Origin of the sequence: Actinoplanes palleronii (assembly GCF_016862315.1) — a bacterium.
GTDB classification, from domain to species: Bacteria; Actinomycetota; Actinomycetes; order Mycobacteriales; family Micromonosporaceae; genus Actinoplanes; species Actinoplanes palleronii.
Window position 1 is genome coordinate 55,653 of the sequence record NZ_BOMS01000018.1, and the last position, 53,860, is coordinate 109,512.

65 protein-coding genes, 1 tRNA gene and 1 pseudogene (2 of these 67 only partly in view) are annotated in these 53,860 nt (G+C 71.1%); 59 read left to right on the plus strand and 8 right to left on the minus strand.

Features of this window, described 5'->3' with window-relative positions; translation table 11 throughout:
• The 9 genes from Apa02nite_RS07215 to Apa02nite_RS07255 form a co-directional block, all read left to right on the plus strand.
• On the plus strand, positions 1–752 hold the 3' portion of the coding sequence (locus Apa02nite_RS07215) for a GNAT family N-acetyltransferase (RefSeq protein ID WP_203824346.1). Its footprint begins 10 nt before the window's first position; only the last 752 of its 762 coding nucleotides appear in the window; the start codon falls outside the window, past its left edge; it ends in the stop codon at positions 750–752.
• Positions 749–1,528, plus strand: a complete 780-nt coding sequence (locus Apa02nite_RS07220) for a lysophospholipid acyltransferase family protein (protein WP_203824347.1) — start codon at positions 749–751, stop codon at positions 1,526–1,528. Before Apa02nite_RS07215 ends, Apa02nite_RS07220 begins: the two co-directional genes overlap by 4 nt.
• Positions 1,529–1,610: 82 nt before the next feature.
• The gene (locus Apa02nite_RS07225) at positions 1,611–2,324 is read left to right on the plus strand and encodes a response regulator transcription factor (protein ID WP_067697235.1); all 714 of its coding nucleotides are present in this window, start codon (positions 1,611–1,613) and stop codon (positions 2,322–2,324) included.
• A gap of 10 nt (positions 2,325–2,334) precedes the next feature.
• Complete coding sequence (locus tag Apa02nite_RS07230; protein ID WP_203824348.1) at positions 2,335–3,879, plus strand: sensor histidine kinase; 1,545 nt, start codon at positions 2,335–2,337, stop codon at positions 3,877–3,879.
• Between the two features lie 185 nt (positions 3,880–4,064).
• The gene (locus Apa02nite_RS07235; RefSeq protein WP_203824349.1) at positions 4,065–5,714 is read left to right on the plus strand and encodes a S1C family serine protease; all 1,650 of its coding nucleotides are present in this window, start codon (positions 4,065–4,067) and stop codon (positions 5,712–5,714) included.
• 221 nt (positions 5,715–5,935) lie between these two features.
• Positions 5,936–9,094 (plus strand): cyclic nucleotide-binding protein, encoded by a 3,159-nt coding sequence (locus Apa02nite_RS07240; protein ID WP_203824350.1) that lies wholly within the window; start codon positions 5,936–5,938, stop codon positions 9,092–9,094.
• Positions 9,095–9,181: 87 nt separating this feature from the next.
• The gene (locus Apa02nite_RS07245; RefSeq protein ID WP_232344362.1) at positions 9,182–9,337 is read left to right on the plus strand and encodes a hypothetical protein; all 156 of its coding nucleotides are present in this window, start codon (positions 9,182–9,184) and stop codon (positions 9,335–9,337) included.
• A 37-nt stretch (positions 9,338–9,374) separates the two neighbouring features.
• Positions 9,375–10,229: a patatin-like phospholipase family protein gene (locus tag Apa02nite_RS07250; RefSeq protein ID WP_067697226.1), complete on the plus strand. Its 855-nt coding sequence runs from the start codon at positions 9,375–9,377 to the stop codon at positions 10,227–10,229.
• Entirely contained in the window at positions 10,229–11,272 is a 1,044-nt protein-coding gene (locus Apa02nite_RS07255; RefSeq protein ID WP_203824351.1) for a 1-acyl-sn-glycerol-3-phosphate acyltransferase, read from the plus strand. The genes Apa02nite_RS07250 and Apa02nite_RS07255 overlap by 1 nt, the downstream gene beginning before the upstream one ends.
• 7 nt (positions 11,273–11,279) lie before the next feature.
• Here the strand turns inward: Apa02nite_RS07255 and Apa02nite_RS07260 are convergent, their stop codons facing one another.
• Positions 11,280–12,089 carry an LppX_LprAFG lipoprotein gene (locus tag Apa02nite_RS07260; protein ID WP_203824352.1) on the minus strand — a complete coding sequence of 270 codons (810 nt, stop codon included), beginning with the start codon at positions 12,087–12,089 and terminating at the stop codon, positions 11,280–11,282.
• Between the two features lie 188 nt (positions 12,090–12,277).
• Here Apa02nite_RS07260 and Apa02nite_RS07265 point away from each other — a divergent pair, with 188 nt between their 5' ends.
• Positions 12,278–13,426, plus strand: coding sequence for an FHA domain-containing protein (locus Apa02nite_RS07265; RefSeq protein ID WP_203824353.1), 1,149 nt, complete (start codon positions 12,278–12,280; stop codon positions 13,424–13,426).
• A gap of 72 nt (positions 13,427–13,498) precedes the next feature.
• Here Apa02nite_RS07265 and rocD read toward each other — a convergent pair whose 3' ends face one another.
• From rocD to Apa02nite_RS07285, 4 genes are all read right to left on the minus strand, one after another.
• On the minus strand, positions 13,499–14,713 hold the full coding sequence (gene rocD / locus Apa02nite_RS07270; RefSeq protein ID WP_203824354.1) for an ornithine--oxo-acid transaminase: 1,215 nt from the start codon (positions 14,711–14,713) through the stop codon (positions 13,499–13,501).
• A complete protein-coding gene (gene ddaH, locus Apa02nite_RS07275) occupies positions 14,710–15,507 on the minus strand; it encodes a dimethylargininase (protein ID WP_203824355.1) in 798 nt (265 codons plus the stop codon). Before ddaH ends, rocD begins: the two co-directional genes overlap by 4 nt.
• A gap of 280 nt (positions 15,508–15,787) precedes the next feature.
• Positions 15,788–16,393 carry a hypothetical protein gene (locus Apa02nite_RS07280; protein WP_203824356.1) on the minus strand — a complete coding sequence of 202 codons (606 nt, stop codon included), beginning with the start codon at positions 16,391–16,393 and terminating at the stop codon, positions 15,788–15,790.
• A gap of 116 nt (positions 16,394–16,509) precedes the next feature.
• Positions 16,510–17,115, minus strand: a complete 606-nt coding sequence (locus Apa02nite_RS07285; protein ID WP_067697212.1) for an ATP-dependent Clp protease proteolytic subunit — start codon at positions 17,113–17,115, stop codon at positions 16,510–16,512.
• A 172-nt stretch (positions 17,116–17,287) separates the two neighbouring features.
• Here Apa02nite_RS07285 and Apa02nite_RS07290 point away from each other — a divergent pair, with 172 nt between their 5' ends.
• Positions 17,288–18,103 carry an Fpg/Nei family DNA glycosylase gene (locus Apa02nite_RS07290; protein ID WP_203824357.1) on the plus strand — a complete coding sequence of 272 codons (816 nt, stop codon included), beginning with the start codon at positions 17,288–17,290 and terminating at the stop codon, positions 18,101–18,103.
• On the opposite strand, the gene Apa02nite_RS07295 is transcribed toward Apa02nite_RS07290, so the two are convergent.
• Together Apa02nite_RS07295 and Apa02nite_RS07300 are read right to left on the minus strand one after the other, a co-directional pair.
• Positions 18,093–19,274, minus strand: coding sequence for a polysaccharide deacetylase family protein (locus tag Apa02nite_RS07295; protein WP_203824358.1), 1,182 nt, complete (start codon positions 19,272–19,274; stop codon positions 18,093–18,095). The genes Apa02nite_RS07290 and Apa02nite_RS07295 overlap by 11 nt on opposite strands.
• Positions 19,275–19,740: 466 nt before the next feature.
• Complete coding sequence (locus Apa02nite_RS07300; protein ID WP_203824359.1) at positions 19,741–20,901, minus strand: carboxylate-amine ligase; 1,161 nt, start codon at positions 20,899–20,901, stop codon at positions 19,741–19,743.
• Between the two features lie 165 nt (positions 20,902–21,066).
• Here Apa02nite_RS07300 and Apa02nite_RS07305 point away from each other — a divergent pair, with 165 nt between their 5' ends.
• Complete coding sequence (locus Apa02nite_RS07305) at positions 21,067–22,434, plus strand: carbohydrate-binding protein (protein ID WP_203824360.1); 1,368 nt, start codon at positions 21,067–21,069, stop codon at positions 22,432–22,434.
• A gap of 85 nt (positions 22,435–22,519) precedes the next feature.
• On the opposite strand, the gene Apa02nite_RS07310 is transcribed toward Apa02nite_RS07305, so the two are convergent.
• The gene (locus Apa02nite_RS07310) at positions 22,520–22,840 is read right to left on the minus strand and encodes a helix-turn-helix domain-containing protein (protein ID WP_203824361.1); all 321 of its coding nucleotides are present in this window, start codon (positions 22,838–22,840) and stop codon (positions 22,520–22,522) included.
• Between the two features lie 127 nt (positions 22,841–22,967).
• On the opposite strand from Apa02nite_RS07310, the gene Apa02nite_RS07315 reads away from it, so the two are divergent.
• The 47 genes and pseudogenes from Apa02nite_RS07315 to Apa02nite_RS07545 all read left to right on the plus strand — a co-directional run.
• Positions 22,968–23,213: a helix-turn-helix domain-containing protein gene (locus Apa02nite_RS07315; protein ID WP_203824362.1), complete on the plus strand. Its 246-nt coding sequence runs from the start codon at positions 22,968–22,970 to the stop codon at positions 23,211–23,213.
• A gap of 211 nt (positions 23,214–23,424) precedes the next feature.
• Positions 23,425–24,489: a hypothetical protein gene (locus Apa02nite_RS07320; protein ID WP_203824363.1), complete on the plus strand. Its 1,065-nt coding sequence runs from the start codon at positions 23,425–23,427 to the stop codon at positions 24,487–24,489.
• A complete protein-coding gene (locus Apa02nite_RS07325) occupies positions 24,489–24,824 on the plus strand; it encodes a hypothetical protein (protein WP_203824364.1) in 336 nt (111 codons plus the stop codon). The genes Apa02nite_RS07320 and Apa02nite_RS07325 overlap by 1 nt, the downstream gene beginning before the upstream one ends.
• Complete coding sequence (locus Apa02nite_RS07330; RefSeq protein WP_203824365.1) at positions 24,824–25,084, plus strand: hypothetical protein; 261 nt, start codon at positions 24,824–24,826, stop codon at positions 25,082–25,084. Before Apa02nite_RS07325 ends, Apa02nite_RS07330 begins: the two co-directional genes overlap by 1 nt.
• A 162-nt stretch (positions 25,085–25,246) precedes the next feature.
• The gene (locus Apa02nite_RS07335) at positions 25,247–25,534 is read left to right on the plus strand and encodes a hypothetical protein (RefSeq protein ID WP_203824366.1); all 288 of its coding nucleotides are present in this window, start codon (positions 25,247–25,249) and stop codon (positions 25,532–25,534) included.
• Positions 25,531–25,716: pseudogene (locus tag Apa02nite_RS07340) on the plus strand (BldC family transcriptional regulator); the annotation flags it as partial. The gene Apa02nite_RS07335 and the pseudogene Apa02nite_RS07340, both read left to right, overlap by 4 nt.
• 5 nt (positions 25,717–25,721) lie before the next feature.
• The gene (locus Apa02nite_RS07345) at positions 25,722–26,237 is read left to right on the plus strand and encodes a hypothetical protein (RefSeq protein WP_203824368.1); all 516 of its coding nucleotides are present in this window, start codon (positions 25,722–25,724) and stop codon (positions 26,235–26,237) included.
• Positions 26,234–26,659 carry an RNA-dependent RNA polymerase family protein gene (locus Apa02nite_RS07350; RefSeq protein WP_203824369.1) on the plus strand — a complete coding sequence of 142 codons (426 nt, stop codon included), beginning with the start codon at positions 26,234–26,236 and terminating at the stop codon, positions 26,657–26,659. The genes Apa02nite_RS07345 and Apa02nite_RS07350 overlap by 4 nt, the downstream gene beginning before the upstream one ends.
• Positions 26,656–27,066: a hypothetical protein gene (locus Apa02nite_RS07355; protein ID WP_203824370.1), complete on the plus strand. Its 411-nt coding sequence runs from the start codon at positions 26,656–26,658 to the stop codon at positions 27,064–27,066. Before Apa02nite_RS07350 ends, Apa02nite_RS07355 begins: the two co-directional genes overlap by 4 nt.
• A complete protein-coding gene (locus Apa02nite_RS07360) occupies positions 27,063–28,067 on the plus strand; it encodes a YqaJ viral recombinase family nuclease (protein ID WP_203824371.1) in 1,005 nt (334 codons plus the stop codon). The genes Apa02nite_RS07355 and Apa02nite_RS07360 overlap by 4 nt, the downstream gene beginning before the upstream one ends.
• Positions 28,064–28,831 (plus strand): ERF family protein, encoded by a 768-nt coding sequence (locus Apa02nite_RS07365; RefSeq protein ID WP_203824372.1) that lies wholly within the window; start codon positions 28,064–28,066, stop codon positions 28,829–28,831. The genes Apa02nite_RS07360 and Apa02nite_RS07365 overlap by 4 nt, the downstream gene beginning before the upstream one ends.
• A complete protein-coding gene (locus Apa02nite_RS07370; RefSeq protein WP_203824373.1) occupies positions 28,828–29,100 on the plus strand; it encodes a helix-turn-helix domain-containing protein in 273 nt (90 codons plus the stop codon). Before Apa02nite_RS07365 ends, Apa02nite_RS07370 begins: the two co-directional genes overlap by 4 nt.
• The gene (locus Apa02nite_RS07375; protein WP_203824374.1) at positions 29,097–29,705 is read left to right on the plus strand and encodes a hypothetical protein; all 609 of its coding nucleotides are present in this window, start codon (positions 29,097–29,099) and stop codon (positions 29,703–29,705) included. The genes Apa02nite_RS07370 and Apa02nite_RS07375 overlap by 4 nt, the downstream gene beginning before the upstream one ends.
• A complete protein-coding gene (locus Apa02nite_RS07380) occupies positions 29,702–29,977 on the plus strand; it encodes a hypothetical protein (protein ID WP_203824375.1) in 276 nt (91 codons plus the stop codon). The genes Apa02nite_RS07375 and Apa02nite_RS07380 overlap by 4 nt, the downstream gene beginning before the upstream one ends.
• Positions 29,978–30,059: 82 nt before the next feature.
• Positions 30,060–30,842, plus strand: coding sequence for a hypothetical protein (locus Apa02nite_RS07385; RefSeq protein ID WP_203824376.1), 783 nt, complete (start codon positions 30,060–30,062; stop codon positions 30,840–30,842).
• Positions 30,839–31,354, plus strand: coding sequence for a hypothetical protein (locus Apa02nite_RS07390; protein WP_203824377.1), 516 nt, complete (start codon positions 30,839–30,841; stop codon positions 31,352–31,354). Before Apa02nite_RS07385 ends, Apa02nite_RS07390 begins: the two co-directional genes overlap by 4 nt.
• Complete coding sequence (locus tag Apa02nite_RS07395; RefSeq protein ID WP_203824378.1) at positions 31,351–31,713, plus strand: hypothetical protein; 363 nt, start codon at positions 31,351–31,353, stop codon at positions 31,711–31,713. Before Apa02nite_RS07390 ends, Apa02nite_RS07395 begins: the two co-directional genes overlap by 4 nt.
• Entirely contained in the window at positions 31,706–31,831 is a 126-nt protein-coding gene (locus Apa02nite_RS51865) for a hypothetical protein (protein WP_275412439.1), read from the plus strand. Before Apa02nite_RS07395 ends, Apa02nite_RS51865 begins: the two co-directional genes overlap by 8 nt.
• Positions 31,828–32,160 (plus strand): hypothetical protein, encoded by a 333-nt coding sequence (locus tag Apa02nite_RS07400; RefSeq protein WP_203824379.1) that lies wholly within the window; start codon positions 31,828–31,830, stop codon positions 32,158–32,160. Before Apa02nite_RS51865 ends, Apa02nite_RS07400 begins: the two co-directional genes overlap by 4 nt.
• A 202-nt stretch (positions 32,161–32,362) precedes the next feature.
• Positions 32,363–32,602: a hypothetical protein gene (locus Apa02nite_RS07405; RefSeq protein WP_203824380.1), complete on the plus strand. Its 240-nt coding sequence runs from the start codon at positions 32,363–32,365 to the stop codon at positions 32,600–32,602.
• Positions 32,599–32,886 (plus strand): hypothetical protein, encoded by a 288-nt coding sequence (locus Apa02nite_RS07410; RefSeq protein ID WP_203824381.1) that lies wholly within the window; start codon positions 32,599–32,601, stop codon positions 32,884–32,886. The genes Apa02nite_RS07405 and Apa02nite_RS07410 overlap by 4 nt, the downstream gene beginning before the upstream one ends.
• A 29-nt stretch (positions 32,887–32,915) precedes the next feature.
• Entirely contained in the window at positions 32,916–33,257 is a 342-nt protein-coding gene (locus tag Apa02nite_RS07415) for a hypothetical protein (protein ID WP_203824382.1), read from the plus strand.
• Complete coding sequence (locus Apa02nite_RS07420; RefSeq protein WP_203824383.1) at positions 33,254–33,520, plus strand: hypothetical protein; 267 nt, start codon at positions 33,254–33,256, stop codon at positions 33,518–33,520. Before Apa02nite_RS07415 ends, Apa02nite_RS07420 begins: the two co-directional genes overlap by 4 nt.
• Positions 33,521–33,536: 16 nt before the next feature.
• Complete coding sequence (locus Apa02nite_RS07425; protein WP_203824384.1) at positions 33,537–34,466, plus strand: hypothetical protein; 930 nt, start codon at positions 33,537–33,539, stop codon at positions 34,464–34,466.
• Positions 34,463–34,858, plus strand: coding sequence for a hypothetical protein (locus Apa02nite_RS07430; protein WP_203824385.1), 396 nt, complete (start codon positions 34,463–34,465; stop codon positions 34,856–34,858). The genes Apa02nite_RS07425 and Apa02nite_RS07430 overlap by 4 nt, the downstream gene beginning before the upstream one ends.
• On the plus strand, positions 34,855–35,850 hold the full coding sequence (locus tag Apa02nite_RS07435; protein WP_203824386.1) for a hypothetical protein: 996 nt from the start codon (positions 34,855–34,857) through the stop codon (positions 35,848–35,850). Before Apa02nite_RS07430 ends, Apa02nite_RS07435 begins: the two co-directional genes overlap by 4 nt.
• Before the next feature lie 77 nt (positions 35,851–35,927).
• Positions 35,928–36,035: transfer RNA gene (locus Apa02nite_RS07440), tRNA-OTHER, on the plus strand.
• 104 nt (positions 36,036–36,139) lie between these two features.
• A complete protein-coding gene (locus Apa02nite_RS07445) occupies positions 36,140–36,454 on the plus strand; it encodes a hypothetical protein (protein WP_203824387.1) in 315 nt (104 codons plus the stop codon).
• A 61-nt stretch (positions 36,455–36,515) separates the two neighbouring features.
• A complete protein-coding gene (locus Apa02nite_RS07450) occupies positions 36,516–36,782 on the plus strand; it encodes a hypothetical protein (protein ID WP_203824388.1) in 267 nt (88 codons plus the stop codon).
• Between the two features lie 467 nt (positions 36,783–37,249).
• Complete coding sequence (locus Apa02nite_RS07460) at positions 37,250–38,806, plus strand: terminase large subunit domain-containing protein (protein WP_239164174.1); 1,557 nt, start codon at positions 37,250–37,252, stop codon at positions 38,804–38,806.
• A gap of 10 nt (positions 38,807–38,816) precedes the next feature.
• Positions 38,817–40,019, plus strand: a complete 1,203-nt coding sequence (locus tag Apa02nite_RS07465; protein ID WP_203824390.1) for a phage portal protein — start codon at positions 38,817–38,819, stop codon at positions 40,017–40,019.
• The gene (locus tag Apa02nite_RS07470; RefSeq protein WP_203824391.1) at positions 40,016–40,651 is read left to right on the plus strand and encodes an HK97 family phage prohead protease; all 636 of its coding nucleotides are present in this window, start codon (positions 40,016–40,018) and stop codon (positions 40,649–40,651) included. Before Apa02nite_RS07465 ends, Apa02nite_RS07470 begins: the two co-directional genes overlap by 4 nt.
• Before the next feature lie 134 nt (positions 40,652–40,785).
• On the plus strand, positions 40,786–42,243 hold the full coding sequence (locus Apa02nite_RS07475; RefSeq protein ID WP_203824392.1) for a phage major capsid protein: 1,458 nt from the start codon (positions 40,786–40,788) through the stop codon (positions 42,241–42,243).
• Positions 42,244–42,317: 74 nt separating this feature from the next.
• A complete protein-coding gene (locus Apa02nite_RS07480) occupies positions 42,318–42,827 on the plus strand; it encodes a hypothetical protein (RefSeq protein ID WP_203824393.1) in 510 nt (169 codons plus the stop codon).
• Between the two features lie 64 nt (positions 42,828–42,891).
• Entirely contained in the window at positions 42,892–43,224 is a 333-nt protein-coding gene (locus Apa02nite_RS07485) for a hypothetical protein (protein ID WP_203824394.1), read from the plus strand.
• Positions 43,221–43,667 carry a phage tail fiber protein gene (locus Apa02nite_RS07490; protein WP_203824395.1) on the plus strand — a complete coding sequence of 149 codons (447 nt, stop codon included), beginning with the start codon at positions 43,221–43,223 and terminating at the stop codon, positions 43,665–43,667. The genes Apa02nite_RS07485 and Apa02nite_RS07490 overlap by 4 nt, the downstream gene beginning before the upstream one ends.
• A 13-nt stretch (positions 43,668–43,680) precedes the next feature.
• A complete protein-coding gene (locus Apa02nite_RS07495) occupies positions 43,681–44,754 on the plus strand; it encodes a DUF4082 domain-containing protein (protein WP_203824396.1) in 1,074 nt (357 codons plus the stop codon).
• 2 nt (positions 44,755–44,756) lie between these two features.
• On the plus strand, positions 44,757–45,611 hold the full coding sequence (locus Apa02nite_RS07500) for a head-tail connector protein (RefSeq protein WP_203824397.1): 855 nt from the start codon (positions 44,757–44,759) through the stop codon (positions 45,609–45,611).
• 8 nt (positions 45,612–45,619) lie between these two features.
• A complete protein-coding gene (locus Apa02nite_RS07505) occupies positions 45,620–46,078 on the plus strand; it encodes a hypothetical protein (RefSeq protein ID WP_203824398.1) in 459 nt (152 codons plus the stop codon).
• 3 nt (positions 46,079–46,081) lie between these two features.
• On the plus strand, positions 46,082–46,819 hold the full coding sequence (locus Apa02nite_RS07510; RefSeq protein WP_203824399.1) for a hypothetical protein: 738 nt from the start codon (positions 46,082–46,084) through the stop codon (positions 46,817–46,819).
• A 90-nt stretch (positions 46,820–46,909) separates the two neighbouring features.
• Positions 46,910–47,320, plus strand: coding sequence for a phage tail tube protein (locus Apa02nite_RS07515; RefSeq protein ID WP_203824400.1), 411 nt, complete (start codon positions 46,910–46,912; stop codon positions 47,318–47,320).
• Positions 47,317–47,808 carry a hypothetical protein gene (locus Apa02nite_RS07520; RefSeq protein WP_203824401.1) on the plus strand — a complete coding sequence of 164 codons (492 nt, stop codon included), beginning with the start codon at positions 47,317–47,319 and terminating at the stop codon, positions 47,806–47,808. The genes Apa02nite_RS07515 and Apa02nite_RS07520 overlap by 4 nt, the downstream gene beginning before the upstream one ends.
• 2 nt (positions 47,809–47,810) lie before the next feature.
• A complete protein-coding gene (locus Apa02nite_RS07525; protein ID WP_203824402.1) occupies positions 47,811–48,251 on the plus strand; it encodes a hypothetical protein in 441 nt (146 codons plus the stop codon).
• Positions 48,252–48,395: 144 nt separating this feature from the next.
• Positions 48,396–50,504 carry a phage tail family protein gene (locus Apa02nite_RS07530; RefSeq protein ID WP_203824403.1) on the plus strand — a complete coding sequence of 703 codons (2,109 nt, stop codon included), beginning with the start codon at positions 48,396–48,398 and terminating at the stop codon, positions 50,502–50,504.
• Position 50,505: 1 nt separating this feature from the next.
• Entirely contained in the window at positions 50,506–53,241 is a 2,736-nt protein-coding gene (locus tag Apa02nite_RS07535; protein ID WP_203824404.1) for a hypothetical protein, read from the plus strand.
• 33 nt (positions 53,242–53,274) lie between these two features.
• Complete coding sequence (locus tag Apa02nite_RS07540; RefSeq protein WP_203824405.1) at positions 53,275–53,712, plus strand: hypothetical protein; 438 nt, start codon at positions 53,275–53,277, stop codon at positions 53,710–53,712.
• 10 nt (positions 53,713–53,722) lie between these two features.
• Positions 53,723–53,860, plus strand: partial view of a hypothetical protein gene (locus Apa02nite_RS07545; protein ID WP_203824406.1) — the 5' end (the start) only. The gene runs 759 nt beyond the window's last position; 138 of the gene's 897 nt are visible here — the first part of the coding sequence; its start codon is at positions 53,723–53,725; the stop codon falls past the right edge of the window.

A 53,860-nucleotide genomic window follows, 5' to 3' on the forward strand; every position in this document is an offset into this window, starting at 1 on the left:
TGATGACCGCTGCTGCACCCACCGGGACCAGCGGCTACACGCTTCTCATCGCCGACGACCAGACTCAGGTCGAGGCCGCGCAGCGACTGCGTCACGACGTCTTCGCGGGCGAGCTCGGCGCGACCCTCGCGCCCGGCGCGCCGGGACTCGACGTCGACGAGTTCGACGCGTACTGCGATCACCTCATCGTTCGCGACGACGCGACCGGTGACGTGGTCGGCACCTACCGGATGCTCCCGCCGCGCGCCGCCGACCTGGCCGGCCGGCGGTACGCCGACTCCGAGTTCGACCTGAGCGCCCTGCGCCCGCTGCGCGAACAGCTGGTGGAGATCGGCCGCTCCTGTGTGCACCCGGACCACCGCTCCGGCGCCGTGGTCAACCTGATGTGGGCCGGCATCGCCCGGTACCTGCACCTGAACAACCTGCGCTGGCTCGGCGGCTGCGCCTCGGTGCCGCTCGGCGACGGCGGGGTCACCGCGGCCGGCGTCCGGGCCCGGATCAACGAGAAGCACCTGGCGCCGCCCGCGCTGCGGATCCGCCCGCGCACGCCGTGGACGCCGCCGGAAGGCCTGGTCGCGAACCCGAAGGTGGCGGTCCCCGCGCTGCTCAAGGGGTATCTGCGGCTGGGCAGCTGGGTGTGCGGCGAGCCGGCCTTCGACCCGGCCTTCGACTGCGCCGACTTCTACGTGCTGTTCTCGATGGACCGGCTGGACCCGCGGTACCGCCGGCACTTCCTGGGCGCGACCCGATGACCGCGCCCGGTACCGCCCTCTGGCAGCCCGCGTCGGGCTGTGGCGACCGCTGCCGGCCCGGCGACGCACCGGCCGCCGGGGCCTGGACCGCCGGGTGGCGGGTGGTGGGCGTGTTCGGCGTACTCCTGATCGGTCTTCTCCCGGCGGCGCTGCTGCGTGGCGCCGCGCTGCGGACCCTGGCCCGCAGCCTGCTCGCGGTCCTCGGGGTGACGCTCGTGGTGCGTGGCCCGGCGCCGCGCCCGGGCAGCCTGCTGGTCGCCAACCACATCTCCTGGCTGGACATCCTGGCGCTGGTCGCGGTGACGCCGGTGCGGCTGGTGGCCAAGCACGACGTGCGCTCCTGGCCGGCGCTGGGCGCGACCGCCAGCCGCAGCGGCGCGATCTTCATCGACCGGACCAGGCCGCGGACGCTGCCGATGACGGTGGGCGAGGTCGCGGCCGCGCTGCGGGCCGGGCGGTCGGTTGCGGCTTTTCCCGAGGGTACGACGTACTGCGGCGCCGAGCGGGGCGACTTCCGTCCGGCGCTGTTCCAGGCGGCGATCGACGCGGGCGCCCCGGTGGTGCCCACCTCGATCACCTACGACACCACCGAGGCGTCGTTCATCGGCGACGACACGCTGCTCGCCTCGATCCGGCGGATCGCCCGGGTGCGCCGGACCACGATCGCCGTGATCACCGCTCCGGCGCTGCGGCCGATGCCGGGCGCGGACCGGCGGGCGCTGGCCCGGGCGGCGCAGCGCAGCATGGCCGGCCACGGCTACCGGCTGGCCGCGTAGCATCTCCGGACGCGGTACGCCTCACAGATAATTTTCAGCAAGCCTGCAGCAAGGGCGCAGGGGGCGGGGAAAGAATGGCCCCATGGCCGTTCAGACCCAGCCCAAGCAGAGCGAGGCGAAGCTGCTCGTCGTCGAGGACGACGCGAACATCCTCGAGCTGCTCTCCGCCAGCCTGCGCTTCGCCGGGTTCGACGTCACCACGGCGACCAGCGGGAGCGCCGCGGTCAGCGCGGCACGCAGCGCGGCGCCCGACCTGGTCGTGCTCGACGTGATGCTCCCCGACCTCGACGGCTTCGAGGTGATCCGGCTGATGCGCGAGGGCGGGCAGCGCACCCCGGTGGTCTTCCTGACCGCGCGGGACGGCACCGACGACAAGATCCGTGGGCTCACCCTGGGCGGCGACGACTACGTCACCAAGCCGTTCAGCCTGGAGGAGCTCACCGCCCGGATCCGGGCCGTGCTGCGCCGAACCACGGCCGGCGAGGAGCAGCCGTCCCGGCTGGTCTTCGCGGACCTGGAGCTCGACGAGGAGACCCACGAGGTCTATCGGGCGGGCAGCCGGGTGCAGCTCTCGCCGACCGAGTTCAAGCTGCTGCGCTACCTGATGCTCAACGCCAACCGGGTGCTCTCCAAGGCGCAGATCCTCGACCACGTGTGGAAGTACGACTTCCGCGGTGACGACAACATCGTCGAGTCCTACATCTCGTACCTGCGGCGCAAGGTGGACAACGTGCAGCCGCGCCTGATCCACACCCTCCGCGGCGTGGGTTACGTGCTGCGCAAACCGGCCGTCTAAGCCGGGCTCGATGTCACTCACCGAACGGGTCCGCACCGCGCTCCCGCAGCAGACCAGCCTGCGCAAGGCCTCGCTCCGGACCAAGCTGGTCGCGTCGGTGCTGGTGCTGGTGTTCGCGGCGCTGACCCTGATCAGCTCGGCGAGCACGATCGCGCTGCACACGTACATGGTCGACCGGCTGGACAACCAGCTCAGGGCCACTTACAAGGACCTGGGGCTGCTGGCCGACACCAACTTCCGGGTCTACGCGCCGATGGAGTGGATGTTCGCGTACACCGCGATGAGTGGCATCGGACCGGTGCTGAGCGGCCGCAACGTTGCCGAGGAGGACCTGCCGCCCCTGCTGAAGGGTGTGGAGGAGGTCGAGTCGCACGCCGACACCCCGTACACGGTGCGCTCGGTGAACGGCAAGTGGATGTGGCGGCTGCTGGCCGAGGTCAACGACAACGGCACGGTGGTCTACGTCGGCCAGCGGATGACCGGTATCGACGCGGTGATAGCCCGATTGGTCTGGGTGGACGTGCTGGTCGGCGTCGGGGTGCTGCTCGCGCTCGCGATCGTCGGTGCGGCCCTGGTCCGGCAGAGTCTGATCCCGCTGCTGCAGATCGAGCGGACCGCCGGGCGGATCGCGGCCGGTGACTACAGCCAGCGGGTGCCCGACCCGGAGTCGGACGGCGGTGAGCCCACCACCGAGCTGGGCCGGCTCTCCACCGCGCTGAACACGATGCTGGCCCAGATCGAGGCGTCGTTCCACGCCCGCGCCGCCTCCGAGCGGCAGGCCATGGCGGCGGCCGAGTCCGCGAAGCTCTCCGAGAGCCGGGCGGTGCGCTCCGAGGAGAAGATGCGGCAGTTCGTCGCGGACGCCTCGCACGAGCTGCGCACGCCGCTGACCACCATCCGCGGGTTCGCCGAGCTGTACCGCCAGGGCGCGGTCTCCGACCGGGAGGCGGTGGCCCGGCTGGTCCGGCGGATCGAGGACGAGGCGTCCCGGATGGGCCTGCTCGTCGAGGACCTGCTGCTGCTCGCCCGGCTTGACCGGGAACGACCACTCAACCTGGCGCCGGTCGAGCTGCCGGTGCTGGCCATGGACGCGGTGCAGGCGGCCCGGGCGACCGCGCCGGACCGGGTCGTGGAGCTGGACGTGAGCGACGATCCCGAGCGGCTGGTGGCGTACGGCGACGACGCCCGGCTGCGCCAGGTGATCGGTAATCTGATGACGAACGCGCTGGTGCACACGCCGCCGGACGCGACGGTGACGCTGCGGGTGTACCCCTCCGGCGAGGACCACGCGGTGGTGGAGGTGGCCGACAGCGGGCCCGGCCTCACCCCGGAGCAGCAGGCGCACGTGTTCGAGCGCTTCTACCGGGCGGACGGCGCGCGGACCAGGAACACCGAGCGGGAAGCCACCGGGACCGGCCTCGGGCTGGCCATCGTGGCGGCCATCGTGGCCGCGCACGAGGGCACTGTGGAAGTGCTGAGTGAACCGGGCCGGGGCGCGGTGTTCCGGGTGCGGTTGCCGGCGCTCTCGAAACTGGAATCCGCCGACGGGGAATGAGAAGTCACACCCTTTTCTTCGGCGCGTATTTCCTGTTCAGGGGCGTTGTGAGGCCATTTCTGAAATGCACGGGGGTGATCGGTTTGAATAGTCAAAATCACTGATACCGGCGGCCGTCGAGGCTTCCAGTAAACGCTCAGGGGCAGCACAGGTAGATACGAGTACGACGGGGCAGAGTAGGCGACATGAACGAGAACGAGACCAACCCGCGGCCCGCGGACGCCGGCGCTGAGTTCAGCAGCACGGAGCGGGTGGAGTCTGAGCAGCCGACTGCAGCGCAGCCGCCGGTTGCCTCGCAGCCCGCCGCTCACCAGTCCGCGGCACCCACCTCCGGCGCGCACCCCACGCCGCAGTACGACGCGCAGCCCACTGCGCACCATTCCCCGCAACTGCTGCACGACGCGCAGCCCACCGCGCCGAGCGCCTGGGCCCAGCCCGCCGCTCACCAGCAGTCCGCCGACCCGCAGTCCTACCAGCCGGCCGCACCGCAGCCGCCGCACGCGCCCGCATCGCCGTGGCAGCAGCCGGCGCCGGTCTCCGCGATCCCGGTCACCAGCCAGCCGTATGCCGCGGGCTACTCCCCCTACGCCGCCCAGCAGCAGCCCGGCTACGCCCAGACCGGTTATGGCCAGCCGGCGGGCTACCAGCACACCGGCGCCTGGCAGCACGGCGCGACACCGACACCGCCCGAGGGCGTCGTCCCGGTCTGGGCGCAGGGTCCGGGCGCCCAGCCGCCGCGCACCGGCCGGGGCCGCAAGATCCTGATGGCCGGCGCGGCCGCCATCGTGATCGCGCTGCTCTCCGGCGGCGTCGGCGCCGCCACCGTGATGGCGATGGACGACAACGGCTCGAACCCGACGGTCCAGACCGGCAACTCCTCGGTCACCCGGGTGGTGGACCGTTCCTCGCTGGCCCAGATCGCGGCCGCGGTGCAGGACAGCGTCGTCTCGATCACCACCGGCTCCGGTGAGGGCTCCGGCGTGGTGATGAGCGCCGACGGCTACATCGTGACCAACAACCACGTGGTGGCCTCGGCCTCCGGCGACACCGTGAACATCATCTTCGCGGACGGCAAGAAGGCCACCGCGAAGATCGTCGGCACCGACCCGCGGACCGACCTGGCCGTGGTCAAGGCCGACGGCGTCTCCGGGCTCAAGGCCGCCACCTTCGGCGACAGCTCGAAGATGGAGGTCGGCGACACCGTGCTGGCGCTCGGCAGCCCGCTGGGCCTGGAGGGTTCGGTCACCGCCGGCATCATCAGCGCCAAGGACCGCACCATCGAGTCCAGCAGCGAAGAGGACCAGCAGGAGCAGCAGAACCCGCTCGGCCAGTCGCAGCAGCAACAGCAGTCGTCGACCAGCACCACGATGACCGGCCTGCTGCAGACCGACGCCCCGATCAACCCGGGCAACTCCGGCGGCGCGCTGGTCAACACGAACGGCGAGGTGATCGGGATCAACTCGGCGATCGCCACCTCCGGCTCCAGCTCCGGCAACATCGGCCTCGGCTTCTCCATCCCGAGCAACAAGGCGGTGGACGTCGCCAAGGCGCTGATGGCGGGCACGAAGGTGAGCCACCCGGCGCTCGGCGTCAGCGTGACCACCGCGGAGAACGGCGGCGCCCTGGTCAGCCAGGTGACGTCGGGCAGCGCGGCGGCCAAGGCCGGCCTGCAGCAGGGCGACGTGATCACCAAGGTGGACGGCAAGGAGATCAGCGAGTCGGACGACCTGGTGGCCGCGGTGCAGGCCGGCTCGGTCGGTCAGCAGATGACCATCACCTTCACCCGCAACGGCGCCGAGAAATCGGTGACCGTCACGCTCGCCGAATCCAAGTAGACCTCAATCCTTTCGCTGCGGCGGGTGACGTGACCAGGGGTGGGCACGTCACCCGCCGTATTCCTGTCTACTGCCGCTATTCAGGACTTTCGCGACCAACGGGCAGGTTTCTCCGCCGGGGACTCGCGTTCGGCCAGGGTTCCGCCTAATCTCCTTTCGCCATCGGCAGAGCCCTCGCCGTCGGCGCGGTTTCGCTTCGGCGGAGTGAGAGGCCCAGCGAGTTGACGTACGTCGAGACCCGGACCAGTGTCTGGGAAGCCCTGGCCGGTCGGGCCCCTGGCGCGGAGTCCGGCCCCGCCGACGCCGGCCTCTGGCACGCCGTCGCCGACCGGTTGAACCCGTCCCGAGCCCGTCCCGAGCTGCGCGGCGGCATCGAGGTGCGGCACCGCACCACGGTCCGCGGCGGCCGGTACGTGATGCTCCGCTCGCCCGACGACGGCGGCCGCAGCTGTTACCTCCGGCTCACCCCGGAGGAGTACCAGCTGGCCCTGATGATGGACGGGGTCAGCACGGTGGCCCGGCTGGTCGCCGAGTTCGCCCGGATCGCCGGCCGGCTCGCACCGGACCAGGTCCGCCGGGTGGTCGCCGACCTGGCCGGCAACCGGATGCTGGAGGACCTCCCCGGCGACGCGTTCCGCCCGCTCCGCGAGATGAGCCGGGAACCGCTGCCGAAACGGGTCGGCGGATCGCTGCTCGGCGCCCTGCGCGGCCGCCGGATGCTCTCGGTGCACGCCGACGGCGCGCTCACCGGCCTCTACAACAGTGTCGGCAAGCTGCTCTTCACCCGGCCGGCGGTCTGGCTCGGCACGCTGCTGGCGATGGCCGGTGCGGTGCTCTTCGTGATGACCTGGCAGCGCGGCGGGCACGCGCTGTTCCTGGCCGGCGACTCGTACCTGCTCGGCGCGCTGGCCCTGCTGCTGCTCAACGTGATCGCGCTCGGCCTGCACGAGCTGGGGCACGCGCTCGCCGCGAAACGGGTCGGCCGGGAGGTGCCGGTCGCCGGGCTGATGCTGCACTTCGGCCTGCCCACCGTCTTCGTCGACACCACCGACGTCTGGATGGCCGGTCGGCGGGCCCGGATCGCGGTCACCGCGGCCGGCCCGGCCACCGGGCTGGCCCTGGCCGGTCTGGTCCAGCTGGTCGGCCTGGCCGCGCCGGCCACCAGCGGCATCGCCTTCAAACTGGCGTTCCTGTTCTACCTGCACTCGTTCTTCAACCTCAGCCCGCTGCTGCCGCTCGACGGCCAGTACCTGCTGATGGACTGGCTGGAGATCCCGGACCTGCGGGCCCGTGGCCTGGCCTGGCTCGGCGGCCGGCTGCGCCGCCGCGGGCCGCGCTGGTCGGTGCTGGACCGCGAGGGCCGGCTGATCGCCCTGTACGGCCTGCTCGCCCTCTTCTGGCTGGCCGCCGCGGTGGCCCTGGGCTACCGCCTGTGGACCGATCGCGTGCACGGCCTGGTGACCGGCCTCTGGTACGAGGGTGCCGCGTCCCGGGTGCTGCTCGTCCTGATGCTGCTGGGCCTGACCGCCCCGCCGCTCTACTTCCTGCTCGGCCGGATCGGCCGGGGCTGGCGCCGGTGGCGGCAGCGCGCCGCGGAGCGCGACCAGGAGAACGACATGCCCCGCCGGATGGCCGCGCTCTACGCCTCCGACCTGGGTGGCCTGCCCGACCCGGCGTTGCAGTCGCTCGCCGCCCGGGCCCGCTGGTCGCACCCGTCGGTCGGCCGCCAGCTCGTCCTCGCCGGTGAACACCAGCCGGTGGTGTACGTGGTGGTCGAGGGCGCCCTGCACGGCCGCCGCCCCGGCGACCCGGGCGGCACCATCCGGCACCACGCCGGACCCGGCACCGTGGTCGGCCTGGCCGCCGCGCTCACCGGCCGCAGCGCCGCGCTGGACTGGCACGCCGCCGGCAGCGCCGCCCTGCTGGCCGTGCCCACCTCGACGGTCACCACCGTGGTCGGCCCGCTTCCCGGCCCGCCGCCGATGGAGCGCGCCGAGGCCGAGGCGCTGTTCGCCGACACCCCGGCGCTCGCCGGCCTGGAGGAGGACCAGCAGCTCGCGCTGATCGCCGCCGCGCACCCGGTCGACCTGGAACCGGGCGCGCCGGTGATCCTGCACGGCCCCACCCACGCGGTGGTGGTCGAGTCCGGCGTGATCGCCATGCCGGACGGCATCGAGCTGCGCCGTGGCACGCTCGTCGGCCCGGTCGGTGACGGCACGCCCGGCATGGTCGCGCAGACCCGTACCCCGGTCCGGCTCTGGATCATCCCGGACGCGTCGGACCTGCCGCCGCTCATCGGTTTCGAGGCCCGTCCGGGCGCGCCGATGCCGGGTGTCCGTCCGGGCGCCCCGCTCGCGGTGCGTCCGGGCGCCGTGCACCCGCCGCTGGCGGTGCCGCCCGGCCCGCCGCCGGAGAGCGACGAGGAGTTCGACGTCGACCGGCACTTCGAGAAGCGGATGTGGGTGTTCGTCAGCCTGCTGCTCGTCGTCGTGTTCGGCGGCCTGGTCCTGGACCTGGGCGCCGGACCGGCCTGGGCCGAGATGCCGACCGAGCGGGCGCTGCTCACCGTGGACCGCGGGCAGGCCACCACGCAGGACGGCGGCGACCGGCAGACGGTGCCGGCCGGGCAGCGGCGCTACCTGAGCGCCGGCGCCCAGGTCGAGGCGCCGGGCAAGAGCCGGGCCCGGCTGACCTTCCCGGGCGGCGGCGCGGTGCTGCTCTGCCCGGGCGCCCGGATCACCCTGAACGCGGCCGCGGTGACGAGCGGCCGGCAAGCGGCCCCGTCCGGGCGGCTGACCCTGGAGAGCGGGCGGCTGCTCGCCGACACGGCCGGCACGAGCGGGGCGTACCAGCCGCTGCGCCTGACCATCGCCCGCGCGCAGGGCGACGTGTCGAACACCGGCGCGTCCTGGTACTCGGTCGACCCGTCGGCGGTCGCGGTCGCGAACGGCACGATCACCGCGGGCGGGGTGGAGAGCCCGGCCACCGGCGGTGACCTGACCTGTGGCGACGGGGTGAAGATCCCGCAGCCGGCCACCACCGAGGGCGACGATCCGTCCGAGGCGCCGTTCCCGTCGGACGAGCCGGTCGCGCCGTCCGCCTCGGCGGTGCCGAGCCTGAGCGTGAGCCCGAGCGCCAGTGTCTCGGCCAGCGCGAGTGCGAGCGCCTCGGCCAGCACGTCGCCGACCCCGAGCCGGACGCCGAACGGCGGCGCGACGACGGTGCCGGAGACGCCGACCACCCGGCCGACCAGCCGGAGCGCCTCACCGAAGCCGACCGCGACGTCGAGCTCAGCGGCGCCGTCGCCATCACCGAGTTCAGCGGCGCCGTCGCCGTCGGTGTCGACCACGCCGGTCACGGAGGAGTCGGATCCGGGCTAGGCCTCAGCCCCACCGGGAGGGGACGACATGTTGTGCTGGTTCTGTGCCGAGGGGGCCCGGGCCACGTGCCGGTTCTGCGGACGGGGCGTGTGCGCCGAGCACGCCCGGTTCGGGCCGTACCTGTTGGAGGTCAGCAGGTCGGTGGTCCGGGACCGGGCCGAGGCGCTGGTGGTGGAGGACGCCGTGCAGTGCGGCGCCTGCCACCCCCGGCCTCAGCCGGTGGCGATGCCCGAGCTGGACTGACGCGCCGCGACGCCGGGCGCGTGGAACCATGGAGCCCATGGTCGACGGTCCGGTGGCGTTCGTTCTCGGCGGTGGTGGCGTGCTCGGCGCGGTCGAGGTGGGCATGCTGCGTGCCCTCTTCCGCGCCGGTTTCCGGCCGGACGTGGTGGTCGGCACGTCGATCGGTGCGGTCAACGGCGCCCTGGTCGCCGCCGAGCCCGGTGAGGCCGTCACCGACCGGCTGGTCCGGCTCTGGGCGTCCCCCGAGGCGGCGGCGGTCTACGGCGACTCGATCGGCCGCCAGCTGCGCCGGTTCGCGGCGCGTACCCACCTGCACTCGCCGTTGCCGCTGCGCCGCCTGCTCGAGGGCGAGCTGGGCACGGCGGCCACCTTCGCCGATCTGAAGGTGCCGTTCCACTGCTGCGCGGCCAGCATCGAGCGGGCCGCCGAGCACTGGTTCGACAGTGGCCCGCTCGTCGACGCGGTGCTCGCCTCGTCCGCGGTGCCCGGCCTGCTGCCACCCATGGAGATCCACGGGGAGCACTACGTGGACGGCGGGATCGTGAACTCGATCCCGATCAGTGAAGCGGTCCGGCTCGGCGCGCGGCTCATCTTCGTGCTCCAGGTGGGCCGGGTGGAACGGCAGCTCAGCGTGCCCCGACGGCCGTGGGAGGTGGCGCAGGTGGCGTTCGAGATCGCCCGGCGGCACCGTTTCGCCCGGGACATGGCGTTGCTGCCCGGCGGCGTCCGGGTGCACGTGCTGCCCAGCGGCAGCGGCGAGGGTGGCGACGACTCGCCGTGGGCCTATCGGGACATGGCCCGGGTGGGCCGCCGGATCAGCCGGGCCTACACCGCCTCGCGGCGCTACCTGGCCGCCAATGTCCACCCGCTGCCGGAGCCGGGCGTCCGCTGATGAGCCTGCCGCCGACGTGGGTCCGCCGTCTGGTGATCGGCCCGGCCGTCGTGCTGCTCGCCGCGATGCTGCTGACCACGCTGCCGATCTGGCTGCTGTTCGCGCTGGCCGTGTCGCCGCTGGTGCCCGGCCGGCTGCGGGTGCCACGGCTGGTCTTCCTGCTGATCGTCTACATGGTCTGGGACGCCGCGGCGCTGATCGTGATGGCGGCGCTCTGGCTGGCCTCGGGCTTCGGCCGGTGGATCCGCACCCCGTTCTTCCAGCGCGCGCACTACGTGGTGACCGGCTGGTTCCTGCGTACCCTGTTCTGGTTCGCCAGGTGGTCGTTGCACCTGGCGATCGACGTGGTCGGCACCGACCCGGACACCGCGCAGCCGGGCCGGCCGGAGATCGTGGTGAGCCGGCACGCCGGGCCGGGTGACTCGTTCACCTTGATCCACGCGCTGGTCAACTGGTTCGCCCGGGAGCCGCGGATCGTGCTGAAGGCCGCGCTGCAGTGGGATCCGGCGGTCGACGTGCTGCTCAACCGGTTGCCCAACCGGTTCATCACGCCGGGCCGGACCGGCACCGCGACGCTGGAGGAGCAGATCGGTCAGCTGGCCACCGGGCTGGACGACAACGACGCCTTCGTGATCTTCCCGGAGGGCGGCAACTTCACGCCGCGCCGCAAGGTCAAGGCGATTGCCCGGTTGCGGGCCAGCGGGCTGGACGAGATGGCGGAGAAGGCCGAGAACCTGCGGCATCTGCTGCCGCCGAAGCCGGGCGGTCTGCTCGCGGCGATCGAGGCGGCCCCGGACGCCGGGGTGATCTTCGTGGCGCACACCGGCCTGGACCGGATGATCACGATCGGCGACGTGTGGCGTGAGCTGCCGATGGACAAGCGCCTGGTGATGCGGTTCTGGAGCGTGCCGCCGGAGGAGGTGCCGGACACCGAGCAGGAGCGGATCGACTGGCTCTATGCCTGGTGGGCCCGGATCGACGCGTGGGTCGAGGAGAACCAGCCGGCGCCGCGGCCACTGTGGATCGACCGCGGCGCCGCCTGAGAACGTCTTACTTGCCGCCCAGCGCCTGGTAGACGCCGGCCGGGGCCTCGGTGATCTGACCGGCCGGGGGCCGCTGGGCGGTCACCGTCTGGCCGTAGTCGCTGTACTTGATCACCAGGGGCTGCGCCGGGGTGTTGTTCACCGCGGGCAGGTTCAGGGTGAGCGTGTCGAGCCGGCTGTCCTTGGTCAGGGTGGCCTCGAACGGCACCTTCTGGGCGTCCGCGCCGTAGCCGTCGACGGTGACCTTGTCGACCCCGGCCACACCGGCGGCCTTGGTCAGGTCCAGGGTGCCGGCGTACGAGCCCTCACCGGACATCCGCGCGTCGGTGGTGGCGCTGAGCAGGTTCGCGGTGTTCGCCGGGTCGATCTGGCCGGGCTTGAGACCGATGTTCGCGCCGTCCGGCAGCCGGGCCATGTCCAGGTGGGTCCAGGTGTCGCCCTGGGTGATGCCGGGGATCTGGGCGTACAGGTCCTGGCCGAACAGCAGCGTCTTGACGGTGAGCGCGGTGTTCGCGCCCTTGGCGCTCATCTCCGCGGTGCCGTTGCCCTTCGGGGCGTCGATGTCCGCGGTGAGCTGGAAGCCCGCGCCGCTCGTCATGGTCATCTTGAAACTGGTGTCGCCGAGGGCCGCGGCCGCGTCGGAGAGCGCCTTGACCGCTGCCGGGTCGGCGCTGCTCGTCGGCGCGATCGATGCCGCCGATGCCGCCGGGGTGCCCGACGCCGAGGTCACGGGCGTGGTCCCGTTGGTGCAGCCGACCATCGCGAACGCGGCCGCAGCCGCCGCGACGCTCAGACCGGCGAGCCGTGGTGTCCGCATGAGTGTCCTTCCTGCCGTGTCGGCTTTCAGAAACGCCGATCGATGGTGAACTTCCCGATCGAGGGAACCGGCAAACGGACACCTGCGGGCAAAGTACGGCGTGGTTCCCGCCCGGTTGGCCGCGAGGATCACGCGCCGGGCAGAATGAGCCGCAGGTAATCCGTACGTGCAGGACAGGGGGAGAGCTCGTGAGATTCGAGGTCAGCAAGGTCCTCGACGCCATCGAGGTCCGGCTCACCACCGATCCGGCACTCGCCCGGGCCGTGGTCGATCTGTCGGAAGTCGTCCGCTACGCCGATCTCGACGGCGGCCGCCCGGCGAGTCTGGTGCGCCTCGGCCTGCTGGTCGACGCGTTCGGACGCTACGCCGCCGAGGAGAACGTCCCGGTCTACGTGATCGCTCCGCGCGGTCTGCTCTCGGACACCGACCTCACCTCCAACGAGCGCATGGTGGTGCGCCGCTGGGCCGACGACGGCAAGGTCGAGGTGGTGCCGCAGATCGAGGACCGGGTGCTGGAGGTGGCCGAGATGCTCGGCCTGCCGGTGCTCACCCGGGACCGGGAGGACCGGTTCCGCGGCACCCGTCCGTGGGTGGCCGAGCCCGGCCGGCTGCTGGCCCTGGTGTCCCAGCAGGGCGGCCCGGCGCTGGTGGCCCGGGTGGGCCGGGGTGAGGCGGTGCCGCCGACGCCACGGTCGCCGCTGGGTGAGCGGCTGCTCTCCCGGATCTGGCGCTGCCCCGACACGAACTGCACCACGTTCGGCACCGGCGGGGAGTCGGACAGCCCGTTCGCCGACATGCGTACCTTCACCAACCCGGTGGCGCAGCCGCCGCCGGCGTTGCGGGCCGGCGTGCCGACCTGTCCGCGGCACGGCGACCGGCTCAAGGACGCCGGTCCGCGTCCGGCCACCGAAGTTTTTTCGGTACGCATCGACGGCATCATCCGGCAGCGCTTCACCGTGTCGGAGGATCAGCCGGTGGTGGTCGGCCGCGCGCCGGAGGGCAACGGCGGGGTGATGCTCGGCCAGTGGCTCACCCAGGAAGCCCGGAAGTGGATCAGTCGCGGGCACGTCCGGTTCGCGCTGCGGGCCGGGGAGATCACCGCGAAGGACATCAGCACCAACGGCACCGGGGTCCGCCCGGGCGGCTCACCCGACGACGATCAGCGGATCACGCTGCACCGCGACGAGAGCCGGGTGCTGGACGCCGAGGACATCGTCGAGCTGTACGCGAACGTGCACGTCGGCCGGTCGAAGCTCTGGTCGACCGGCGGCGTGGTCCAGCCGCAGTCGGTGATGGCCGAGGCACCGACCATGGCGATCCGCCCGGTCGGCCGCTGACCACCCGAGTCGTGTTGCTTCGAGCGTGTGAAGTTTCGGTGCGCTCCGCACCGAAACTTCACACGCTCGGGGTCAGCTTGCGAGCACCGCGGCGAGCTGGGCGACGGCGTGGTCGAGGTCGGCCTCGGTGACCACCAGCGGCGGCGCCAGCCGGATCGTCGACCCGTGGGTGTCCTTGGCCAGCACACCCCGCTCGGCGAGCCGCTCACAGGCCTGCCGCCCGGTCATCAGCGCCGGGTCGATGTCCACCCCGGCCCACAGCCCGCGGCAGCGGACCGCGACGAGCCCCTTGCCGATCAGCCCCTCCAGCCCGGCCTGCAGGTGGGCGCCGAGGCGCGCCGACCGGTCCTGGAACTCGCCGGTGCCCAGCAGGTCGAGCACCGCGCTGCCGACCGCACAGGCCAGCGCGTTGCCACCGAAGGTGGAGCCGTGCTCGCCCGGCTTGAGCACGCCGAGCACGTCCCGGTTCGCGGCGACCGCGGAGACCGGCACGATGCCGCCGCCGAGGGCCTTGCCGAGCACGTACATGTCCGGCACGACACCCTCGTGCTCGATCGCGAAGGTCTTGCCGGTGCGGCCCAGGCCGGACTGGATCTCGTCGGCGATCAGCAGCACGTTCTGCTCGGTGCACACCTCGCGGACCCGGGTGAAGTATCCGGCCGCCGGGATCAGCACGCCGCCCTCACCCTGGATCGGCTCGACCAGCACGGCCACCGTGTTCGGCGTGATCGCCGCGGCCAGGGCCTCGGCGTCGCCGTAGGGCACCACCACGAACCCGGGGGTGTACGGCCCGAAGTCGGCCCGCGCCTCCGGATCGGTGGAGAAGCTCACGATCGTGGTGGTCCGGCCGTGGAAGTTGCCGTCCGCCACGATGATCTCGGCCTGCCCGTCCGGCACGCCCTTGACCTGGTAACCCCACTTGCGGGCCACCTTGATCGCGGTCTCCACGGCCTCGGCGCCGGTGTTCATCGGCAGCACCAGGTCCTTGCCGCAGAGCTCGGCGAGGCTGCGGCAGAACGTGGCGAACTGGTCGTGCACGAACGCCCGGCTGGTCAGCGTGAGCCGGTCGAGCTGGGCGTGCGCGGCGGCGACCAGGTCGGGGTGCCGGTGCCCGAAGTTCAGCGCCGAGTACCCGGCGAGCATGTCCAGGTAGCGGCGGCCGTCGACGTCGGTCACCCAGGCGCCCTCGGCTTCGGCGACGACGACGGGCAGCGGGTGGTAGTTGTGCGCGGTCCAGCGCTCGGCCGCGGCCAGCGCGTCCGGCGTACGGAATTCCACAGTCGTCACGGACGAACCTCCAGCGTGCAGCACTTCGGGCCGCCGCCGGCCTTGCGCAGCTCGGACACGTCGACCCCGATCGGGTGGTAACCGCCCTTGCGCAGCGACTCGGCGAGCTGGACGGCCTGCACCGGCAGGACCACGTTACGGCCGTCGCTGACCGCGTTGAGGCCGAGCACGGCGGCATCCTCGGGCGTAGCGATGATCGCATTCGGGAAGAGCTGGCGGAGGACGGACTGCGAACCCGGTGAGAAAGCGGACGGCAGGTACGCGATGTTCGTCTCGTCCAGCACGCAGAGCGCGGTGTCCAGGTGGTAGTACGCCGGGTCGACGAGCTGCAGCGTGATCACCGGACGGCGCAGGAACTCCTGGGTCTCGGCGTGCGACGCGTGCGAGGTGCGGAAACCGGTACCGGCCAGCAGCAGGTCACCGGAGAGCAGGATGTCGCCCTCGCCCTCGTTGGTGTGCTTGGGCATCTCGACCTCGAAGCCGGCCGCCCGGAACCAGTCCGCGTACGCCGGCGCCTCGTCGGCCCGCTCGGCGTCCCGGAACTGCACGCCCAGCGCCCGGCCGTCGATGATCGTGCCGCCGTTCGCGGCGAAGACCATGTCCGGCAGCCCGGGCAGCGGGTCGATCAGGTCGACGGTGTGACCCAGCTCGAGGAAGACCTTGCGCAGGTTCTCCCACTGGCTGACGGCCAGCGCGTTGTCGTACGGCGCCGTGGGATCCATCCATGGGTTGATCCGGTAGGTGACGGCGAAATGGGTGGGCCGGCACATCAGATAGCGGCGCTTGGCGGTCATGCAGGAAACGGTAGGGGCGGATGACCTCCGCACACCCCGGTTCAACCATGCGTACCGCGGCGGAACGTTGCGTGATCACCGGGTCTCGCGGTGAATCGTTGTGCACATGCCACACGGGCGTCGGGGGCGGCGTTCACACACCACCCCCGACGCCCGTGTGGAGTCCGGCGAACCGCCGGAGCCCTGGCGAACCGCCGGGAATTCGGGGCGGGCCGACGCGAGGTCGTCCCGGTTCCGAGGTACCGCCAGCGTATCGCTGCCGGTAAATGTCATGTACCCGTCAGAAACGGTTCGCAAACTGTGCGTCAAGCCACTCGCGCAGGCTGGTCGCCGGCTGCGTGTCGGTGCCCAGCCAGTAGATCTGACCCTCCAGGGCCAGGATGCCGAGCACGATCGCGCCCAGGGCGACCACGACGCCGATCAGCGCGTCGGTCTTGCCGGCCACGTGCTGCTTGCGGGTGGCGCTCAGCCCGGCCAGCGAGAGGACCAGGCCGAGACCGGCGACGCCGATGCCCCAGCCGGCCAGCGGGCCGGAGAGCACGAGAGCGATACCGGCGACGCTGACGATCAGGCCGAGCGTGGCGAGCAGGCTGGCCCGCGGGCGGCGGGTCGCGACCGGAACCGCGGCCGGGGTGGCCGGGGTGGCCGGCGAGACGGGTGTGACCGGCGTGACCGGGTTGGCGACCGTGATCGGCTTGCGCTGCGCCGCGGTCGGCGGAGTGACCGTGCTGGTGGACGGCTTGTTGATGTCCTGCGTGGTGGGCTCGGAGCGCTCCCGGGTGATGTTCTGCGTCGTGGCGTCGTCGGTGCGGCGCGGCTGCACCGGGGTGCGGGGGGTCTCGGCGGTCTCGGTCGTAGCCGTTCGCGCGAAGGTCGGCAACCTCACGTCAGCACCTCCATGGCGGGGATTCTCGGGTATGTATGTCTGCCCTATACCCGGCCCGCCCGGAAATGACACGAGGGACGCACGAACGTGTGCGCCCCTCGTGGTCGATCGGCAGGTCAGACCAGCGACGAGACCGCGTTCACGTCGGAGGCCTTGCTGATCACGTGGTCGACCAGGCCGTAGTCCTTGGCCTGCTGAGCAGTGAACCAGCGGTCCCGGTCGGAGTCGCGCTCGATCTCCTCCGGGGTGTGACCGCTGTGGAACGCGATCCGGTCGTTCATCACGTGCTTGATGTGCAGCATGCTCTCGGCCTGGATGGCGATGTCGGCCGCGGTGCCGCCGATGCCGCCGGAGAGCTGGTGCATCATCACCCGGGCGTGGGGCAGGGCATACCGCTTGCCGGGGGTGCCGGCGCAGAGCAGGAACTGGCCCATCGAGGCGGCCATGCCCATCGCGATGGTGGCCACGTCGTTCTTGATGTACTGCATGGTGTCGTACACCGCCATCCCGGCGCTGATCGAGCCACCGGGGGAGTTGATGTACAGCGCGATGTCGCGCTCGGCGTCCTCCGAGGCGAGCAGCAGCATCTGGGCGCAGATCCGGTTGGTCACCTCGTCGTTGACCTCGCTGCCGAGGAAAATGATCCGTTCCCGGAGCAGCCGCTCGAAGACCTGATCGTCGAAGGACGCGCCGCCACCGCGCATGGTCGTGTCAACAGTCATGAGCCCAACCCTTTCGCATCCGCTCTTCTACGTCTCACACCTTCTCCCAAGGGGCGTGTCATAACCCAGTGATTCCCCTCAGGGCGAATCCGCTTACGGCAGAATGACCCCCCTTGGTGGCGCTGATCACGACCGATCGGTCGGCGGGCCACCCGCCGGTTACCTTTGGCGCGTGCCGGAGGGACATACCATTCACCGCCTCGCCACCCGCCATCGTGAGCTGTTCGCCGGTCATCCGGTGACGGTCTCCAGCCCGCAGGGCCGGTTCGCGAGCGGCGCCGCGCTGCTCGACGGCCGCGTGCTGCGCGACACCGAGGCGTACGGCAAACACCTGCTGCACCACTACGAGGACGACCGCACCCTGCACGTCCACCTCGGCCTGTACGGCAAGTTCACCGAGGGTGAGCCCCCGCTGCCCGACCCGGTCGGCCAGGTCCGGATGCGGATGACCGGTCCCGCACACTGGCTCGACCTGCGCGGCCCGACCGCCTGCGAGGTGCTCGAGCCGCCCGCGGTCGAGCTGCTGCGGGCCCGGCTCGGCGCCGACCCGCTGCGCGACGACGCGGATCCCGCGGTGGCGTACACCCGGATCCGCTCCAGCACCAAGCCGCTCTTCGCGCTGCTGCTGGACCAGTCCATCGTGGCCGGTTGCGGGCTGATCTACGCGAACGAGGTGCTGTTCCGCGCCGGGCTCTCCCCGCTGACCCCGGGCATCCGGATCGACCGGGAGTTGTGGGCGGCGCTCTGGGACGACCTGCGCGCGCTGATGAAGGAGGGGGTGGCCCGTGGCCGGATCGACACGGTGCACACCCACCACACCCCGGAGGCGATGAGCCGGGCGCCGCGCGTCGACCGGCACGGCGGCGAGGTCTACGTCTACCGCCGCGCCGGGCAGCCGTGCCTGGTCTGCGGCACCGCGGTGTCGCTCGGCCCGCTGGCGGGCCGCAACCTCTACTGGTGCCCGGCCTGCCAACCCGCTAGGAAGTAGTCGCGGCAGCCGACGGCGCCAGTGACGGTGCCGTCGTCGGCGTGCTGTCCGGGTCCGGCGGGCTGGTGCTCTCCGACGGCGACGGGGTGGCCGGGGTCGGCGTGGCGGGCGACGCCGGCGTGACCGGTGTCTCGCCGGTGCCGGTCGGCACGCCCAGCTCGAAGTTCTCCGCCAGCCACGGGATCAGTTCCTCGTACGCCTTGATGGTGTCCGGCTGGTTGAAGTCGTGGGAGAGGATGATCGCGCCCGGCTTGGTCTGCTTCTTCACCGTGGCGATCACGCGCTTGATGTGCGCGGCGTCGGTCTCGCCCTCGGTGTGCTCCCAGTCCCGCGGGTCGACCTCCCAGTAGAGCGAGGACATCCCGTCGGCGTAGGCGACCTTCACCAGCTTGTCGCTGAAGTTGCCGCCGGGCGCCCGGAAGAACGGGATCTGCGCGTCCGGCACCGCGGCCCGGATCGCCTGGTTGGTCTTCGCCAGGTCGGCACGGATCTTCGCGGCGCTCTTCTTCCCGATCGTCAGATCGTGCGAGAACGTGTGGTTGCACAGCGTGTGACCCGCCGCGACGATGTCCCGCACCAGCTCCGGGTGTTTCTGCGCCTGCGTACCGACCAGGCAGAACGTCGCCTTGATCTGGTACTGCGCGAGCATCGCCAGGATCTTCGGGGTGAGTTCCGGGTCCGGGCCGTCGTCGAAGGTCAGCGCGACCTGCTGGGTGCCGGTGGTGAGCAGCGAGCTGCCCGGCCCGGCGCCCGCGGGCACTGCCCGGGACGGGTTGTACTCGGCCGGCTTGCCGGTCGCGGTGGCCTGCGGGGTGGGTTTGGCGGTGGCGCCGGCGGCCGGCTGCTCCGGGCTGTCGTCGCTCTGCTGCTCGCCACCACCGGCGTCGGTGGCCTTGTTCCGCTGGGCCGCCTGTGCGGCCTGCGCCGACGCCGCGGCCTGCACGGCGGCGGTGGTCAGCGCGCCGGGGCTGCTGGTGCTGGGCTGGGAGAGCGGCACCGCGGTGATCAGCAGGCCAGCCACGACCAGGGTGCCGAGCACGGTGGTCGGCCGGTTCTTCGCCGCTTCCAGCCAGGATTCCAGCGGGATGGTGTTGGGCGCGCGGTGTGAGCCGGTCGCCGACCGTTGTCCGTTCGACCGCTTCGGATCAGACCGCTTCGGCGCCGGCGGCATCAGCGCGGCGGAATGCCGGGCGCGCGCGGCCCGCGTCCTGGTGTCGGTAGGTCCGGCTTCGGTCCGATCTTTTTCGGTACGGACGGCGCTGTACGACCCCGTGTCACCGGCTCGGTGACGCGCGGACCGGGACGTTGCTGCGGCGGGTGACTCTCCGGTGGACGAGTCCACAGCGGAGCGAAGCGGCGACTCGAGGAACGCGGCGCGAGGGCGGGCCCACGACACAGCGGTCTCCGAGCCGGAGGCAGAGTCCGGCCGACGGTGCCGCCCACCCGTAACGGCTGCGTCGCCGGAGCTCGTCAGGTGCGGCGAGGTGTGCGGCGGCATTCGTCATGCCTACCGTGCGGCAAGATCCGGCGCGATACCGAATCGGTCATGACATCGTCACGTATGGTTGTTATGCCAGTTCACGCACGGTGCTTCCCTGTGCAATATCTGTGGGAATCCATGCGAGATTCCCGTCTCGTCACATCTCGCCGCGAGTTGTCCGAGCCAGCCAGTCCACCACGCCGGCCACCGGGGTGCCCTTGGCCAGCAGAGCGCGCTGCCGGGCCGCGCCGGTCCCGCGGGTGCGCAACCGGTCGATCAGGACGGTGACCAGCTCCGCGTCGCCGTGCCGCTCCAGCTCCGGGCGGACGTAGTCGACCAGTTGCCGCAGCAGTCGCCAGGCCGGGCGGGGCTCGCGGGTGGCCAGGTCGATGCCGGTCCCCTCGAGGCCGTCCTTGGCGGCCCGCCAGTGCGCGGCCATCAGCAGCGGGTGCGGCACGTCCGGCGCCACGGCTCCGGCGCGCACCTCCTGCACCAGGGTGGCGACCAGGCCCCGGGCCAGCGCGGCGAGCAGCATGGCGTCGTCGAGGGTGGGCATCACGTCGCCCATCCGGATCTCCACGGTCGGATAGCTCGCGGAGAGCCGGGCGTACCAGTAGAGCATCCCCTCGTCGAGCATCGCGCCGCTCGCCTGCAGGTCCGCGATCATCGTGAGGTACTGCTCGTGCGACTGCAGGTACGGCGTGGGGCCGACGGTCGGCCAGCGCTCCCACATCACCGAGCGCCAGCTGGCGTACCCGGTCTCGTGGCCGCCGAAGACCGGCGAGTTGGCCGTCGCCGCCTGCAGGGTGGGCAGCCAGACCCGCAGGTGGTTGAGCACCTGCACGCCGGTCTCGTCGTCCGGGATGCTGACGTGCACGTGGGTGCCGCAGGAGCCCTGGCCGGGGGAGAGGTCGCCGAAGCGCTCCCGCATCCGGTGGTACCGCGGGTTGTCGACGAGCCGCGAGTTCGGCCCGGAGGCCGGTCCGACACCGACCGCGACCAGCCGGGAGCCGGCCCGTCCGGCGGCGTCGGCGAGCGTGGTGCGCAGCACGCGCATCGAGTCGTAGAGGCTGCTCAGCTCGAGCTGCGGCGGGCTGGCCACCTCGATCTGGCTGCGCAGGTACTCGTGCTGCACGCTGGCCCGCATCTCTTCGGGCACCTGGTCGATCACCTCGTCGACGGTCTCCACCGCGCGCGGCTCGACCGCGTCGACGAGCAGGTACTCCTCTTCGATGCCGAGGGTGTGCAGATCGCTCCGCTCGGCACGTTCGGCGAGTTGGGGTGAGATCGTCGTCGTGCCTTCGGCAGCGGGGTCCATGCGCGGGTGTTACCCGCCGCGATCTACCCGGAAACCGCAGGCCGGTCCGGGGAATCGGGCTCCATCCATCGACAACCGTTGACAAGTTCCGGAAACAAGCGTGCAATCTTTGCCAGAGAGCGCTCTCACGTCCGCACCTTCATCCCCCTCGGAAGGCGTGTTCCCATGGCAGCTCCTCGAAGACTCCTCGCGCTGGGCGCCGCGCTGCTCGCGGTCGCCGGATCCGTGACGTTCGTGGCACAGGCCGAGGCGGCCGTCCCGGCCCCGCCCGCCGGCATGTCCCTGGTGTTCAGCGACGACTTCACCGGCGCGTCCGGCACCGGACTGAACCGGTCGAACTGGCTCTACGACATCGGCACCGGATACCCCGGCGGCGCGGCCAACTGGGGCACCGGCGAGATCGAGACGATGACCGACTCCACCGCGAACGTCTATCAGGACGGCGGCGGCAACCTGGTGATCAAGCCGATCCGGGACTCGGCCGGCCGGTGGACCTCCGGCCGGGTGGAGACCCAGCGCACCGACTTCGCGGCGCCGGCCGGTGGCCGGGTGCGGATCGAGTCGCGCCTGCAGCAGCCGAACGTCAGCGGCGCCGCGGCCGCCGGGTACTGGCCGGCGTTCTGGGCGCTCGGGGACGCGGCCCGCCCGGTCGGCGCGACGAACTGGCCGAGCATCGGCGAGTGGGACATCATGGAGGACATCAACGGCCGGTCCTCGGTCTTCGCCGCCCTGCACTGCGGGACCAATCCGGGCGGCGTGTGCAACGAGACGACCGGCCTGACCAGCGGTGAGCGAGCCTGTTCCGGGTGTCAGACGGCTTTCCATACGTACGCCATCGAATTTGATCGCAGCACCTCGCCGGAGCAGTTGCGCTGGTATCTGGACGGCACCAACTACTTCACCCTGAACTCGTCCCAGGTCGACGCGACCACCTGGAACAACGCCACCCACCACGGGATGTTCGTGATCCTCAACGTGGCGATGGGCGGCGGTTTCCCGGCGGCGTTCGGCGGCGGACCGACCGCGGCCACCCAGTCCGGCGTGCCGATGCTCGTGGACTACGTGGCGGTGTACCAGTCCTCCGGCGGCACCACCACACCGCCGACCACCACGCCGCCCACCGGCACCCGGGACGCCTACGCGCAGATCCAGGCGGAGTCGTTCAACGCCTCGGCCGGGGTGCAGGTGGAGACGTGCTCCGAGGGCGGGCAGGACGTCGGGTACATCGCGAACGGTGACTGGCTGCAGTTCAACAACGTCAACTTCGGCACCGGCGGGGTGAAGGACTTCGTGGCCCGGGTCGCCTCCGGCGCCGGCAGCGGGGTGAGCGGCCTGATCGAGGTACGGGTGGACAGCCGGAGCAACGCGCCGATCGGGAGCTTCGCGCTCGGCAGCACCGGCGGCTGGCAGACCTGGACCTCGATCCCGGGCAACGTGTCGAATGTGTCCGGAACTCACACGGTCTATCTGACCTTCACCAGCGGGCAATCGGCTGATTTCGCCAATGTGAACTGGATCCAGTTCCGCCGGTAATCATTTTTATCGACCGATAACGATGGGCTGTGGTCGCTGACCTGCGACGGCAGCCCATCGTCGTGCCCTGATCACGGATTGACTTTTAAGGATATTTAACGCTCGGCCGCCGGGTTACCGCGCGGCCTTCCCCTGCTGGCTGCACCGGGGGCTCGGCCGCTCGGGCGGCCACCTCCGGCGGCGGAAGTAGGTCGTGGACGCCCGCGTCGAGCGCGTTGGCGATCCGGAAGAGGTCGTTGATGTCGATCGGCTGCTTGCCGCTGAGCCGGTAGGACACCCATGACGGGGACACGTCCAGTTTTGTTGCCAGGGTGCGGCCGCTCATCTGCCGGCGCGCCATCAAGGCCCGGATCTCCTCGGCGACAAGCTCGCTGAGCGTCGCGGTTCGCTCGTGTGCCTGGGTCATATCGCAACCCTGTCCGGCAAATCGCTACAAGTCAAGCGGTCCCAGCAAACATGACACGTTGGTCTTGACGGCGTTGCGCTATACGTGACAGTCTTGCGGCATGTCACCCAACGAACCGTCCGACGCGATGACGATACAGCTGGTGCCGGTTCGTCACGCCATCGCCGCCGAAGTCCGCGCCGAGATGGCCCGACAGAACAAGTCGATGCGGGACCTCTCCCCGGTGCTCGGGATCGCCCACTCGGGGCTCGCGCTGCGGGTCAAGGGCGATGTCGCGTTCCGCGGTGAAGAGCTGGTCGTGCTGGCCGGCGCGCTTGGCGTCCCGGTCGAACAGTTCCTCACGGTCCCGCTGCCGATCCCGAGCGCGGCGTGAGTAGCGACGGATCCGCCGGCACCGGTCCGACTGGCCCTGCTGGCCCTGGCCCGGGCGGCCCGGCCGGTCCCGGCCCGGCCGGTCCCGGCCCGGGCGGTCCCGCTGGCCCGAACGGCCCGCAGCAGTCCTGAAACAAGAAGCGCGCCACCCGTAGCCCCGGGCGGCGCGCCAGCACCGGACAGATCACTCCCATTCACGAAAGGACCGTCCGATGACGCAGCCCACGGTACCCGAGCGCAAGGCGCTCCGGGCCGACGAAGTGACCCGCGGCGACTGGATCGCCCCGCGCGAGGCCGAGGACTACCCCGTCGAGACCCTGGCGACGGTCGACTTCGACACGGTGCAGCGCGGCCCCGAGGTCGAGCTGATCTACCGCCAGGCGGACGGGCGGCTCGGCCACTGGACCCTCACCCCCGGCGCGACGGTGCTGCTGGCCACCGACGACGAGGTCAGCGACTGGCGTCGCAACGGCCGCCGGTCCGAGTTCGTGGACCAGCTGCGGGCCTGCGCCGACATGCTCAGCGGGACGGTGCTGCCGATGCCCGCCAACGAGTACGACAAGGCCGAGATCCGGATCGCCGCCAAGAACGTGGCGGAGGTCGCGGAGATCGCTCGGACGCTGGGTGTCGAGGTCGAGATCGATAGCGCGAACCGCCACTCGGCGTTCTTCCGCCCGCTCGGCAAGGCCTCCGCGGTGGCTATCGAGTGGTTCGACTACGACCGGACGCCGAAGGCCAAGCCCGTCGACCCGACCGGCCTGGCCTACTCCCGCGAGGCCGACGAGGTGGACGCGGTACGCCCGATCAGCCCGGGCCGTGGCGGCGCGCCCCAGGTCGGTGCGATGACGGACGGCGGCCTGGTCGACGAGACCCCGGTCGAGCCGGTCACCCGCTACTTCTCCTTCGGCGGCGGCCACACCGACCCGCTGACCGGCGAGAGCCTGATCGACAAGTACGTCACGATCATCGCCGAGGATGGCGAGGCCTGCCGCCTGGCGATGCTCGCGAAGTACGGCAAGCGCTGGTCGTTCGAGTACATCCCCGGCACGCCGCAGGCCGACGAGTGGATCCCGCGCTGGGTCGAGCACGCCCGGTTCGACCTGACCGCCAACCCGCGCCCGGCCGGCTGGTTCGCCGCGGCGGTCACCGCGCCGGTCGACGACCCGACCGCCGTCGACTGCGTCCACCCGTGGCACTCCACGGTCGTCGGCGACGAGCCGGTCGAGCCGACGTGCCCGGCCTGCGGCGACCACGCGCACGCGGTCAGCGAGTCCTGATGCGCGCCACCGAGTTCCACTTCGTCTGGAGCAAGGGCGACAGCTTCGCCCCGACAATCACCTACGGCCCGGTGTCCCGCGAGGCGGCGCTGGAGGTGTTCGACGCCGCGAAGGAATTGCAGGTGGCCGCGTCGCTGAACCCCCGCGAGGGGCGGCTGCGGGTGATGTCCGACGCCGACTTCCGCGAGCTGCAGGCCCGGCACCCGGTCGCTGAGGCCGGTCCGGAGCTGGTCGAGGTCGACACCTGGGTAACCGGCTGCAACCGGTGGGTCCTCGGCGGGTGCGCTCTCCCGGCCGGCCACGACGGTGCCTGCGTGCCGGTGGGGCGGTCCTGATGACCCGCCGTCGCCTGCCGCTCTGCGCGAACCCGGACCTGATGACCAAGCTCGCCGCCGCCCACGGCCGCTCCGAGCGGTACCCGGAGTTGTGCGAGGACGGCGCGACCCGGCGGGTCGAGATCACCGTCTCGGACCTGGGGCCCAGCACCTGGACCGCGCTGCGTGCCGACGTGTGCCTGTGGCACTCGCTGGTCGTGGTCGGGCAGTTCAACGGCCGGCTGATCCGGGTTCTCGACACCGCTCTCGTCTCCACCTGATCCACGGCGCGGCACCGGATGGGTCCCGGTCGCCGCGTCACTGCCGGGCCGCTGGGTGGCCGGTCCGGCGCCCGGCCCGGGGCGGCTCCCCTGCAAGCCCCGGGCCGGGCCCCACCTCCACCTGCTTCGCACCTTGGCTTCGCACTTCGCAGGAGACGCAGCATGACGCTCAGCCTGTTCGACACCGGCCAGATCGCCGGACCCTCCGACTCCTCCAACCGCACCAGCTTCGCTTTCGTCGGCCCGTCCGGCGAGGTCCCCCTGATCGACTACCTGGCCGCTCCCCGGACCCGGCCGGACCAGACCGCGCGGATCTTCCTCGCGGCCCGGCCGGTCGAGCCCGACCCGCTGCCCGAGCCGACGCGCCCGTGGTTCTACCGGGGCCAGCGCCGGTGGACGCGGTCGGCCGGCCTGCTGGTCGCTGCGACGTGGCCGGGCGGTCTGCGATGACCGAGCCGACCCCGAACCGCGACAAGCTCCTCACGCCCGGCGAGGTCGGCCGGATCTTCCGGGTGGACCCGAAGACCGTCACCCGGTGGGCGCAGCAGGGCCGGATCGGCTACGTCCGCACGCCGGGTGGCCACGCCCGGTTCCGCCAGTCCGACATCGACGCGCTGCTCGCCGAGGGCGGTGCGTCGTGACCAAGCTGATCCCGAACGCCACGTTGGCGTACCGCGTGCTCGACCAGATCGACGCGCACCCGGAGACCTGGAACCAGAGCACCTGGGACTGCGGCACCGCGGCGTGCTTCGCGGGCTGGGCGGTCCGCCTGTCCGGTGGCATCTCCGACGATTCCGAGGTCGTTGCCGGGCCTGACGAGCTGACCGGCATGACCGTCGAGAACGCCGCCTACAAGGTCCTCGGCATCACGGTCGCCCAGGCCGACCCGGTCGATGGTTGGCTGTTCGACGCGGAGAACGACCGCCAGGATCTCGGCCGCCTGGTCGCCGAGATCTTCGGACCGCGCCCGCGACGGCACGGGGAGTCCGGCTGGGAGCGCGGCACCGACGCCTGCACGGACGCGTGCCAGGCCGGATGCCCGGGCGAGCACTGGTCGCCCATTCCCGCCTGTCAGCCGCAGTGCTTCGCGGGTTTCCACCTGCCTGGCTGCGTCTACGACGACGTCCCGCCGAACGCCGGGAGCGCGTCGTGAAGCGCCCGCCGATCTACTACCTCGACTTCCTGCACACACCGATGCCGCGCCGGGTCCGCTTCGGCCACTGGACGTGGGTGATCCGCGACGGCATGACCGGGCCGGTCATCGCGGCCGGCACCGCGCTCACCGAGCGGGCCGCGCTACGCCAGCGGATCCACGCCGAGGTCCGCTGCGTGTGCGTCGCCGGGTGCTGCCGCGACGACCGGCCCGTCCAGCACCCGCTGACCGCGGCCGAGGCCAACGCGATCACCCGGCAGCTCGACCTGGAGGGCGTGCCGGTGACGGTCCGCGTCGACGGCCCGGACCGCCAGGTGGTGCTGTGGCCGGCGCTCGCGTTGACGACTGAGCAGGAGGTGCGGACGCTGCGCCTGGTCTGCGCCGACACGGACGCGCCGGTGCGCTGGGCAGGTGTCGCATGAACCTGCGGCACGTCACCACCAAGTACGTCTACGACGTCAACCGGCAGCTCGTCCTGCGCGACAAGAAGCGCAACAAGTTCCGGCCCGAGGTCGTGACCGTCGCCCACCGTTCCGACCTGGGCTGGTGGCAGGTCCGGGTGTTCGGGCACAAGGTCGGCCCGGCCGGCTGGGGCACCGAGGCGGTCTGGTCGATCAAGGACGGCCAGATCGAGGCGACCAACGACAGCCGGCCGCCGCAGTGGCTGCGGGACATCGTGGCCGGGGCCATCGCGCAGCACGGCGGCGAGTCGGAAGTGCAGGCGCCCAGCGCCCAGGCCACCGGCGACCTGTGCCGCTGCGCGTGGCTCGGCACCGACACCCCGGAGCACGTGCGGTCCGGCCTCTGCCTGCCGGTGGTGACCCGGTGACCGCGCCGACCGCCCGCCGGGTCACGCCGACCGCCGTCCGCGTCCTGGCCGCCGACGCCGACCGCGACACCTGGCTGGCCGCCCGGCGCGCCGGGATCGGGTCCTCCGACGTCGCCGCGATCCTCGGGGTCGCCGACCGCAACACTGCGGTGCACGTCTACCGCGACAAGCGCGGCGAGCTCGTCGACGATGCCGGCGAAGCCGCACTGTGGGGCAACCTCCTCGAGGAACCCGTGGCCCGGGAATGGGCCCGGCGCCAGCGGTCCGTGGTGCAGCGCGTCGGCCTGATCGCGCACGTCGACGAGCCGTGGCGGATGGCGACCCTGGACCGGCAGGTCCTGGAATGCCCGATGGACCGCAGCGTGAAGACCCGGTGCGCCCTTGAGGTGAAGTGCCGGTCGGCGTTCAAGGCGCACCGGTGGCGCTCCGACATCCCGGACGACGTGCTCGCCCAGGTGACATGGCAGCTCGCGGTCACCGGCTACGACCACATCCACGTCGCGGTGCTGCTCGGCGGCAACGAGATGAAGATGGCCGTCGTCGAGCGCGACGAGGCCCTGGAGGCGTACGTCGTCGGCGCGGCCCGCCGGTTCCGCGACGAGCACCTGCTGGCCGAGGTCGAGCCGGACTGGGACCTGAGCAAGGCCCAGGCGCTGATCGACATGGACTCGCTCATGCACGTCGACCGGGTCGGCGAGCTGGACCTGACCGAGATCGGCGAGGTCATCGAGTACGCCGAGCGGTCCGCGGCGAAGAGCGCGGCCGACAAGGCGCTCAAGGAGTCCTCGGCCACCCTGCGGCGGCTCGCGGCCGGCGCCCGGACGGTCAAGTTCGCCGACGAGCTGGCCTACGAGTACGGCGACGTCACCAAGCGGACCTGCGACTTCGACGTGCTCAAGGCCCGTTGGCCGGAGGCGTACGAGGCCGTCGTGACCGAGAAGACGCACCAGCAGATCCGGATCGCTTCGGCGTTCCGGCAGACCCCTGGAGGTACCAAGTGAACCTGCGCGAGCGGGCCACCGCCGTGGCGGCCGGCGAGACCGGCCCGAGCGCCGGGCCGGAGCGACAGGGCATCACGTCCGAGCCGCTGGAGGACATCACCTACACCGGCGCGATCACGGACGCCGAGAAGGTGCCGGTGCACGTCGCCTTCGCCCGGGTGATGGCCGACGTCCAGTCGATCGGCAAGGGCGACCAGCGCAACGACACTGGCGGCCGGTACGCGTTCCGCGGAGTCGACCGGGTCGTCAACGCTGTCGGCCCGGCCCTGCGCCGCCACGGCGTGCTGATGCTCCCGACCCGAATCCTGGAGCTGGAGCACCGGGAGTCCCGGACCACGAACAACAAGGTGATGCAGGACGTCACGGTCAAGGTGCAGTGGACGGTCATCGGCCCGGCTGGCGACATGCTGCCGCCGCTGGAGTCCGCCGGGCAGGCCACCGACACCAGCGACAAGGGCACGGCCAAGGCGATCAGCGTCGCCCAGCGCGTGCTGCTGCTGACCTCGCTGCAGATCCCGACGCAGGATCCGGACGTCGACCGGGGCCACGAGCGCGGCGAGCGGCCCGGGCCGACCCCGGCCGAGTACCGGGACGAGATCGTCAACCCTCGGACGTCGATCGGCAGGCTGCGGCAGATCTCCAGCGAGCTTCGCGAGCACCGGGTGGCCGGCGCGCTGGTCGTCAACGAGGTCGGCGACGAGGAGGCCCTGAGCGACCTGTACATCCGGGTCGTGGCCGAGCGCCGGTCGGAGGCCGGCCAGTGAGCGCCGTGGCCACCACCCACCAGCGGTTCGCCGAGCGGCTCCGGCTGCTGCGCCGGGCCAAGGCCCTGACCGGCCGGGCGCTCGCCGAGCGGGCAGGCCTGCCGGAGCACGCCGTCTACCGGATCGAGGCCTCCGCCAAGGGCACGTCGCCACGGGTGCCGACGCTCGGCGAGGCCGTCGCCCTGGCCGACGCGCTCGGTGTCGACCTGGCGCACCTGGTCGCAGCCGACGTGATGTCCGTGACCGTGCCGCTGGGCGGTGCCCGGTGATCCGCCCGCTGCGCCTCGTCGCCCTCGACCTGTCGATGCGGGCCACCGCCATCGCCTCCACCCACAGCCCCAAGGGCGCCGAGCGCCTCGCTGTCTACACGGTGGCGAACACCGAGGGCCGGCCGCTCCACGTCCAGATCGACGAGATCGAGGCGCACGTCCGGCAGTCCTGCGGCTTCGGTACCGGCGGCGTGCTCCTGGGCGGCGACCGCCCGGACCTGGTCATCATCGAGGGGACGTTCTCCCGGATCGGCGGCTCGGACTACCCGCTGCACGCCCTGCACGGCGTGATCAAGCAATGGCTCTACCGGCGCCAGATCCCGTACGCGGAGGTCGCTCCGTCCACGGTGAAGGTCTGGGCGACCGGATCCGGCGCGACCAGCGGCGAGAACAAGGTCACGAAGGACAAGGTGATCAAAGGCGTTCTCGCGACGTACGGCCACCTGCTGAACATCAACCCGCGCGACGACAACCAGGCCGACGCGGTCTCGCTGCTGACCCTCGGCGCCGCGGCGTACGGCCAGCCGCTCGCCGACGCCCCGCAGAACCGGCAGCGCGCGATCAGGTCCGTCACCTGGCCGGACCTGGCGCAGGTGGTGGCGTGATGTTCGAGGCGGGACAACGCGCGGAGCAGGTCCGGCTGATCATGCAGACGCCGCCGCACGAGCCGTCGGCGGATGCCCGGCGCGCCGAGATCCTCCAGTCGCGGATCGCCGCGGCGGGCCGGCTGATCCACACGGCGCTGCAGGAACAGCTGCGACTGGAGAGCGGCGACCGGGACCTGCAGCTGCTCGACCTGGTGTGGGACCTGCAGTCGGCGCTGTGCATCCGGCCGCCGGCCGCTCCGGAGCCGCCCGTCGTGCCGGGGCGGTCGTGATGGACAACCCGTGGATGGTCGCCCTGGCGGTCGTCGTCGCGGTGCTGCTGGCCGTGGGGATGGCGAAGAAGTGAGCGCCCCGGTGAGCCCGATGTGCGACTGCGACCACCCGATGTCGCAGCACAAGTTGGGCCGGGGCGGGTGCCGGGCGCTGGACTGCGACTGCGCCCGGTTCGAGGCGGCTCGCAGCCGGGCGGAGTTCCTGGAGGCGGCGGCCGACGCGTTCCTGGGCCAGGTGTTCAGCGAGCCGCCTCCGGTCGTCTCGCCCGCCGACCGCCTCAGGGCCGAGCTGGCCGAGGTCAAGCGGGACCTCGCCGCGCTGGACGCCGATTACGGCGAGGTCCTCGGCGAGGGCAAGGCCCTGGTCGTCGAGCGCGACGAGCTGCGCGAGCGGTTCGCCGAGGTGGAGCGGGAGCGCGACGCCTGGATGAAGTCGTCGGCCGAGACGGCGCGCAAGCTCACCGCCGAGCGGGACGGCGCGGCCGATCAGTGGGCGCGGGCTCGTGACGAGGTCGAGCGGCTGACCCGGCTGCTGACCGAGGCCCGGGAGACCATCGCCCGCCTCGACAAGCACGAAGAGATCCGCGCCCGGGTGATCCGGGAGCGCAACGCCGAACGGACCGCGCTACAGGCCGAGGTCGAACGGCTCGGCGTCCTGCTCGACCAGGCGGAGCAGTACGCCCGGGATCTGCAGGACGACGGGATCACCGCGACCGAAGCGCCGGTTGAGCGGCTCTACGCCGAGATCACGCAGCACCTATGCCTGACCTGCGGAAGCAGGTACCGGGAGAACCACCAGCACTGGTGCGGCGCACTGACACCGGTGCGCGTCCGAATCACCTTCATCGAGGAGTCCCACTCATGACCATGACGGTCAACATCAGCGGCACGTTCAGCGAAAAACACCGGCCGGACAACGGTCTGGAACGGGTCGCCGAGTTCATGGACGAGCACCGCATCACGCAGGTTCCGGTGGTCGCCATCGTCGAGTGGCACGCGAACGGCGAGAACCAGAAGGGCAAGAAGATGGCCGTCGCGATCAAGGCGATCGAGCCGGGCTTCGAGTCCGACGGTTCGGACCCGCACGGTGCGGGCCAGCAGATCCGGGCGCTGCTGGACGAGCTGCGCAAGCGAGCCGGCCTGGCGTCGGTCGAGGAGACGTTGTTCTCGGCAGCGAAGGGCACGTTCGACTTCGACGAGGACGGCGGGGTGACGGCCCGGCCCGAGATCGAGGGCCAGGAGGCGCTGCCGATCCGGCTCGGCCCGGACGGTGAGTGCGAGGTGCCGGAGGCCTCGGCCGAGGAGATCCTGGCCGAGCGCGAGGAAGCCAAGGCGGGCGGCGTCCCGGCGGCATCGTTCTCCGGCGGTGCCGAGTGAGCGGCGAAGTCCCGGCCAACATCCGGCGTGCCGCCGAGCTGTTCGACGAGATCCAGGCCGTCCGGGCGGGCAAGCGGTGCGCCCTGGACTGGGCCCCGTGGATGGGCGACTGGTTCGTGTCGTCGAGCCCGCGCAACGGCAACAGCAACGCCGAGGGCCAGTGGGATCAGTGGGTTGATCTGGCGATCGGCATCCTCAAGGACCCGCTGACCGCCATCGTGCGACCGGAGGCGCACGTCGCCACCCAGCACCTCGCCACCTACGACTTCTACAGCGAGGCGAACCGGCAGCTCACCGACGAGGAACTGGCCGCTCGGTTCGGCAGGCCTGCCGCCGCGCCTGAGGGCTCCGATGGCTAGCCGGATCGTCCTGATCGTGACCGTCGCCGTCCCGGCCGTGCTCTGTGAGCGCGTGCTCGGGGCGGCGGCGGTCGCCGCCTCTCTGCTGACCATCAACGCGCTGGTGAGGCTCTGGTGATCGTCGACGTCTACCCGGTCGGCCTGCTTGCCGACCTACTCATGCTCCGCCGCGCACTCCGCCTGCGCCACCGCCACGGCATCCCCTGGGCGCTCCGGCGGCTCATCGCGCGGGCCCGCCGTCTCTGCTCCTGGGGCCACGAGGGCAACTGGGGCGCGGTCAAGAACAGCTTCAACGGCTACCTGGCCGAGCCGTACGAGTTCCCGCCCGGCAACTACCGGCGCCGCTGCGGCACCGGCTGGACGCGCGGCCGGGCGCTCCGGAGCCTGCGCCGCCAGCTGCCCGCCGACGGCCCGATCCGGGACATGCGCACCTGGACGATCCGGTGAGGGCCCGGCTTCGCTGGCGAATGCGGATCGCCCAGCTGCTCAACCGGCTGCCCAGCCAGTGCTCCGTCGACCTGGCGCTCTGGGCGATCCGCAACACGACACGCACCACGCCCTGGTCGCCACGGTCCCGCGGCTGCCAGGCGATGTGCGTGTTCGAGAGCTGCCGCGAGACGGGTGCTCGGATGCAACGGGACGGTGCCCGATGATCGAGGTGACCGAGGAGATGCGTGCCGCGTTCCGGGCCGACCGCGACGACTGGTGCGGGGAGATCGGCTGCGGGCGCGACGACTGCCTGAACGATCGCCTGGCCGCCGTGCTGGCCATCGTCGAGCGCGAACTACCGCGCTGCCCCTACGTCGAATGGGGCTTCAAGGTGCGGCTCTGCTCGCTGCCGTTCGGCCACGACGGAAACCACGACCTGAAGGACCGGGTGATCGTGTGAGCAGCTACCTGGTCGACAAGCTCAGGCGGTGCACCACCCTGCCCGCCTGGGCACAGGTCTCGATCAGCCCGGACGAGGCGAAAACCCTGCTCGCCCTCATCGACCGCAACCGCCCGCAGCCTGCCCCGGCCCCAACCCGGTGCGCGGACTGCGGGCGGACCGGCCGCAACCTCGAAGCCGTCCCCGAGGGCGACGGGACCGTGCTGCTCGGGCCGACCTGCAAGCGGCGCCGGATCGACGCCGGGCAGGTCCGGCAGGCGCTGCCGATCGGCGGTGACCGGTGATCACGGCCGAGGGCTGCGCGTCGTGCGGCATGCCGAAGCGAGAGCACGTCCAGATCTGGCGCCCTGGCGTCGGCTGGCACGGCTACATCGCTCCGGACAAGGCCACCATCGCCATGCGGATGCGGGCCCGCTTCCGAGCCGCTGGACGCATCGGCCCCCAGGTGACCAGCGAGATGGTCAACACCTTCGTCGCGGCGGGCGACATCTACCTCGACGACGGCGACATCGCCGCCGGGCTGGACGCCGTCCTGGCCATGGTCGACGAGGTCCACGCGGTCGAGATGGCCAAGCTCCGCGGCGCGATCCGGTTGGCCCAGCAGAGCCGCAACGTCTGGGTCAAGCGGGCGATGGACGCGGGGTGGAAGCCGTGAGCCAGGAACCGCTGATCGTGGTGCCGCAGAAGGCCGGCATCTGGTCCCGGCTCAAGGACGCCCAGGGCGCGATCGTCGCCGAGGCCTGGACCTACCACCGCGGCGCACACCAGCACGTCGGCCGGTGTCACTGCCGGGCGCCGCTCGTGCCCGGCGAGCCGTACGTGGTCGGGGTCCGCGACGCCTACCCGGCCGCCTGCAGCGCCGGGCACGAGCTGGTCGCGTATGGGCCGCGACCAGCGAAGAAGACAAAGAACAGCTGAAGACGGGATCCACTGAGTGACCACCGAATCCCCACCCGACCGGATGCCGGCGACCGTCCGCGAATGGACGGAAATCCTCGCCCGCATCCGCTTCGGCACGGTGAAGATCGGCGGGAAAGGCATCGCCGGCGCACGGATCAAGCTGGTCGCGTACCGGATGGCGAACTTCGCCGACGGCAACGGCACCCGTGTGCGGCCCGGCATCGCCCGCCTCGCCCTCGACCTGGAGATGGAGTACCGCGCCGTCGGGTCGATCGTCGCCCATCTGCGCCACCTCGGCCTGCTCGGGCTCGTCCGGGCCGGCAAGGGCGCGAAGGCCGACGAGTACCGCCTGACGCTGCCCGTGGACCTGCTCCACCGCGACGACATCGAGGTGTGGTCGCCGACCGAACAGGCGGTCGAGATCGAGAAGCTGAGCGCCGCGAAACGCCGCCTGCGCAAGCCCGCCGGGCCCCAGCCGGACGGTCCCGACGGGTCGCGAGCGCATGCCCCGGAAGGACACACGGACGACGCCCCGACGCATGCCCCTGTAGAGCATGCGTCGGGTGAGGGCGAGCGCATGCCCCAGAAGGACACGCAACCGGCTGGCGTGTGTGCCCAGGAAGGACACAAATTCGGGGGGTCACCTGCCCTAGAAGGACACACAGCGCATGCCCTACAGGGGCATGCCACCCACCAGGACCTAGACACAAGTACTACCCACCACTCCGGAGAAGACGTTTCTGCAACCGTCACCACCTCGCGTGCGAGCGGCCCGCCGGCGAAACCCGATTCCTCTCCTCGGCCAGAACGATGCGATCACGGACTGCCCGGCGGGCTCCGCGCCGACGGCCGGCCCGTGTGCGCCCTCTGCCGCGTCGCCGCGAACCGCTCGGCCGCAGCGGCACCGCTTCCCGACGGGCACATCGCGCCCGTCATCCAGCTCCGCACCCGGGAGGCGTCATGATCCTGCTGACCAAGAGCCGTGACATCGGATCGATCCTGCGCGGCCTACGTGCCGAAGCGAAACTCAGCCTCCGCCAGCTCGCCCCGCTCGTGCACGCCTGCAAGAGCGCAATCGCCAAGCGCGAGGCCAGCAGCGGCATGACCGTCGGCGCGCTCGTCGACCACGCCGCCGGACTCGGCTACGCCGTCGCCCTGATCCCCACCCCCGAGGTGCAAACCCGCCCCCGCTTCGCCGCGACCGACTTCGCCGCCGAGTACGAGCTCCTGCGCTCCACCGGCCTGACTCGCAGCCAGATCGCCGGGCGGCTGCACATGACCCGGGCCGCGATCGACCAGGCGTACGTCCGGGCCGTCCGCGCCGGGCTGCTCGCTGCCGACCGGAGGGCCGCGTGACCCAGCTCTGCGTGATCACCGGCTGCCGCCTGCGCGACCAGCACCTGCCCGGCTGCGTCGACGAGCACTGCGGCGGCTGCCTGCCCCGGACCGCCGAGGAGGGCTACGTCTGCGATACCTCGATCGCCCGGGCCGTCAGCCAGCTAGCGCTCATCGTCGACCTGGCGCCCGACGCCCGGGCCGTCGCCGCCGGCCTCGTCCGGCGCGGCGCCGGCGGCGGAGGCGGGAAGCCCGGCTCGCGGCCGCCGCTCAACGACGGGGCCACCGACGCGCTCGATGCGATCCAGAACACGCTGACGACCCTGGCGCGCGAGATCGCCGAGACACGAGGCCTTCAGAGCCCCTCTGCGCTTCATGGCGGGCCGGGGGTCACCGATCCCCTCGCCAAGGCCGCTTCGTGGCTCAGTGATCAAATGAGGTGGCTTCGGCATGCCCTTGACGATCAAGGCGGACCGTACGCCGTGACGGCATTCGCGGAGATCGCCGACAGCGCCGCCCGGATGCGCGGGATCGTCAACGGGCCGACCGCCCAGGCCTACCTCGGGCCGTGTGGCGAGTCGACGCAGGTCGAAACCACCACGTACAGCGACACCGAGCCGACCTACATGGACGGCGCGCCGTGCGAGGGCGACGTCTACGGCTACCGCGGCGCCCGGCTCGGCACCTGCCGGACCTGTGGCACCACGGTCGACCAGGACGAGCGGCGCGCCTGGCTCGACGCCCAGACCCGCGACCGGACATACCGGGCCAGCGAGATCGAGCACGCCTACAAGGTCAAGGCGCACACGATCCGGATGTGGGCCGCGCGTGGGCTAATCCACGAACACGACCGCGACCTGCTCGGACGGCCGCGGTACCTACTCGGCGACGTCCTCGACCTGGCCGCGCTCATGGCGAAACGCCGGGCCGAGAACGAGGCGAAGCGGCTACGGCGAGCAGCCGAACAGGCCGCGGAGATGACCATGCTTGACAGCGCCCGTCAAGGCTTGTGATACTCCCAAGCCAGCGGATCCAGTCCGCCCAGACCGCGACCGACGCCCCGCCCGCCAGCGGGGCTTCGTCGTATCCAGGCTCGGTAGCTCAGACGGTAGAGCGTCAGCCAGACCCGGACCCGAGCGCGCGCTGCATGGTCCGGGCGAAGGGCTGGAGGTCGCAGGTTCGACTCCTGCCCAGGCCACGCCCGCCAGTCGGGGCTTCGTCGTTTCCGGAGTCGATCATCCATCGATCACCACCCACACGGGTGACGCCGTCGCTTGTGGACGCCACCTACGCTGACCAGCCATGGGACTCCGTGACGAATGGGACAAGGCCAAGGCCGCGAACAACCTCGGGAACGGCGGCATCGCCCAGCAGACCAAGGCGAACACGCTCGGCCAAGACGCCGCGAGCGCCTACCGCGCCGGCGACTGGTACTTCACCCCGGTGCTGAACATGCCGGCCACCAAGAGCGGCGGATTCTCCGGCAACATCCGCGACTGGGCCCTCATGCTCCAGGCCATTACCCAGGCCGGATGGCAGCTCCACACCTGGGCCGTCAACATGGACCGCGAAGGCCGGCCCGAAGCAACGCCGCTGTTCGTGCGCCAGCAGCAGTAGCCACCAGCCACCCACGCAAGGCCTCGCTACGGCGGGGCCTTCGTCGTACCCGGAGGTGCCCGTGATCAGCTGGACGCACCTCGACGGCCACGACCACACCTCGCGCGAACGGATCTGCGCCTGGCTCGACGCGAACGGCTACGACCCGAAACGCGTACCGACGGATGCCTGGGCCGCCCACGACGACAGCACGAACGAGTTCATCGTGGAGTACTTCGCGGAACCCAGGCGCGTGGACCTAGCCACGGGCGACATCCCGCGGATCCACATCCGTCGTCGCGCCCTGGCGCCCATGCGGTTCGATGCCCAGCCCCAGCCAGCACCGTAGAGGCAGGCCCTGGCGCACAGCCAAGGCCCGCATGCACGCCACCTACGGGTACACGTGCCACATCTGTGGGCACGGTGGTGCACGCGAGGCAGACCACCTCACACCACTGGCCATCGCACCTGATCAGCCCATCAGCTACCAGGACATGCGGCCTGCCCATGGGAGCAACAGCCCATGCCCTGAGTGCCCGAAGCGTGAAGGCAAGCCGCGCTGCTGCAATCAGGAACGTGGAACGAAGAGTGTCGATGCAGTGAAAGCCTTCGTGCCTGCTCACGAGTGGTGATCACCCGAGCCGGACGTTTTTTAGAAAACGGACATTCGGGAGACCCCACGCCACCCCTCCCATTTATCCCCCCGGAGAGCATCGGGCCGGTCACGGGAGGTCACTGATGGGCCAGTGCTGCCCCCGGCATGATCTCGTCGAGAGCCGGCCGAGGCCCCGTGTCGAGACGCACGCCCCATACGGCTTGAGCCGTGCCGGTGAGGCGATCGACTGGGCGGCACGCTGCGGCCTGATCCCGGACAACTGGCAGGACGACGCCCTCGACCGGATCTGCGCGGTCGACGCCACCGGCCGGTGGGCGCACTTCGAGTGCTGCGAGTGGGTTTCGCGCCAGAACGGCAAGGGCTCGATCCTGGAGATCCGGGCGCTGGCCGGACTGTTCGTGTTCGGCGAAGCGCTGATCATGTGGTCGGCGCACGAGGTGAAGACAGCCCTCGAAGCGTTCCGGCGCTGCCTGACGCTGCTGCGCCGCATCGGCGTGCAGGTCGGCAACAACGAGAACCTGCTGGAGGTCGACGGCTGCCTCGTCAAGATCTCGAACACGAACTCTGACGAGGGCTTCGAGATCCTCAAGGAGCGCAACGCCGGCGGCGAGTGGGTCACGCTGGAGACGCCGCGCCGGCTGAAGTTCATCGCCCGGTCGAAGGGCTCCGGCCGTGGCTTCTCCGGCGACCTGAACATCATCGACGAGACGTTCGCGTACACCTACGTGCAGCAGTCGGCGCTGCTGTTCACGATGGGCGCCCGGAAGAATCCGCAGATCGTCTACACCTCGTCACCGCCGCTGGACGGCATCTCGGGCGACGTCATGTTCGACCTGCGGCTCCGCGGCGACCCGACCGCTCCGCGTGATCTCTCCGACGGCGCCTGGACGCAGGACCCGTCGCTGTCGTACCGCGACTGGGGTCTCGCCGGTGACCTGGAAAACCTGTCCGGCATCGACCTCGACGACCGGGCGCTGTGGAAGGCCACGAACCCATCGCTCGATGTGGTGCGTGCCGGCGGGGCCTCCGCGCTGACGACCGCAGGTGTCGAGAAGGAATGGCGAGCGCTCCGCAAGACCCCGACGGACTTCGCCCGCGAGCGCCTCGGGATCTGGCCGAAGCGGGTCGTCGCGGACAGCGGTGTGATCCCGCTGGCCCTGTGGGCCGGGCTGGCCACCACCGCGGAGGCGAACGGCCGGCCGGACCAGGTGATGTTCGCGATCAACGTCGCCAGGGACCGCAGCTTCACGACGATCGCCGCGGTGGGCGTGCAGGACGACGGCCGGTTCCAGCTGGCAATCGTGGCGTACGACCGCGGCACCGAGTGGGTCGTGAAGAAGATCCGGGAGCTGCGCGAACGCTGGGATCCACTGCTATGGGCGATCGAGGACAAGGGCCCGAACGCGTCGCTGTGGGCGGCCGCGCTGGAGCAGGCCGGCCTGGTCGAGGCGGAGGACCGCGAGAAGCCGAAGCGCGGCGAGGTCGTGGCGCCGTGGGCGAACGACGTGGCCGCCGCGTACGGACTGTTCATCGACGCGCTTGTCGACCAGAACCTCGCGCATCTGCGCGACGCACCGTTGGAAACCGCGGTGGCCGGCGCGCAGACCCGGCCGATCGGCTCGGGCGGCACGACCTGGGACGACAAGGGCGCCGTCGAAGTCAGCCCGCTGAAGGGCGTCACCAACGTGTTGTGGGCGTGGGAGACGTACGCCGCAAAGCTCATGACCACCACAAACCCGTGGGATGCCGTTTTCTGAGGAGGCGCTCGTGTCCGCATGGACGCGCATGGCCGGCTGGCTGGGCTTCGGCCAGCAACGCGCCGCCCAGCTGGATCCGCTGGTCGCCGCTCTGACGAGCCGGTACGCCAACATCGGCGGCACCCCGGTCAACCCGGACTCAGCGGCCAGAAAGGTCGCCGTCGGGTCGACGATCCGACTGATCACGAACACCGGCCGGACCATGCCGATCCACGCCTTCAAGGGCACCGGTGGTGAGACCCAGGAACTGGCGACGCCGCGGATCCTCGACGACCCGGACGGCACCGGCCGCGGCATTGACGACTGGGTCGCCCAGGCGCTGTGGTCGCTCGCGGCTCGCGGCAACCTGATGGTGCACGTGCTCACCATGGACGGCTTCGGCCGGCCGGAGACGATCGAGGTGATGCACCCCGACCTGATCGTTCCGGACCCGGATCCGACGACCGGTGAGCTGTGGTGGCGTCCGGCTGGTGGGCCGCGGATCCCGGGCCGGCGCGTGATCCACGTCCGGCTGTTTCCCGTGCCCGGTCAAGTGCTGGGGCTGTCACCGATCGAGCAGCACGCGGCCGCGATCGGCGCCGGCATCGCCGCCGAGAAGTTCGGCTCCGATTTCTTCGGCTCCGGCGGGCACCCGACCGCGCTGCTCAAGTCGCCGTCACCGCTGACCCAGCCGCAGGCCGACGTGGTCAAGAGCAAGTTCCGGATCGCCGCCGAGTCCCGCGAACCGGTGCTGCTGCCCGACGGGATCACCTACGAGCAGATCCAGGTCAAGCCGAACGAGTCACAGTTCCTCGACGCCCAGGGCTACAGCTCCGCGGAGTGCGCGCGGATTTTCGGCCCGGGTTTTGCCGAGGCCCTCGGCTACGAGACCGGCGGGACGTACACGTACGCGAACGCCGTGGACTCCGACGTGAAGCTGCTCAAGTACAGCCTCGACGCCTACCTCACGCCGATCGAACGCGTGCTGTCGCGCTGCCTGCCGAAGCCGCACTACGCGAAGCTCAGCCGCGACTCGCTGCTGCGGATGAACCCCCTCGACCGGCACCGCATCTACGAGATCCGGAGCCGCATCGGCATGGACACCCCGAACGTTCAGCTCGCCCTTGAGGACCGGCCGCCGGTCGCTTGGGGCGACAAGCCGTACGTCGTGCAGAAACCCAGCACCAGCACCAGCACCAGCGGCGCCGAGTCGCAGACGGGAGCCGAGAAGTGAGCCACCTCGACCGCCGGGCCCGGTTCACCCGGTCCTTCACCGTGCGTGCGCAGCTGCGCGCCGGCGACGCTGGCGCGACCGCCCTCGACGGGTACGCGTCGATCACCGGCAGCCCGTACTCGGTGCGTGACTGGCTCGGCGAGTACGACGAGACCATCGAGCCCGGCGCGTTCAAGAAGACCCTCGCCGAGAAGGACGACGTCCGGCTCCTGCTCAACCACGACGGGCTGCCGCTCGCGCGGACCAGCTCGGGCACGATGACGCTGTCCGAGGACGGCCAGGGCCTGCACGTCGTCGCCGAGCTGGACCGCCGGTCGTCGTTGGTCAACGACGTCGCGGTGGCTATGGAACGCGGCGACCTCACCGAGATGTCGTTCGCGTTCTCCGCCACCCGGCAGGAATGGAACGAGGACTACACCGAGCGGTTCATCCGCGAGGTGAAGCTCTTCGACGTCTCCGTGGTTACCTACCCGGCGAACCCGGCGACCACCGTGAAGCTCCGCGGCGCCGACCTCGACGAGCTGCAGGACGACGAACTGCGCGAGCTCGTCGCCCGCGCCCAGCGGCGCCTCGCGCCGCGCATCGACGCCGGCGCGCTGGATGCGCTACGCGTCGCCATCGACTTGGCCTGACGGCCAACCCGCCACCGCACCCCGAGTTGCGCCGGAGCCTGCGCCGGAGCGCCTTGCGCGCCACCACCCAGGCCACCACCCGATGCGGATCGCAGTGGCTCTCCCCATCCCGCTGAACCGAAAGGACCACCGGCATGACGCCGCTGGAACTCCTCCGCCAGCGCCTGGAAGAGCTGCGTTCGCAGATCACCACCAAGCGCTCTCGCGGTACCGAAATCCTGTCCATGCCCGGCGACCAGCTCACCAACGAGCTGACTGACGAGGCCTCCCAGATCCGTTCCGCCCTCGTCCAGCTGCGCAAGCAGGAGGAGGAGCTGATCGCCCAGGTCCGCGAGGAAGAGGCCGTCGAGGCCCGGCAGGCCGGTGCCCGCACGGCCCGCGTCGCGGCCGGCACCACCGAGGTGCCCGAGGCCCGCGGTGTCGGTGGCGCCCGCGTCACCCGCGAGGAGCGCACCTACGACCGGCGCAAGGCCAACAACGGCGAGGCCGGGTTCTTCTCCGACGCCTTCCGCGCGCAGACCTACAACGACCACGCCGCCCAGGAGCGCCTCGGCCGGCACATGCAGGAGATGTCCGTCGAGGGCGAGGGCGCCCACCAGCGCGCCACGACCACCGCGTCGTACGCATCGCTGGTCGTGCCGCAGTACCTGATCGACGAGTACGCGCTACTGCAGCGCGTCGGCCGGCCGACGGCGAACATCGTGCGCAACCTGCCCCTGCCGTCACAGGGCATGACCCTGTCCGTGCCGCGCGGCACCACCGGCGCGTCTGCCGCGTCGCAGGCCACCCAGAACTCGGCGCTGTCGAACACCGACGAAGTGTGGGCCGACCTGTCCGTCCCGGTCGTCACGATCGGCGGTCAGCAGGACGTCTCGCGGCAGTCGCTGGAACGAGGCATTCCGGGCCTGGACGGGATCGTCTACCGGGACCTCGCCGGCGCGTACTACGCGGAGGAGGACCGCCAGGTCCTCGCCGGATCCGGTGCGTCCGGGCAGATGCTCGGCATCCAGAACACCGGCTCGATCAACCAGGCCACTGCGTACACCGCGGCGGTTACCGCGGTCACGTTCTTCACCAAGACCGCCGGCATGGTCGCGACCATCGCGAGCGCGGGCACCGACATCGTGCCGTCGCACTGGGTCATGCACCCGCGCCGCTGGTACTGGCTGCTGAGCCAGGTCGATTCGCAGAACCGGCCGCTGGCGCTGCCCGCCATGAACGGCGCGATGAACGCGATGGCGATCAACCAGGCGCCGGGCGGCACGTCGTTCGACGGCTACGCGAACCCGCCGATCTTCGTCGGCGTGTTCCACGGCCTGCCGGTCGTCATCGACGCGAACGTGCCCACCGCGGTCGGCACCGGCCCCGAGGACCTGGTCTTCCTGATGGACGCCGACAAGGCGATCCTCTGGGAGGACAACGGCGGCACCCCGCGCCAGATGCGCTTCGAGCAGACCCTGGCGAACCAGCTGACGATCAAGCTGGTGCTCTTCAACTACGCCGCGTTCACCGCTGGCCGGTACCCGCAGGCGTTCGGCCTCGTCGGCGGCAACAGCGCTTCGACGTTCGGCCAGGTCGCGCCGACGTTCTGATTCGACTCCGGGCCGGCCGTACCCCCGTTCGGCCGGCCCGGTCCCATCCCGTTCCGACAGAAAGGGCGGCTCCCATGTCGTCGAACCAGATCGACTCGGCGGCCCAGGTCGCCATGCTCGTGCCGCAGTCGACCCGCGACAACTACGTCGAGCAGATCCGCCGGGCGGCCGTCGCCCGCGGTATCACCCTCGCCGCGGCCCGCAGCGAGAAGGTCAAGGCCTGGCGGATCCAGCACGAAGCCACCCCGCTCGACGGGTACAACGTGCTGGCCGACTGGCTGGAGGGCGCCGACCTCGGCATTTCCGAGAGCGTCGACCCGGCCGAGGCGGCGAAGGTGCGGGCGCTGGAGTCAGCGAAGCGCGACCCGCAGGCCCCGCAGTCGGTCCTCGATCTCTCCGACGCCGAACTTCGTAAGGAGATTGACGCGGCGCGCAGCGCCCAGGTGTCGGCAGGTGCGCCGGTCATCACCGACGACGGTGCCGAGATTCCGGCGAGCAAGGTCGACGCGATCCTCGCGGACGACGAGAAGCCGTCCGAGGCGGCGAAGCCGAGCACGTCGGCGAGGCCGTCCACCAGTAAGTGATCGTGCGGGTGCCCGGCTGCGCGAGGCCGGGCACCGGCGCCACACCCGACCCCCTGGAGGGGCTGTGACCACGAACATCGGCGGCGGCCGCGCGCTACGCGTCTGCGACCTCTGCGGCGGCATCGACGACCACCCCCGGCACTCGTTGCTGGGTGGCGACCTGGGCGTCTTCCCGAAGCCCGAGCCCGCCATCGTGCTGCGGGTGACGCAAACAGCGCCAGCAGACCAGGTCGAGCGGCTGCTGACCGAGCTGCTCGACACCGGCACCACCGACCGGCACCTCGACTGCTGCCGCGAGGCCGGATGCCCGACCGGTGACTGCAACCGCCGGACCGCTGGCGGCGAGGACCTGCGCGGCACCGACCTGCTCGACCATCTGATCGGAGCCAGCCAGTGAGACTGCGGATCCTGTGGCTGCTGGCGGCCCTGATGCTGGCGACCCGTGGCCTGTCCAGCACCAACCTCGCAAACGCGTGGTTGAACACGATGCGCGGCGGCGGGAACGGCGTCACCTTCACCGCCCCGGCCACCCTGTTCGCCCAGTTGCACACGGGTGACCCGGGCGCATCCGGCACCACCGCGGTCAGCTCGACCACCACCCGGCAGGCGATGGGGTTCGGCGCGGCCTCGGCCGGGTCGATGTCGCTGTCGACGCAACCGTCGTGGACGTCGTGGGCCGGCACGAACGGTGAGGTCGTCACCGACGCTTCCTGCTGGTCGGCGTCGAGTGCGGGCACGTTCTACTTCAGCACTCAGTTCACGGTGAGCCGGACCGTCAACACCGGCGACACGATCACCGTGACGTCCTGGACGTTCTCGCTGGCACCGCAAGCGGCCTGACGGGAGGGTCGCCGTGGCGAACCTCTTCACCAGCCAGACCCCGGCCAGCGCCGACAACTCCGACGGTGCACCTGGTATCACCACGGCGACGACCGTGGTGTTCGCCGCCGATGGCACGGTCACCGGGATTCGGTTCTATGCCACCGCGACCGTAAGTGGCACGTACGTCGGGGCGCTGTGGACGGTTGACTCCAGCGACCCCGGTGGGGGCACGCTGAAGGCGTCCAAGACGCTCGGCGTCACCCCGACCGGTGGCGCCTGGAACACCATTACCTTCGACACCCCAGTAGCCGTCACCGCAGGAGTGGCGTACCGGGCCGGCTTGTTCAGCGGCGCCGGCCGGTACGTTGCGACATCCGGGTTCTTTGCTTCCGGGCTGACCAACGGCAGCATCACCGCCCCGGTCAACGGAGCCACAGTCGGCTCGGTTGTGATCTCGCAGGGGACGTTCCGGATCGACTCGGCCCTCGACTACCCCAACGCCACGTTCGGGTCCGCGAGCTACTTCGTCGACGTCGAATACAGCACTGGCGGCCCCGCCACGGTCACCGCGGACGCTGCGCTTGCGGTCACCGCCACCGTGTCGGCCGGCGCAGCTCGTACCGCCCTTCCCGCTGCGGCACTGTCCGCCACGGCGACGCTGGCCGCCGGTGCCAGCCGGACCGCCCTACCCATCGCAGCGCTGGCGACGACGGCGACCCTGACGGCGGGCACCGCCCGGCAGGCACTCCCGGCCGCGGCCCTCACCGCGACAGTCACGCTGACTGCGGGCGCCACGGTCGGAGCCGCCCCGGCTACCGCGGCAGCCGCGCTCACCGTCACCGCCTCGCTCACTACGGCAGGCACCCGCGTGACGTCACCGGCCGCCGCGCTCCCCGTGTCCGCGGCGTTGTCGGCCGGTGCGGGCCGAGCCGCTCTGCCGACGGCAGCAATCGCGGTCACTGCGACCCTCGTCGCCGGCGTGAATCCGTCCCCGGGCGGCGGATCCAGCGCGCCCGGACCTGCGATCCGCACGACCAGTCACCGCCTGGTACTGGCCACCACCGGCTACGACCGCACCCTGCGAACCCAGAGCCGAGGAGGCTGAGAATGGCCACGTACGACCTCGGCGACGGAGTGCCGCTCGAACACGAGGTACGCAACGTCGACCAGGCGCTGACCAGCGCCACTGTCACGCTCGGACTGACCCGCCCGGACGGCACCACCTTCCCCGCTCCGACGGTCACCAGCCCGTCGACCGGCATCTACCGGGCGACCCCGATCCCGGATGTCACCGGCACCTGGGCGGGCGTCTGGTCGACAAGCGGCGCGGTCGTCTCCGTGACCCCGTTCGCGTTCACCGTCGGCAACCCAGGCCCGCTGGCGTACACCGACGTCACCACGGTCAAAGCGGCCATGGGCAAGACCACGGCCGACGACCGCGATGACCTGATCCAGCAGGCGATCAGCGCCGCATCCCGATGGATCGACGGGCGGACCGGCCGCCGGTTCTACGCCGACACCGCAGCGACCGCCCGCACGTTCCTGGTTAGCGGCAGGTCCGCATGCGTCGGCACCGACCAGGTGATCTACGTCGACGACATCGCCGCCCTGACCGGCCTGGCCGTCGCCACCGGCACCACCGGTTCGTACGTCACCGCCACAGGCTGGGAGGCCGGCCCCGACAACGCGCTCGTCTACGGCCGGCCGCTGACCGAGATCCGCGCCTCGGCCGGCTGGCTGCCTGCCTACGGCCGGGTGCAGGTGACCGCCCGGTGGGGCTTCCCGAGCGTCCCGGACCAGATCGTTCAGGCCGCCACGCTCCTCGCGGCCCGGTTCTACCGGCGCAAGGACTCCCCGAACGGTGTCATCGGGTCGGCCGACTGGGGCGTGATCCGGGTTAGCCGGACCGACCCCGACGTCGAGGCGCTCATTCAGCCGTTCGTCGTTCCAGTGATCGCGTAGGGGCAGGCGTGGACATCTCCGTGATCAAGAAGGCGCTCGCCGCCGCGGTCCGCGCGGCCGACATCAACATCCCCGGCGCCGGCCGCATCGAGGCCTACCACCACTCGCCCGCGTCCCCCAACGTCCCCGCGTTCACCTGCGGCCAGGTCGTCATCGACCCGATGGGCACGTTCGGTCAGGGCGGGCCGGGCATGGAAACCCTGGACATCACCTGCTCGGTGCTCACTTCGACGGCCGAGGACGACGACGGCCAGCAGCTGCTCGACAAGCTGATCTCGAAGGACGGCTCGTACTCGATCCGCGCGGCCCTGCTCGCGGCCCGCGGCGAGCCCGGCGAACTGGCTCTCGGCGGCGCCGCTGACGACGTCTGGGTCACCCGGATCGACGGCTACCGAATGCTCGCGTACGGCGGCGAGGACCAGAACTACTACGGCGCCGACATCACCGTGCGCGTGATCGGAGACTGACCGATGGCCAAGTCCGTCCTGCAGAACGTGCGGCTGTTCGTCGCCGGCGCCGACCTGACCACGGTCAACAACCAGCTGGAGCTGAAGCCGGAGGTCGAGGACAAGATGTCCACGGCGTTCGTGCCGACCGGTGACGTGTGGGTGGAGCGCCTGGCGGGCCTGCGCAGTGTGCAGGCCTCGGCCGAGGGCCAGTGGGAGGCCGGCGACCTGAGCAAGGTCGACGACGTCGCGTGGGCCACGCTTGGTTCGACGACACCGTGGACGGCGTGCCCGGCCACTGCGGCGGTCGGGTCGCTGGCGTACCTGTTCAACTCGGTCGGCGGCAGCTACGAACTCGGCGACCAGGTCGGCGAGGTCGCGCCGTGGAAGGCCGAGGGCCGGGGCACGTCGCCGCTGGTCCGTGGTCAGATTGCGCACCCGCCGGGCACCGCCCGGACCGCGTCCGGCACCGGCACGTCCGCGCAGCTCGGTGCGGTCTCCGCGACTCAGGCGCTGTATGTCGGCCTGCACGTGCACTCGGTGTCCGGGACCACGCCGAGCCTGACCGTCCGGGTCGAGTCCGACAACGCGACCGGGTTCCCGTCGCCGGTCACGGTCGGCACGTTCTCGGCGGCGACCGCGATCGGTGGGCAGTGGATGCGGATCCCCGGTCCGATCACCGACGACTGGTTCCGCGCGGCGTGGACGATCTCCGGCACCACGCCCAGCTTCCTGTTCACCGTTTCTTTCGGCATCGCCTGACCAGGCGCACGCCACCCGTCCCCATCCCCTGAACCACCGAGCCCGTCGTCCCCGCGGCGGGCTTTTCGGCGTGCCCGAAAGGACAGTTCCATGGCCAAGAGCGTGCTGCTCGCCAGCTTCATCTCCGTCAACGCGACCGACTTGTCGGCCTTCGCCTCGAAGATCGAGCTGAAGGTCGAGTGCGAGGACCAGGACGTGACCACGTTCGCCAGCGGCGGCTGGAACGAGCGCCTGGCCGGCCTGAAGTCGTTCGAGCTGAGCGTCACCTGGAAACAAGACACCGCGGTGTCCCAGCTCGACCAGCAGCTCTGGACGCTGTTCGGGACCCTGCCCGCGTTCGAGGTCCGTCTGTCGAACGCCGTGGTCGGCACCTCGAACCCGAAGTACACCGGCAACGTGCTGATCAAGGAGCACTCGCCGATCGCGGGCTCGGTCGGCGACGTCGCCGAGATGGACGTCTCCTACCCGGGCAGTGGGGCGCTGGCGCGCGCCACGGCGTGATCACGTTCGGCGTTGACGGCCAGTCCCTTAAGACCGTCGCCGCGCACCTGGCCGCGCAGGAGAACGGGAAGCTGCTCAAGCGCGAGCTCGGCGCGAAGATCCGCAAGGCCCTTCAGCCCGCGGTCGCCGAGGCCCGGGCCGGAATTCTCGCCATGGACTCCGGTGGCCTCCCGCTCGACGGCGGTGGACTGCGGGCCGCAATCGCTCGCCGGGTTCGCGCTCAGGCGAAGCTGTCCGGCCGCTTCCCCGGCGCGAAGGTGCACGTCTCGAAGCGCGGCATGCCGCGGGGCTTCGAGCTGGCCGCCCGGCGCACGAACCGGCGCAAGGGCTGGCGGCACCCAGTGTTCGGAAACACCGACGTGTGGGCCCGGCAGCTTGGCCGGCCCGGCTGGTTCGACGACCCGATGCGCCGCGGGCGTCCCCGCTACCGGCGCGCCGTCCTCGAGGCGATGGAAACCGTCGCCCGGCAGATCACCAGGAGAGTCTGAACATGCTGGTCACGTACAAGCCGGAGGACGGGGAGCCGAAGACCTGGGAGTGGATCCCGGGCCGGGTCCGGATCTCTGAGTGCGCCATCGCCGAGAAGGTGTTCGGCAAGTCGTGGGAGGTCCTCGTTGCCGAGGTTCAGCAGGGCTCCGCGCAGGCGCGCCGGGTGCTGCTGTGGCACCTGCAGCGCCGCGAGCACCCGCTGCTGCGGTTCGAGGACGCGCCGGACTTCTACGCCGACGAGCTGCTCATCGAGTACGACGCCAGCGAGCTGCGCGCCATGCGCGATGGCGTGGCCAAGTCGTCCGGCGGGATGTCGGTCGCTGAGCGAGAGATGGCCCTGGCCGCGCTCGACACGGAGATCGCGGTCGCTGAGGCCCGGGCGTCGCTGGCCGCGATCACCTCGGAGCTGCCCTCGGGAAAAGCGGCGTCGAGCAGCGACTGAACGACCGCGCCGGACTGCTCGCGCACTACTGCAACATCCGCCCGTGGGAGCACGAGCTGCTCACCTACGAGCAGGCCATGAACCTCTGCGACTGGGTCGACCGGGCCAACAAGGACCCGGACAACTGAACACCGAGGGGGTGCCGTGAGCGACACCGCCGTGGTCTTCAACGTCCTCGCCCGCGACCGGGCGAGCAAGGTCTTCAAGGACATCCGCAAGGCCGCCCAGGACGGCTCGTCCGGCATCAAGATGGCCTTCGGCCCGGCCCTGATGCCGGTGCTCGCCACCGCGACCGCCGGCGTCGTCGGCCTGGGCGCGGCGCTGTCCGGCGCGGGTGCGGGCATTGGCGTGTTCGGCGCGGTCGCGAAGTCCGCGTTCACGGAGATCAGCGAGGCGTCGACGAAGACGCAGGACCTGCGCGACAAGATCGAGCTGCTGACCGAGCAGGCCAAGGTTGCTGAGCAGACCGGCCTGGCCGACGCGGGGAAGATCGAGGCTGCCCGGGACAAGGCACTCTCCGAGCTGATGGCCCGGTACAACCTGATGCCGCCGGCGCTGCGCAAGGTCACGATGGCGTACGACGGCATGAAGTCCAGCTGGAAGGGCTTCGTCGACCAGAACAAGCCCAAGACGTACGCGATCATGACGACGGGCTTCAACACCCTGTCGGCGATCATCCCGAAGCTGCAGCCGCTGTTCGACGTCGGCGCGGCCGCCGCGGCCCGGTTCGCGGGCTGGCTGCAGAAGGCGACCGCGACCGGCGGCATCGACCGGCTGGTGTCGTGGCTGACCGATCAGGCCGGCCCGGCGATCGACAACCTGGCGCGGATCGGCAAGAACATGGGCATCACCATCGGTGCCGCGTTCAAGTCGACCGTCCCGGCCGGGCAGGGCCTGCTGAAGTGGCTGGGCGACGCCAGCGAGAAAGCCGCGAACTTCGCCAAGGGCGGCGGCTTCGAGCGGTTCATGTCGTATGTCGATAAGTCCGGCCCGGGCGTGGTGTCGACGCTGTCGAACCTGGCGTCGGCGGCGATGAACATCGCCCGCGCGGTGACGCCGCTGGCACCGGTGTCGCTGGCGATCGCGTCGGCGTTGACCGCGCTGGTCGCGGCCGCCCCGCCGGGGGTGATCACCGCGCTGGTCTCCGCGTGGGTCGCGTACTCGGTCGCGGTGAAGGCGTATCACGCCGGAGTGCTGGTGGTCGGTGTCGCCACGAAGGCGTGGTCGGCGGCGCAGCTCGTCCTCAACGGAGCGATGGTCGCCGCGAACTTCGTCCGGGCGACCGCACAGATCGCCGCGTACCTGATCAAGGTCGGCGCGGTGAAGGTCGCGACGCTCGCGACCGCGGCCGCGCAGGCAGTGTGGAACGCGGCGCTCATCGCGGCGAACTTCGTGGCGGCGACGGCGCAGATCGCGGCGTACCTGGTGAAGCAGCTGGCGGTGTCCATCGCGACGCGGGCGTGGGCCGCGGCGCAGTGGCTCCTCAATGCCGCGATCGTCGCAGCGAACTTTGCCGGTGCCGTGCTGAAGCTCGCTGCCTACCTGGTGACGCAGGGCGCGATCGCGGTGGCGACGAAGGGCTGGGCGGCCGCGCAGTGGCTGCTGAACGTGGCGATGAACGCGAACCCGATCAGCTTGGTGATCATCGCGGTCGTCGCGCTGATCGCGATCTTCGCGGTCCTGTGGACCAAGAGCGCGGCCTTCCGCAATTTCTGGATCGGCTTGTGGAACACGGTCCGGTCGACCGCCGCGGCGGCGTGGACGTTCGTGCGGAACCGGGCGACCAGCTTCTACAACTGGATCATCGGCCTGCCGGGCCGGGTCAGCTCGCGGCTGAGTTCGATGTTCAACGGCCTGTGGTCCGGTTTCAAGAGCGTCGCGAACCGGATCATTGCCGGCTGGAACAACATGCAGTTCAGCATCGGCGGCGGCAGCTTCATGGGCTACAACGTGCCGTCGTTCAGTGTCGGCACGCCCGACATCCCGTACCTCGCCAAGGGCGGCAACGTCGCGCTCGGCGGTGCCGCGGTCGTCGGTGAGAAGGGTCCCGAGCTGGTATCGCTGCGCAAGGGCGCGCAGGTCACCCCGCTCAAGGGGGGCACCACCGCCAGCGGCATGGGCGACGAGAACACGGTCACCATCTACTTCGACTTCGGCGGCAGCGAGTTCGGCCAGCTGATGACGCACGCCATCCGAACCCAGCCCGCCGTCGCCGGCGCACTGGCCAAGCAGCTGCGGATCAAGGTGAAGTGAGATGGCGTTCCCGACCACCCCTCTGCCGCTGTTCGTCGGCCTGGCCGTTGGCGCCGACCCGGTCAACCCGGCCGGCTGGGAGTTCGCCGACATCAGCAACGACGTCCGGGCCCGCGCCGGCGTGTCCATCCAGGTCGGCCGGCAGGACGAGAGCGACCTGGTCGACGCGACCAAAGTCGGTGTGACGCTCGACAACCGGGCGGGCAGGTACTCCCGGGTCAACCCGATAAGCGACCTGTACGGCCTGCTCGACAAGGGCACCCCGATCCAAGTCCGGGTGACCCGGATCGTCGACACGTTCACCCGGTCGTTCAGCAACGGGCTCGGCACCGAACCGAACTCCGGATTCACCTGGACGCATGTCAACCCGACCTGCTGGAACGCCACCGGATCCGCAGCGACCTGCACCTTGGCGGCTGCCGCTGACACCGCCACCGCGCTGGTGGCCGATGCGGCCGGCCACGACGTCGAGGTCCTGTCGACGGTCAGCGTGCCCGCGGTGATGACCGGCGCGTCCTGGGTCCACGCCACCGTGGTCCGCCGCGTTGACGGCAGCAACCAATACCGCCTGTACTGCGAATTCACGACCGCCGGAACGGTCGCTGTAAAGATCGCCAAGGTGTCCGGAGGGGTCAACACCGACCTGACCGGCGTCATCTCCACGGGGGTCACCTACTCGGCGGGAACCCGGATCCGGGTGCGGGCCCGGGCGATCGGTGCGACCCTGCAGATTCGGTGCTGGCTGGAATCCGGGCCGGAGCCGACGGGCTGGCACGCCCAGGTCGACGACGACGATGTGGTTGGCACGCTCACCGGCCTGTTCTCGTGGCGGGTCACCGGGAACACCAACGCAGGCAGTTTGACCGCGACGATCGATGACTTCCGGATGGACGTGATCCGGGCGACGACTCCGGTCCCGGAGTGGCCGGTCCGCTGGGACCAGTCCGGTAAGAACGTGGTCGCGCCGGTCGTCGGCGCCGGGATCCTGCGGCGGCTCGGGCAGGGCCAGCCCGCGCTCCGGTCGCCGATCTTCCGGCAGCTGTCGGCGCAGCCGGTGTGCGGGTACTGGCCCCTCGAGGACGGCTCGGACTCGACGCGGGCGTCGTCGGCGGTCGTCGGCGGGGTCGTCGCGTCCGGTGCCGAGGTGACGTTCGGGAACGACGACCGGCCGCCGGGCGCGGCCAGCGCCGCGGTCCTCACGACCGGCGGTGGCACGTCGTATGTCACCGGCACCGTCAAACGGTGGACGCAGCCACAGACCGGTTACGCGGTCATGTGCTACTTCCGGCTGCCGACGCTGCCGGTCTCCGGTGCGCCTCTCGTCGTCAACGGCAATCGGCTGATGCGGATCTCGGCCGTCGGCACGGTGGTCCGCTGGGTCATCTACGCCACCAGCGGCGGGTTCTACATCGAGGGCTACGCGAACGACGGCAGCCTGACCGTCAACACCGGCAGCTTCAGCTACGTGATCAACCCGCTCAAGTGGACCGCGCTGCAGCTGGAGGCCGAGGAGACCGGCGGCACCGTGAACTGGCGGCTGCTCTGGTACCAGGTCGGCGCGACCGACGGCATCACCTTCCTCGCGTCGGGCTCGTACTCCGGCACCGCGGACCGTGTCACCGCGGCGAGCCTGCTGGCCCCGGTGGACAGCACCGGGGTGTCGCACCTGTGGGCCGGGCATCACACGCTGGCGTTCCTCGACGTTCCGTTCATGCGGATCGCGGCCGGCTACGCGGGCGAGACCGCCGGCGCCCGGCTGGCCCGGCTGCACACCGAGAACGGGATCCCGTTTGCGTTGATCGGTTCGGAGTCGACGACCTCGACGATGGGCGCGCAGCCTGTCGGCACGTTCATCGACCTGGTCCGGGACTGCGAGCAGGCTGACCAGGGGGTGCTGTACGAGCGCGGCGCCGGGCTCGGATATCTGCCCCGCAGGTCGCGGTACAACCAGAACCCGGCGATGGTCCTGGACTTCGCGGCCGGGCATGTCTCGTCGCCGCCGGAACCGACCGACGACGACCAGCGCCTCCGGAACCGGATCACCGTGTCACGGCCGGGCGGGTCGGAGGTCATCGCGGAGGTTCTGGCGTCGATCGCGCGCAGCGGTGTCTATGCCGACGAGGTCGAGATCAACGTGGAGACCGACGCGCAGCTCGACGACCACGCCACGTGGCGGCTGCACCTCGGCACGATTGACGAGTTGCGCTGGCCGCGGATCACCTTGGACCTGGCGCGGAATCCGGGCCTGATCGCCGCCTGGTGCAAGGTTCGGGTCGGGTCGCGGATCACGATCGCGAACCCGCCGAGCGCAGTCGCCGGCCAGGACCTGGACCTGATCGTCGAGGGCTGGACCGAGAACCTGTCGATTTACTCGTGGGACGTCGAGCTGTCCTGCTCGCCGGCCCGGCCGTGGGACGTCGCGGTGTACGACGACCCGGGTTCGCGCCGGGACTCGACATCCTCGACGCTCGCCGCCTCCGTGAATTCGACGGCGACGTCCCTGTCGATCACCACCCCGAATCTTGTCGAGGCGTGGACGACGAAGGCCTCCGCCTACCCTCTCGACCTCAACGTCGGCGGGGAGCGGATCACGGTCACCAGTGCCATGTCCGCGCCGTCCGGGACCGGGCCGTACACCCAGACCGCTCCGGTGACACGCAGCGTTAACGGGATCGTCAAGTCGCAGGCGGCGGGCACCAAGGTCAGTTTGTGGAAGCCGCTCCCGCGGGCTCTGTGAGAGGAGAGGTCCATGTCTGCCGGTGACATCGTTTTGGCGCTCGACACGCCGCCTGCCGCGTACGACGAGGAGGTCGCGGATGAGACCGCGTGGACGAACACGTCGTTCGACTCGGGCTCCAGCGTCTGCGGTACCACGTTCGTGGCGCCGACGTCGGGCGCGGTCGTCGTGCACTGGTTCGCGCGGTTACAGGCGAACTCGGCGAACCAGCGGGCGCTGGCCAGCATTTCGGTCGCGACGGGCGGCACGCTCGGGTCCGGCACGGTGGTGTCGGCTGCGAACGATGACGGTGCGATCGAGACCTCGCAGGGCACGACCGGTGGCGTCGAGACGCGGATGGGTGCGTCGGCGTTCCGGTATATCTCCGGCCTGACCGCGGGCTCGACGTACAACGTCGTCGTGCAGAAAAAGGTGTTCGGCGGCAACGGCAGCATCTTCCACCGCTCGGTCCTCGTCCTTCCGGCGCCCTGAGGAGCTGACCATGAATGATCCGTTTTTGGTGCCGTGCCTGGTCACGCTGCGGTCCGAGTTCAACGCGGTCGCGCCCGGCCGGGACAAGGGTGCGGACGGCTGGATCGGCAACCGGGCGCATGCCCTGTCCAGCTCCGATCACAACCCG

Coding starts and splice junctions, on each gene's coding strand:
- Apa02nite_RS07475 (WP_203824392.1), top strand. CDS start 40,786: ATGACGCCGCTGGAACTCCTCCGCCAGCGCCTGGAAGAGCTGCGTTCG.
- Apa02nite_RS07310 (WP_203824361.1), bottom strand. CDS start 22,840: ATGACCCAGGCACACGAGCGAACCGCGACGCTCAGCGAGCTTGTCGCC.
- Apa02nite_RS07325 (WP_203824364.1), top strand. CDS start 24,489: ATGCGCGCCACCGAGTTCCACTTCGTCTGGAGCAAGGGCGACAGCTTC.
- Apa02nite_RS07535 (WP_203824404.1), top strand. CDS start 50,506: ATGGCGTTCCCGACCACCCCTCTGCCGCTGTTCGTCGGCCTGGCCGTT.
- Apa02nite_RS51865 (WP_275412439.1), top strand. CDS start 31,706: ATGGCTAGCCGGATCGTCCTGATCGTGACCGTCGCCGTCCCGGCCGTG.
- Apa02nite_RS07235 (WP_203824349.1), top strand. CDS start 4,065: ATGAACGAGAACGAGACCAACCCGCGGCCCGCGGACGCCGGCGCTGAG.
- Apa02nite_RS07320 (WP_203824363.1), top strand. CDS start 23,425: ATGACGCAGCCCACGGTACCCGAGCGCAAGGCGCTCCGGGCCGACGAA.
- ddaH (WP_203824355.1), bottom strand. CDS start 15,507: ATGACCGCCAAGCGCCGCTATCTGATGTGCCGGCCCACCCATTTCGCC.
- Apa02nite_RS07230 (WP_203824348.1), top strand. CDS start 2,335: ATGTCACTCACCGAACGGGTCCGCACCGCGCTCCCGCAGCAGACCAGC.
- Apa02nite_RS07515 (WP_203824400.1), top strand. CDS start 46,910: ATGGCCAAGAGCGTGCTGCTCGCCAGCTTCATCTCCGTCAACGCGACC.
- Apa02nite_RS07445 (WP_203824387.1), top strand. CDS start 36,140: ATGGGACTCCGTGACGAATGGGACAAGGCCAAGGCCGCGAACAACCTC.
- Apa02nite_RS07220 (WP_203824347.1), top strand. CDS start 749: ATGACCGCGCCCGGTACCGCCCTCTGGCAGCCCGCGTCGGGCTGTGGC.
- Apa02nite_RS07305 (WP_203824360.1), top strand. CDS start 21,067: ATGGCAGCTCCTCGAAGACTCCTCGCGCTGGGCGCCGCGCTGCTCGCG.
- Apa02nite_RS07250 (WP_067697226.1), top strand. CDS start 9,375: ATGGTCGACGGTCCGGTGGCGTTCGTTCTCGGCGGTGGTGGCGTGCTC.
- Apa02nite_RS07335 (WP_203824366.1), top strand. CDS start 25,247: ATGACGCTCAGCCTGTTCGACACCGGCCAGATCGCCGGACCCTCCGAC.
- Apa02nite_RS07510 (WP_203824399.1), top strand. CDS start 46,082: ATGGCCAAGTCCGTCCTGCAGAACGTGCGGCTGTTCGTCGCCGGCGCC.
- Apa02nite_RS07225 (WP_067697235.1), top strand. CDS start 1,611: ATGGCCGTTCAGACCCAGCCCAAGCAGAGCGAGGCGAAGCTGCTCGTC.
- Apa02nite_RS07295 (WP_203824358.1), bottom strand. CDS start 19,274: ATGCCGCCGGCGCCGAAGCGGTCTGATCCGAAGCGGTCGAACGGACAA.
- Apa02nite_RS07525 (WP_203824402.1), top strand. CDS start 47,811: ATGCTGGTCACGTACAAGCCGGAGGACGGGGAGCCGAAGACCTGGGAG.
- Apa02nite_RS07480 (WP_203824393.1), top strand. CDS start 42,318: ATGTCGTCGAACCAGATCGACTCGGCGGCCCAGGTCGCCATGCTCGTG.
- Apa02nite_RS07330 (WP_203824365.1), top strand. CDS start 24,824: ATGACCCGCCGTCGCCTGCCGCTCTGCGCGAACCCGGACCTGATGACC.
- Apa02nite_RS07355 (WP_203824370.1), top strand. CDS start 26,656: ATGAACCTGCGGCACGTCACCACCAAGTACGTCTACGACGTCAACCGG.
- Apa02nite_RS07430 (WP_203824385.1), top strand. CDS start 34,463: ATGATCCTGCTGACCAAGAGCCGTGACATCGGATCGATCCTGCGCGGC.
- Apa02nite_RS07285 (WP_067697212.1), bottom strand. CDS start 17,115: ATGACTGTTGACACGACCATGCGCGGTGGCGGCGCGTCCTTCGACGAT.
- Apa02nite_RS07315 (WP_203824362.1), top strand. CDS start 22,968: ATGACGATACAGCTGGTGCCGGTTCGTCACGCCATCGCCGCCGAAGTC.
- Apa02nite_RS07300 (WP_203824359.1), bottom strand. CDS start 20,901: ATGGACCCCGCTGCCGAAGGCACGACGACGATCTCACCCCAACTCGCC.
- Apa02nite_RS07390 (WP_203824377.1), top strand. CDS start 30,839: ATGACCATGACGGTCAACATCAGCGGCACGTTCAGCGAAAAACACCGG.
- Apa02nite_RS07415 (WP_203824382.1), top strand. CDS start 32,916: ATGCCGAAGCGAGAGCACGTCCAGATCTGGCGCCCTGGCGTCGGCTGG.
- Apa02nite_RS07500 (WP_203824397.1), top strand. CDS start 44,757: ATGGCCACGTACGACCTCGGCGACGGAGTGCCGCTCGAACACGAGGTA.
- Apa02nite_RS07405 (WP_203824380.1), top strand. CDS start 32,363: ATGATCGAGGTGACCGAGGAGATGCGTGCCGCGTTCCGGGCCGACCGC.
- Apa02nite_RS07255 (WP_203824351.1), top strand. CDS start 10,229: ATGAGCCTGCCGCCGACGTGGGTCCGCCGTCTGGTGATCGGCCCGGCC.
- Apa02nite_RS07260 (WP_203824352.1), bottom strand. CDS start 12,089: ATGCGGACACCACGGCTCGCCGGTCTGAGCGTCGCGGCGGCTGCGGCC.